At 69.9% G+C, this 56,599-nt stretch carries 47 protein-coding genes and 3 tRNA genes (1 of these 50 running past the window's edge); 20 read left to right on the forward strand and 30 right to left on the reverse strand.

Annotated elements, in window-relative coordinates; all coding sequences use genetic code 11:
* Window positions 1-337 precede the first annotated feature (337 nt).
* Window positions 338-1,801, reverse strand: a complete 1,464-nt coding sequence (locus tag ACFZDI_RS23620) for an aminopeptidase P family protein (RefSeq protein WP_234750402.1) — start codon at window positions 1,799-1,801, stop codon at window positions 338-340.
* Window positions 1,802-1,877: 76 nt separating this feature from the next.
* On the reverse strand, window positions 1,878-3,392 hold the full coding sequence (locus ACFZDI_RS23625; protein WP_391253004.1) for a SpoIIE family protein phosphatase: 1,515 nt from the start codon (window positions 3,390-3,392) through the stop codon (window positions 1,878-1,880).
* A gap of 504 nt (window positions 3,393-3,896) precedes the next feature.
* On the opposite strand from ACFZDI_RS23625, the gene ACFZDI_RS23630 reads away from it, so the two are divergent.
* Entirely contained in the window at window positions 3,897-4,562 is a 666-nt protein-coding gene (locus ACFZDI_RS23630) for a bifunctional DNA primase/polymerase (RefSeq protein ID WP_234750405.1), read from the forward strand.
* 55 nt (window positions 4,563-4,617) lie between these two features.
* Window positions 4,618-5,226, forward strand: coding sequence for a hypothetical protein (locus ACFZDI_RS23635; protein WP_391253007.1), 609 nt, complete (start codon window positions 4,618-4,620; stop codon window positions 5,224-5,226).
* A gap of 249 nt (window positions 5,227-5,475) precedes the next feature.
* Here ACFZDI_RS23635 and ACFZDI_RS23640 read toward each other — a convergent pair whose 3' ends face one another.
* The 3 genes from ACFZDI_RS23640 to ACFZDI_RS23650 form a co-directional block, all read right to left on the reverse strand.
* Window positions 5,476-6,465, reverse strand: a complete 990-nt coding sequence (locus tag ACFZDI_RS23640; RefSeq protein ID WP_234750408.1) for a DUF5926 family protein — start codon at window positions 6,463-6,465, stop codon at window positions 5,476-5,478.
* A gap of 186 nt (window positions 6,466-6,651) precedes the next feature.
* Complete coding sequence (locus ACFZDI_RS23645) at window positions 6,652-7,290, reverse strand: ATP-binding protein (RefSeq protein WP_234750409.1); 639 nt, start codon at window positions 7,288-7,290, stop codon at window positions 6,652-6,654.
* Between the two features lie 168 nt (window positions 7,291-7,458).
* Complete coding sequence (locus tag ACFZDI_RS23650; RefSeq protein ID WP_391253010.1) at window positions 7,459-8,286, reverse strand: glycerophosphodiester phosphodiesterase family protein; 828 nt, start codon at window positions 8,284-8,286, stop codon at window positions 7,459-7,461.
* A 288-nt stretch (window positions 8,287-8,574) separates the two neighbouring features.
* On the opposite strand from ACFZDI_RS23650, the gene ACFZDI_RS23655 reads away from it, so the two are divergent.
* Complete coding sequence (locus tag ACFZDI_RS23655; RefSeq protein WP_391253012.1) at window positions 8,575-9,990, forward strand: trypsin-like peptidase domain-containing protein; 1,416 nt, start codon at window positions 8,575-8,577, stop codon at window positions 9,988-9,990.
* A 63-nt stretch (window positions 9,991-10,053) separates the two neighbouring features.
* Window positions 10,054-10,140, forward strand: a tRNA-Ser gene (locus ACFZDI_RS23660).
* 299 nt (window positions 10,141-10,439) lie between these two features.
* Here the strand turns inward: ACFZDI_RS23660 and ACFZDI_RS23665 are convergent.
* From ACFZDI_RS23665 to ACFZDI_RS23700, 8 genes are all read right to left on the reverse strand, one after another.
* On the reverse strand, window positions 10,440-10,883 hold the full coding sequence (locus tag ACFZDI_RS23665; protein ID WP_391253014.1) for a hypothetical protein: 444 nt from the start codon (window positions 10,881-10,883) through the stop codon (window positions 10,440-10,442).
* A gap of 185 nt (window positions 10,884-11,068) precedes the next feature.
* Entirely contained in the window at window positions 11,069-12,460 is a 1,392-nt protein-coding gene (locus ACFZDI_RS23670; protein ID WP_391253016.1) for a tyrosine-type recombinase/integrase, read from the reverse strand.
* Window positions 12,454-12,660 (reverse strand): AlpA family transcriptional regulator, encoded by a 207-nt coding sequence (locus ACFZDI_RS23675; RefSeq protein WP_031104043.1) that lies wholly within the window; start codon window positions 12,658-12,660, stop codon window positions 12,454-12,456. The genes ACFZDI_RS23670 and ACFZDI_RS23675 overlap by 7 nt, the downstream gene beginning before the upstream one ends.
* Window positions 12,657-14,117: a replication initiator gene (locus tag ACFZDI_RS23680; RefSeq protein WP_391253018.1), complete on the reverse strand. Its 1,461-nt coding sequence runs from the start codon at window positions 14,115-14,117 to the stop codon at window positions 12,657-12,659. The genes ACFZDI_RS23675 and ACFZDI_RS23680 overlap by 4 nt, the downstream gene beginning before the upstream one ends.
* 142 nt (window positions 14,118-14,259) lie before the next feature.
* Complete coding sequence (locus ACFZDI_RS23685; protein WP_391253020.1) at window positions 14,260-14,988, reverse strand: DUF2637 domain-containing protein; 729 nt, start codon at window positions 14,986-14,988, stop codon at window positions 14,260-14,262.
* 47 nt (window positions 14,989-15,035) lie between these two features.
* Window positions 15,036-16,457: a cell division protein FtsK gene (locus tag ACFZDI_RS23690; protein ID WP_391253022.1), complete on the reverse strand. Its 1,422-nt coding sequence runs from the start codon at window positions 16,455-16,457 to the stop codon at window positions 15,036-15,038.
* Window positions 16,454-16,579, reverse strand: coding sequence for a hypothetical protein (locus tag ACFZDI_RS23695; protein WP_391253024.1), 126 nt, complete (start codon window positions 16,577-16,579; stop codon window positions 16,454-16,456). The genes ACFZDI_RS23690 and ACFZDI_RS23695 overlap by 4 nt, the downstream gene beginning before the upstream one ends.
* An 83-nt stretch (window positions 16,580-16,662) precedes the next feature.
* On the reverse strand, window positions 16,663-17,013 hold the full coding sequence (locus tag ACFZDI_RS23700) for a hypothetical protein (protein WP_391253026.1): 351 nt from the start codon (window positions 17,011-17,013) through the stop codon (window positions 16,663-16,665).
* 170 nt (window positions 17,014-17,183) lie between these two features.
* Here ACFZDI_RS23700 and ACFZDI_RS23705 point away from each other — a divergent pair, with 170 nt between their 5' ends.
* The gene (locus ACFZDI_RS23705; protein WP_391253029.1) at window positions 17,184-17,669 is read left to right on the forward strand and encodes a GntR family transcriptional regulator; all 486 of its coding nucleotides are present in this window, start codon (window positions 17,184-17,186) and stop codon (window positions 17,667-17,669) included.
* A gap of 893 nt (window positions 17,670-18,562) precedes the next feature.
* Here the strand turns inward: ACFZDI_RS23705 and ACFZDI_RS23710 are convergent.
* From ACFZDI_RS23710 to ACFZDI_RS23720, 3 genes are all read right to left on the reverse strand, one after another.
* Window positions 18,563-19,405 (reverse strand): protein kinase, encoded by an 843-nt coding sequence (locus ACFZDI_RS23710; RefSeq protein ID WP_391253032.1) that lies wholly within the window; start codon window positions 19,403-19,405, stop codon window positions 18,563-18,565.
* Window positions 19,406-19,475: 70 nt separating this feature from the next.
* Entirely contained in the window at window positions 19,476-19,919 is a 444-nt protein-coding gene (locus tag ACFZDI_RS23715) for a glycine-rich domain-containing protein (RefSeq protein WP_391253034.1), read from the reverse strand.
* Window positions 19,920-20,125: 206 nt separating this feature from the next.
* Window positions 20,126-20,368 (reverse strand): hypothetical protein, encoded by a 243-nt coding sequence (locus ACFZDI_RS23720; RefSeq protein ID WP_391253035.1) that lies wholly within the window; start codon window positions 20,366-20,368, stop codon window positions 20,126-20,128.
* Window positions 20,369-20,481: 113 nt separating this feature from the next.
* On the opposite strand from ACFZDI_RS23720, the gene ACFZDI_RS23725 reads away from it, so the two are divergent.
* Complete coding sequence (locus tag ACFZDI_RS23725; RefSeq protein ID WP_391253037.1) at window positions 20,482-21,822, forward strand: hypothetical protein; 1,341 nt, start codon at window positions 20,482-20,484, stop codon at window positions 21,820-21,822.
* Here ACFZDI_RS23725 and ACFZDI_RS23730 read toward each other — a convergent pair.
* Window positions 21,800-22,333: an NUDIX domain-containing protein gene (locus ACFZDI_RS23730; protein ID WP_391253039.1), complete on the reverse strand. Its 534-nt coding sequence runs from the start codon at window positions 22,331-22,333 to the stop codon at window positions 21,800-21,802. The genes ACFZDI_RS23725 and ACFZDI_RS23730 overlap by 23 nt on opposite strands.
* 288 nt (window positions 22,334-22,621) lie before the next feature.
* Between ACFZDI_RS23730 and ACFZDI_RS23735 the strand changes: the two genes are divergently transcribed.
* Together ACFZDI_RS23735 and ACFZDI_RS23740 are read left to right on the forward strand one after the other, a co-directional pair.
* Window positions 22,622-24,655: an HNH endonuclease gene (locus ACFZDI_RS23735; RefSeq protein WP_391253041.1), complete on the forward strand. Its 2,034-nt coding sequence runs from the start codon at window positions 22,622-22,624 to the stop codon at window positions 24,653-24,655.
* 9 nt (window positions 24,656-24,664) lie between these two features.
* Window positions 24,665-26,050, forward strand: a complete 1,386-nt coding sequence (locus tag ACFZDI_RS23740) for a hypothetical protein (RefSeq protein WP_391253043.1) — start codon at window positions 24,665-24,667, stop codon at window positions 26,048-26,050.
* A gap of 199 nt (window positions 26,051-26,249) precedes the next feature.
* On the opposite strand, the gene ACFZDI_RS23745 is transcribed toward ACFZDI_RS23740, so the two are convergent.
* A complete protein-coding gene (locus ACFZDI_RS23745; RefSeq protein WP_391253044.1) occupies window positions 26,250-27,923 on the reverse strand; it encodes a hypothetical protein in 1,674 nt (557 codons plus the stop codon).
* 814 nt (window positions 27,924-28,737) lie between these two features.
* Between ACFZDI_RS23745 and ACFZDI_RS23750 the strand changes: the two genes are divergently transcribed.
* Window positions 28,738-29,304, forward strand: coding sequence for a GNAT family N-acetyltransferase (locus tag ACFZDI_RS23750; protein WP_391253046.1), 567 nt, complete (start codon window positions 28,738-28,740; stop codon window positions 29,302-29,304).
* 27 nt (window positions 29,305-29,331) lie between these two features.
* Here ACFZDI_RS23750 and ACFZDI_RS23755 read toward each other — a convergent pair whose 3' ends face one another.
* From ACFZDI_RS23755 to ACFZDI_RS23765, 3 genes are all read right to left on the reverse strand, one after another.
* Window positions 29,332-29,886 (reverse strand): DUF4760 domain-containing protein, encoded by a 555-nt coding sequence (locus tag ACFZDI_RS23755; RefSeq protein WP_391253047.1) that lies wholly within the window; start codon window positions 29,884-29,886, stop codon window positions 29,332-29,334.
* A gap of 130 nt (window positions 29,887-30,016) precedes the next feature.
* Window positions 30,017-30,778, reverse strand: a complete 762-nt coding sequence (locus ACFZDI_RS23760) for a PIG-L family deacetylase (protein ID WP_391253049.1) — start codon at window positions 30,776-30,778, stop codon at window positions 30,017-30,019.
* 9 nt (window positions 30,779-30,787) lie between these two features.
* On the reverse strand, window positions 30,788-31,012 hold the full coding sequence (locus ACFZDI_RS23765) for a ferredoxin (protein ID WP_391253051.1): 225 nt from the start codon (window positions 31,010-31,012) through the stop codon (window positions 30,788-30,790).
* 425 nt (window positions 31,013-31,437) lie between these two features.
* Between ACFZDI_RS23765 and ACFZDI_RS23770 the strand changes: the two genes are divergently transcribed.
* Entirely contained in the window at window positions 31,438-35,658 is a 4,221-nt protein-coding gene (locus ACFZDI_RS23770; protein WP_391253053.1) for a hypothetical protein, read from the forward strand.
* Window positions 35,659-35,834: 176 nt separating this feature from the next.
* Here ACFZDI_RS23770 and ACFZDI_RS23775 read toward each other — a convergent pair whose 3' ends face one another.
* From ACFZDI_RS23775 to ACFZDI_RS23785, 3 genes are all read right to left on the reverse strand, one after another.
* A complete protein-coding gene (locus ACFZDI_RS23775; RefSeq protein WP_361114393.1) occupies window positions 35,835-36,407 on the reverse strand; it encodes a GNAT family N-acetyltransferase in 573 nt (190 codons plus the stop codon).
* Between the two features lie 158 nt (window positions 36,408-36,565).
* Complete coding sequence (locus ACFZDI_RS23780; RefSeq protein ID WP_391253055.1) at window positions 36,566-37,030, reverse strand: hypothetical protein; 465 nt, start codon at window positions 37,028-37,030, stop codon at window positions 36,566-36,568.
* A 37-nt stretch (window positions 37,031-37,067) separates the two neighbouring features.
* Window positions 37,068-37,943, reverse strand: coding sequence for a bifunctional DNA primase/polymerase (locus ACFZDI_RS23785; RefSeq protein WP_391253057.1), 876 nt, complete (start codon window positions 37,941-37,943; stop codon window positions 37,068-37,070).
* Window positions 37,944-38,281: 338 nt separating this feature from the next.
* Between ACFZDI_RS23785 and ACFZDI_RS23790 the strand changes: the two genes are divergently transcribed.
* The 6 genes from ACFZDI_RS23790 (at window position 38,282) to ACFZDI_RS23815 (ending at window position 44,265) form a co-directional block, all read left to right on the forward strand.
* On the forward strand, window positions 38,282-39,196 hold the full coding sequence (locus ACFZDI_RS23790) for an OB-fold domain-containing protein (RefSeq protein ID WP_391253058.1): 915 nt from the start codon (window positions 38,282-38,284) through the stop codon (window positions 39,194-39,196).
* Window positions 39,193-39,576, forward strand: a complete 384-nt coding sequence (locus ACFZDI_RS23795; RefSeq protein WP_391253060.1) for a MaoC/PaaZ C-terminal domain-containing protein — start codon at window positions 39,193-39,195, stop codon at window positions 39,574-39,576. The genes ACFZDI_RS23790 and ACFZDI_RS23795 overlap by 4 nt, the downstream gene beginning before the upstream one ends.
* Window positions 39,573-40,745, forward strand: coding sequence for a lipid-transfer protein (locus ACFZDI_RS23800; RefSeq protein ID WP_391253062.1), 1,173 nt, complete (start codon window positions 39,573-39,575; stop codon window positions 40,743-40,745). Before ACFZDI_RS23795 ends, ACFZDI_RS23800 begins: the two co-directional genes overlap by 4 nt.
* 133 nt (window positions 40,746-40,878) lie before the next feature.
* Complete coding sequence (locus ACFZDI_RS23805; RefSeq protein WP_391253063.1) at window positions 40,879-41,439, forward strand: SigE family RNA polymerase sigma factor; 561 nt, start codon at window positions 40,879-40,881, stop codon at window positions 41,437-41,439.
* Between the two features lie 126 nt (window positions 41,440-41,565).
* A complete protein-coding gene (locus ACFZDI_RS23810) occupies window positions 41,566-43,245 on the forward strand; it encodes a long-chain fatty acid--CoA ligase (protein ID WP_234850653.1) in 1,680 nt (559 codons plus the stop codon).
* Window positions 43,246-43,398: 153 nt separating this feature from the next.
* Complete coding sequence (locus ACFZDI_RS23815) at window positions 43,399-44,265, forward strand: hypothetical protein (protein WP_391253066.1); 867 nt, start codon at window positions 43,399-43,401, stop codon at window positions 44,263-44,265.
* A 272-nt stretch (window positions 44,266-44,537) separates the two neighbouring features.
* On the opposite strand, the gene ACFZDI_RS23820 is transcribed toward ACFZDI_RS23815, so the two are convergent.
* Window positions 44,538-45,737 (reverse strand): MFS transporter, encoded by a 1,200-nt coding sequence (locus tag ACFZDI_RS23820; RefSeq protein WP_391253068.1) that lies wholly within the window; start codon window positions 45,735-45,737, stop codon window positions 44,538-44,540.
* 130 nt (window positions 45,738-45,867) lie between these two features.
* On the opposite strand from ACFZDI_RS23820, the gene ACFZDI_RS23825 reads away from it, so the two are divergent.
* Complete coding sequence (locus ACFZDI_RS23825) at window positions 45,868-46,446, forward strand: TetR family transcriptional regulator (RefSeq protein WP_234850656.1); 579 nt, start codon at window positions 45,868-45,870, stop codon at window positions 46,444-46,446.
* Window positions 46,447-46,462: 16 nt separating this feature from the next.
* Here ACFZDI_RS23825 and ACFZDI_RS23830 read toward each other — a convergent pair whose 3' ends face one another.
* The gene (locus ACFZDI_RS23830; RefSeq protein ID WP_391253070.1) at window positions 46,463-51,628 is read right to left on the reverse strand and encodes a PAS domain-containing protein; all 5,166 of its coding nucleotides are present in this window, start codon (window positions 51,626-51,628) and stop codon (window positions 46,463-46,465) included.
* A gap of 334 nt (window positions 51,629-51,962) precedes the next feature.
* Window positions 51,963-52,478: an SSI family serine proteinase inhibitor gene (locus ACFZDI_RS23835; RefSeq protein ID WP_391253072.1), complete on the reverse strand. Its 516-nt coding sequence runs from the start codon at window positions 52,476-52,478 to the stop codon at window positions 51,963-51,965.
* Between the two features lie 184 nt (window positions 52,479-52,662).
* Here ACFZDI_RS23835 and ACFZDI_RS23840 point away from each other — a divergent pair.
* The 3 genes from ACFZDI_RS23840 to ACFZDI_RS23850 all read left to right on the forward strand — a co-directional run bounded on the left by ACFZDI_RS23840 (window position 52,663) and on the right by ACFZDI_RS23850 (window position 54,009).
* Window positions 52,663-52,753: transfer RNA gene (locus tag ACFZDI_RS23840), tRNA-Ser, on the forward strand.
* Between the two features lie 378 nt (window positions 52,754-53,131).
* Window positions 53,132-53,204 (forward strand) — tRNA-Arg (locus tag ACFZDI_RS23845).
* Window positions 53,205-53,373: 169 nt separating this feature from the next.
* The gene (locus ACFZDI_RS23850) at window positions 53,374-54,009 is read left to right on the forward strand and encodes a signal protein (protein WP_391253074.1); all 636 of its coding nucleotides are present in this window, start codon (window positions 53,374-53,376) and stop codon (window positions 54,007-54,009) included.
* 66 nt (window positions 54,010-54,075) lie between these two features.
* Here ACFZDI_RS23850 and xerC read toward each other — a convergent pair whose 3' ends face one another.
* The 3 genes in view from xerC to repSA are tightly spaced (each overlapping or abutting the next) and all read right to left on the reverse strand, a layout consistent with a single transcriptional unit that may run on beyond the window.
* Window positions 54,076-55,311, reverse strand: a complete 1,236-nt coding sequence (gene xerC / locus ACFZDI_RS23855) for a tyrosine-type recombinase/integrase (RefSeq protein WP_391253076.1) — start codon at window positions 55,309-55,311, stop codon at window positions 54,076-54,078.
* Window positions 55,299-55,508, reverse strand: a complete 210-nt coding sequence (locus ACFZDI_RS23860) for a helix-turn-helix domain-containing protein (RefSeq protein WP_388467750.1) — start codon at window positions 55,506-55,508, stop codon at window positions 55,299-55,301. Before ACFZDI_RS23860 ends, xerC begins: the two co-directional genes overlap by 13 nt.
* On the reverse strand, window positions 55,505-56,599 hold the 3' portion of the coding sequence (gene repSA, locus ACFZDI_RS23865) for a replication initiator protein RepSA (RefSeq protein WP_391253079.1). 282 nt of this gene lie beyond the right edge of the window; the window shows 1,095 of its 1,377 coding nt (coding positions 283-1,377); its start codon lies beyond the right edge, outside the window; the stop codon is at window positions 55,505-55,507. The genes ACFZDI_RS23860 and repSA overlap by 4 nt, the downstream gene beginning before the upstream one ends.

A 56,599-nucleotide genomic window follows, 5' to 3' on the forward strand; every position in this document is an offset into this window, starting at 1 on the left:
GCGAGGGTGAATGCCACGGGATCGCCGTGGGCTGGCGCGGGTCCTGTGTGGCTGGTCGCGCAGTTCCCCGCGCCCCTTTGGGGCACCTCGCGCAGGCCGCCGTCGACGCCCTGGTCGGGCAGCCGGCCCTGGTGCCCAAGCCCGGGGCGCCACAGAGGCCCAGGCCCGGCTGGACGCTCTGCTCACCGTGACGGCCACCCGCCCCGAGAGGCAGCGCACCTCTGCTCACAGGCGCCCTGTTCTTTGACGCCGTGGACCGTGCGGGGGCGCGGGGCTGAGTCACTGCGCGGCTCCGCCGCGAGGGCGCGAACAGCCCCCACGCTCCCACTGACGGCACTCAGCCCTTGACGGACGCCATCCACGCCTCGACCTCGTCGGACCGCCGAGGCAGCGCCGCGCTGAGATTCCGGTTGCCGTCCTCGGTGACGAGGATGTCGTCCTCGATCCGCACCCCGATGCCCCGGTACTCCTCGGGCACGGTGAGGTCGTCCGCCTGGAAGTACAGCCCGGGCTCGACCGTGAGGCACATGCCCGGCTCCAGCGTGCCGTCGACGTACGTCTCGACCCGTGCGGCCGCGCAGTCGTGCACGTCCATGCCGAGCATGTGACCCGTGCCGTGCAGCGTCCACCGCCGCTGGAGCCCCAGCTCCAGCACTCGCTCCACGGGCCCCTCGACGAGCCCCCACTCGACGAGCTTCTCGGCCAGCACGCGCTGGGCGGCGTCGTGGAAGTCGCGGTACTTCGCGCCCGGCTTCACCGCGGCGATCCCGGCCTCCTGGGCCTCGTACACGGCGTCGTAGATCTTGCGCTGGAGATCGCTGAACCGTCCGTTGATCGGCAGCGTGCGCGTCACGTCGGCCGTGTAGTAGGTGTGCGTCTCCACACCCGCGTCGAGCAGCAGCAGCTCGCCCGAGCGCACGGCTCCGTCGTTGCGCACCCAGTGCAGTGTGCAGGCGTGCGGACCGGCTGCGGCGATCGTGCCGTAGCCGACGTCGTTGCCCTCCACGCGGGCACGCAGGAAGAACGTGCCCTCGATGTAGCGCTCGGAGGTCGCCTCGGCCTTGTCGAGGACCTTCACCACGTCCTCGAAGCCGCGCACGGTCGAGTCGACCGCCTTCTGCAGCTCGCCGACCTCGAACTCGTCCTTGACCAGCCGCGCCTCGGAGAGGAAGACCCGCAGCTCCTCGTCGCGCTCGGCGGTGACCTTGTCGGTCAGGGCCGCCTCGATGCCGGCGTCGTAGCCGCGCACCACTCGCACCGGGCCGGTGGCCTCGCGCAGGGCGCCGGCCAGCTCGCGCACGTCGGAGGCGGGGATGCCGTACAGCTTCTCGGCCTCGGTGAGGGAGTGCCGGCGGCCGACCCACAGCTCGCCCTGGCCGTCCAGCCAGAACTCGCCGTTCTCGCGGTCGGAGCGGGGCAGCAGGTAGATCGTCGCCTCGTGGCCCTCGTCCGTGGGCTCCAGGACCAGGACGCCGTCCTCGGTCTGGTTGCCGGTGAGGTAGGCGTACTCGACGGAGGCGCGGAAGGCGTACTCGGTGTCGTTCGAGCGGGTCTTCAGGTTGCCCGCCGGGATCACCAGCCGCTCACCCGGGAAGCGCGCGGAGAGCGCGGCCCGGCGGGCGGCGGTCTCCGCGGCCTGGGGGATGGGCTCGAGGTCGCGCAGCTCGGTGTCGGCCCAGCCGCTCTTCATGTTCTCGGCCAGCTCGTCGGACACGCCCGGGTACAGTCCGTTCTTCCGCTGCTTGATCGGCTCTTCGCTCTCGTCCGGGATCGCCGGTGTGAGCTCCTCGGCCACGGTCATCCTCCTCGATACGGCACTGGACCGTCCTCCACTGTACGGCGGCGCGGAAGCGGCCCCAGGGCGATGACGAGGAGCGTTACTCGAAGCGGACCGCCAGCAGGACGACGTCCTCCGCACCGTCGGCCGCGTCCAGCCCGTCGGGCAGCACGCTGCGCACGACGTGGTCGGCGATGGCGCCCGGGTCGCCGCGCAGGGCGCGGGGCACCGAGGCCGCCGCCGCGTGCAGGCGGGCGAAGGCGCGGTCGGTGGCCTCGCCGGTGCGGTGCAGCAGCCCGTCGGTGTAGAGCAGAACCGTCTCTCCGGGCTCGGCGAGGATCTCCACGCTCGGCGCCTCCCAGCAGGCGAGCATGCCCAGCGGAGCCGAGACGGACGTCTCCACGAACTCGGTGCGGCGCTGTCCGACGAGCAGCGGCGGGCTGTGCCCGGCCCCGGCCAGCGTGATCTTGCGTGCGGCCGGTTCGCAGTAGCCGAACAGCGCGGTGGCCGAGCGGGCCGGTTCGGTCAGCCGCAGCAGCAGCTCCAGGTCGGACAGGACGGCGACCGGGTCCTCCCCTTCCATGACGGCGTACGCGCGCAGCGAGGCCCGCAGCCGTCCCATCGCGGCGACCGCGCTGGGGCCCGAGCCCGTGACGGATCCGACGGCGAGACCGAGGGCGGCGTCGGGCAGCGGCAGCGCGTCGTACCAGTCGCCACCGCCGTGCGGGCCGGTGCGGTGCCGGGCCGCGAGCTGGACGCCGGCCACCCGGGGCAGCCGCGCGGGCAGCAGTTCGTCCGACATCGTGGCCATGGACGTGCGGGTGCGTTCCAGTTCGAGGAGGCGGGCCAGGTGCTCGGCGGCGTACCGCGCGTAGAGGCCGACCAGATGGCGCTGCCGCTCGCCCGGTTCGGCGGGCTCGTCGTAGAGCCACACGGCGGCGCCGAGGCGGGCGGCGGTGTCGGCGGTCAGGGGGAGGGCGTAGCTGGCGGCGTAGCCGATGCGGGCCGCGACCTCGCGGTGGCGGGGGTCGAGTCCCTCTTCGGCGAAGAGGTCGGGGACGGCGATGCCGCACTCGCCGCCCGGCAGCCCGTCGAGGATGCGGCCGTAGGACAGGGCGCTGCGCGGCACTGTCTCGATGTGGCCGAGATCGGCGCGTGCGAGGCCCAGTCCGATGGTGGTGTCGGGGCCGAGTCCGTCGCCGGGTTCCAGGACGACGAGGCCGCGCCGGGCACCGACCAGGGCGGCGCCGGCCCGCAGCAGTTCATGGAGCGCCTCGTCGAGCGTGGCCGTGCGGACCAGGCGTTCGGTGAGCTCGTGCAGGGTCGTGAGGTCGGAGACCCAGCCGGCGAGACGGTCCTGGAGTACTGCGCCGGCGGGGGCCGGGGGGTTCGCGGGAGAGGCCGGGGACGAGCCCGGCGTCGCGGGCGCGACAGTGTGTGCGGGAGCGGGAACCGTTGAATCGATTCCGGCCACTTTCGGAGGGTGCGGAGCGTTCATGGCGTCCGGCCTTCCCACCGGCACGTACTGCTCAAAAGCATCGCAAACCCCCATGTCATTCTGCGTCGCTAGCAGTGTCTCCACATGTACACGCACTCGTGAGGAGATGTCCAGCATTGTCCTGCCGGGATTCCTGGTGTCCGTGAGGTGCGAGGGAACAACTCTCCTTCCCCTTGCGGAAATGCAAAGTTGGCTTAAAACTGCCTCAAGGGACGGCTTATTGCGGTCGACTGGGCTTGCTCGACGGAGCGTCACAACGGTTGTGATGGGTACGTACTCGGTGAAGGCCAGGGGTGGTTGAGAACCACCCGGAACCTGGTGACGGAACCGGGCGTCCTATCCACCGACGACCGTGCCCCATCCTCCCGTGGCGGAGGCGGAGAGAAATACGCGCGACGGCAAACGCCATACTTCGCCACCCCTACGCCACGCCCGTGCTTTCGACAGACGCAGTAAGGGCGGGACGGCCGCGGAGGCAGCCCGATGCTCGACCCATAGGGGTTCCCCTTGCTTCAAGCAGGGGTGTGATGCGCCAACAGGTACGCACAGTGAAGTGATCGACACATGATGTGATGTGGACCACGGTGTTGCCAGGCGTGCAACGGAAAGGAACGAGCGCTCATGCGCGAGATCCTCGGAAGGCGACGCAGGCTCTTGTCCCAGAGCAGCGACGGGAAGCCTGAGCCGATCGGCGCGGCCCTGACCTACGCGACGCAATGGCGGTGGCCCGTACTGCCGGGTGTGGCGGCGGACCCGCGGGCACACTCCCGCTGCAGCTGCCCCGACCCCGACTGCACGGTGCCCGGTGCGCACCCCTTCGACCCCGGCCTCCTCGCGGCCACCACCGACGGACGCATGGTGCGCTGGTGGTGGGGCAACCGGCCGACGGCTCCGATCGTCCTGGCCACCGGCGGTCACGCCCCGTGCGCGGTCTCGCTGCCGGCCCTGCCGGCCGCCCGCGCGCTGAAGGCGCTCGACCAGATGGGCATGCGGCTCGGCCCGGTCGTCGCCTCCCCCGCCCGCTGGGCGATCCTCGTCAAGCCGTACTCCATGGAGCAGCTCGGGGAACTGCTCTACGCCAAGGACTTCGTGCCCGGCTCGCTCCGTTTCCACGGCGAGGGCGGCTACCTGGCCCTGCCGCCCTCCGAGACGGGCCAGGGCGAGATCCGCTGGGAGCGTGCGCCGTTGCCCGGCTCGGCCTCACCCTGGGTGCCCGATGTCGAGGCCGTGGTGGACGCCGTGGTCGAAGCCCTCACTCGTACGGGTGTGAGCGCGCCCGAGTTCTAGGGCTGTCGGGCGCGCCGAGCCCGGCGCCCGCCCCGGCGCGTTAAGTTCCGGAACCATGCGGCGTCACGCCCGGGGCCGCTCCCGGGACCCCAGAAGAACCCGACTGTTCGCCCTCGCGGGTGTCATGGCGGCGTGTGCGATCGCACTGCCGCTGGCGGTGGCGTCCGCGGGCTCGGAGGGGGCCGAGCGGGCTGCGCGTTCCCAGCGGGCCGGGGGTTCGGCGGGGGCCGACGCTTCCCTGACCGGCTCCGCCGCGGCACGCCCTTCTTCGCGCGACGACGACAAGGCACCCGGGGTGCCCGCCGCCCCCGGCCTGCCGGTGCTCGGCCAGGGTCTGTCGACCGCTGCGCGCTGCGGGCCCGAACTCTCCTCGCCCGACGGGATCGAGGCGCAGACGTGCGTGGTGACGCAGGGTGCGCAGACCTGGGCGCGCACGTACTACCGCAATGCGACGGGTGAGGCGCTGGACGCCGTACTGAGCCTGATGGGCCCCGGCGGCCGCGGTGTGCGGATGACGTGTGCCGTGGGGGCGGGGGACGAGCCGGGGACCTGCGAGACGCCCCGGGAGCCCGCACGCGGGTATCCGGCGGCGTACACGGCCGTCGTGGAGTTCGCCGAGCGGGGCGGCCGCGGGCCGATGCTGCTGCGATCCGGGAGCAACTAGCGTCCGCGAACGGCCGGTTGGGAAACGGCCGCGTTCCGTGCGCGGAAGCGGGGACGCAAAGACCCGGTTGCTGGCGACGGGGGATGCACCAGCAACCGGGCTACAGGAACGGTAACAAGAGATCGGCGGTTCGCAAATTCGAACTCGCCTTTCCGGTCACCGACTGGCTTGTCCCAGTGGGGAGTTGTGGCCCACGGGTCGTGAGAAACCGGCCGGCCGGTGGGCCGGCCGGCCGAACGCGGCCCGGCGTCAGCTGAGTGTGACCTGCCGGTTGGTGAGGCCGCCGCGAGCGCGGCGCTCGTCCGCGGTGAGGGGCGCGTCCGTCGCCAGGGCGGCCGCGAGACGCTCGGCGAACTCGGCCGCGGGCTTCTCCACGTCCTCGGCGGTGACCCCGCTGGGCAGGTCCCACACCGGCACCGTGAGCCCGTGGGCGCGGAAGGAGCCCACCAGGCGGGTCCCTTCGCCGAGGCTGGAACGGCCCGCGGCGTGCAGCCGGGCGAGGGCGTCCAGCAGCCGCTCCTCGGCGTGCGGCATGACCCACCGCAGATGGTTCTTCTCCGGCGTCTCGCACCAGTACGCGGCGTCCACGCCCTGGAGCTTGACGGTCGGGATGGCCGCGGCGTTGGCCCGCTCCAGGGAGGCGGTCACGTCGGGCGTGGCGTTCTCCGGGTCCGGCACCCAGAACTCGAAGCCGCTGTGCACTTCTGGCTCGAACGCGCCCTCGGGGTCGAGCAGATCCTGCAGCCGAGGGCTGTCGGCCGGGGCGCGGCGACCCTGGACGGGCGTGCCGGGCTGGGCTTCCAGGGCGCGCTGGAGGGTGTCGGCGAGGTCGCGGCTGATGTCGCCGGAGGAGGTGTCGTTCTGCAGGCCGAGCAGGACCGAGCCGTCGTCACGGCGCAGAGCCGGCCAGGCCATGGGAAGGACCGTGGCCAGCGTGACCGCCGGGACGCCCTCGGGCAGGCCGTCCTTGAGTTTCAGCTCGACCGTCGCCGCCGGGACCAGCTCGCGCAGGGCCACCCAGTCGCACTCGCCGGGCAGGCCCTCGAAGGGGCGGTGCACCAGTTCGGTCGCGGCGTGCGAGGCGGCGCGGCCGTGACAGGCCTTGTAGCGGCGGCCGCTGCCGCAGGGGCAGGGCTCACGAGCGCCGACGACCGGGACGTCTTCCTCGGCACCGACGGTGCGGGCCCCGCCCGTGGTCTGCGGGCGCTTGGCCTTCGTCTGAGGTCGCTTCTTGGCCACGATGGGTCTCCCGGTTACGGCTCGTCTCGTACGGTCGCGAGCCTAGCCGTTCGCGCTCCGGGGCACGGGCTCCTGTGGACGACACCCGGGCCGTGGACGACACCAGGACCGACGCGGCGCACACCCATCCCGTCCGTGCCACGGCCCGGTCGGAGTGCCGTGGGTCCCCGTCGGACTCGTCGTGGCTCAGTCCAGGTCGTCGAAGGCGTCCGCGAAATCGAGCCCGGGTATCCCGGAGACCGCGGGGGCGGCGACGCGCGTCGCGAAGTCGTCGCGGCGGTGGCCCGCGTCCGGGTCGTGCACGTCGTCGTGGACGATGACCCACACGGTGACCTCACCGCGGATGTCGTCGCGCACGCCCCAGTCGTCGGCGAGCGCGGTGATGATGTTCAGCCCGCGGCCGCCGTGCGCCGTGACCGAGGGGGTCGCGGGGGCGGGGCGGGTCGGGCCGCCGCCGTCCGTGACCTCCACGACGAGCCGGCCGGCGGGCTCCACGCGCCACGCGGCCCGGACGTCGCCGTCACCGGAGAGGGCGTCGCCCAGGGGTCTGCCGTGCTTGCAGGCGTTGCTCAAGAGTTCGGAAAGGATCAGTACGGCGTCGTCGATGACCGATTCCGCGACTCCACCTCTGCGCAACTGTGTACGCATCCGGTGTCTCGCTTCCCCCACGCCCGCAGGGCCATGGGGTACGGCCATGCTCGACGACGTGGGCACCTCCTGTGCCACCACCAACGCCACCCCCGAGACCTCCTTCGCCCCACGCCACGGTGTGGATGCCCCATTGGCCTGTACCGGAAACCGGCCAATCCACGTCCGGTGACGCACTCACCACGACCGCATACGGATCGAACGCGCCGGAGCACTCCCCGTAACCGTATGGCTGGAAATCATCGGTGTGGCCGAGAGTGGAGGATCCCGTCTGTAGGGGCAGTGGGTCAAGAGGTGTGCGTGGGTCTGGTGCGACTTGAGAGGTTGATGACACCGGGCCGGGCGTCAGCGGCCGAGCTGGTCCAGCACCGCGCGTGGGCGGTTGGTGATGATGGCGTCGACTCCGAGCTCCACGCAGTGCTCCACGTCCCCCGGCTCGTTCACGGTCCACACGTGCACCTGGTGGCCGGCCTGCTTCAGGCGTGCGATGTACGTGGGGTGGTTGCGGACGATGCGGATGGAGGGGCCCGCGATCCGCACACCCGGGGGGAGCCGTCCGTCGCGCAGCCGGGGCGAGAGGAACTGGGCCAGGTAGACCGTCGGGAGCGTCGGCGAGGCGGCACGCACGCGGTGCAGCGAGCGGGCGGAGAAGCTCATGACCCTGACCTGCGACTCCGCCGGGGAGGCCGGGGTGTCGAGGCCGAACCGCTTCAGCAGGTCCAGCAGCCGGTCCTCGACCTGCCCGGCCCAGCGCGTGGGGTGCTTGGTCTCGATGGCCAGTTCCACGCGGCGCCCGGCGTCGGCGACGAGTTCCAGCAGCCGCTCCAGGGTGAGGACGGACGTCGCCTCGCGGTCCTCCGGACGGTGCTCCCAGTCGGGTTCCTCGTCGCGGCCCCTCCAGGCCTCGCCCGTCTTCCAGGAGCCGAAGTCCAGGGCGGCGAGGTCGGCGAGCTCCAGGGCGGAGACCGCGCCGCGGCCGTTGGACGTACGGTTGATCCGTCGGTCGTGGACACAGACCAGGTGGCCGTCGGCGGTGAGGCGCACATCGCATTCGAGGGCGTCCGCGCCGTCCTCGATCGCCTTGGTGTACGCGGCCAGGGTGTGTTCCGGGGCGTCCTCGGAGGCTCCGCGGTGGGCGACGACTTGAATCACATGCTGTCGTGCGTGGGTCACCGCGTCATGGTGCCACCGAGTGCGGGTACGCGTCCGGTCGGACGGACTCGCTGGAGAGGCAGGTCCGGACGGAGGCATTGGAATTGCATCCTTTTCGCCAGTAATGACCTATATAAAGAATGGCCTCGGACGCACAGCCACCGCTTATGGTGCTCTGACGGCCGGTGGGAAAAGCTGACGGCATACATAGGGACAAGCACAGCTGTATCGCGCCGGACCCGTCGGCCGGCGCGAAAAAGCGTGAACGCGTGCGACCCGGAAAACGGCCGTGGATCTAGGAGAGAAGCTGTGAGCACCGAGAACGAGGGCACCGCGGTACCCCCCGCCCCGTCCGCACCCCCCGTGCCGGTGGACGCTCCCGCTGCTCCGGCGCCCCAGGCACAGGCCCACCAGGGGCCGTACGGACAGGACGCCCAGGGGCAGGCCCCTCAGGGCCAGGGCGGCGCCGGCCATCCCGGGCCCTCCTCCTCCGCGCCCGACCCGTCCTGGCCCCCGCCCCCGCCCCCGACCTCCCCGTACGGCGACGGCGGCTCCGGGCCCGGCTCGGGCTGGGGCTCTTCGTACCAGCAGCCGGCGCCGTCGTCCGGCCGCCGGCGCGGTGGTCTGGTCGCGGCGATCCTGGCGGCCGCGCTGCTCGCGGGCGGCCTGGGCGGCGGACTCGGCTACGTGCTGGCGAAGAACAACGACGAGAGCACCGGCTCCACGACGGTCTCGGCCTCGGCGAGCGGCGGTGACGTCAAGCGCGACCCGGGCACGACCGCGGGTGTCGCCGCGAAGGCGCTGCCGAGCACGGTCACCATCCAGGCCGAGAGCACCAGCGGTGAGGGCGGCACCGGCACGGGCTTCGTCTTCGACAAGCAGGGCCACATCGTCACCAACAACCACGTGGTGGCGGACGCGGTGGACGGCGGCAAGCTGACGGCGACCTTCCCGAGCGGCAAGAAGTACGACGCCGAGGTGGTCGGTCACGCGCAGGGCTACGACGTGGCCGTCATCAAGCTCAAGGACGCCCCCTCCGATCTGAAGCCGCTCACCCTCGGCGACTCGGACAAGGTGGCCGTCGGGGACGCGACGATCGCGATCGGCGCCCCGTTCGGTCTGTCCGACACGGTGACGACGGGCATCATCAGCGCCAAGAACCGCCCCGTCGCCTCCAGTGACGGCAGTGGCAGCCAGGCGTCGTACATGAGCGCCCTGCAGACCGACGCCTCGATCAACCCGGGCAACTCCGGCGGTCCGCTGCTGGACGCGCAGGGCAATGTCATCGGCATCAACTCCGCGATCCAGTCCACCGGCAACGGCGGCTTCGGCACCGGGCAGTCGGGCTCGATCGGCCTGGGCTTCGCGATCCCGATCAACCAGGCCAAGTACGTTGCCCAGGAGCTGATCAAGAACGGCAAGCCGGTGTACGCGAAGATCGGCGCGTCCGTGTCCCTGGACGACAGCTCCGACGGTGCGCAGATCACCGACCAGGGCGCGGGCGGCGCGGCCCCGGTCGAGCCGGGTGGCCCGGCGGCGAAGGCGGGTCTCAAGCCCGGTGACGTCATCATCAAGCTCGACGACCGGGTGATCGACTCCGGCCCGACCCTGATCGGCGAGATCTGGACGCACCAGCCCGGCGACAAGGTCACGATCACCTACGAGCGCGGCGGCAAGCAGCACACGGTCGACGTCACGCTCGGTTCCCGCGTCGGCGACAACTGACCCCCACCCGCCCGCACCGACCCGTTACCCTTGTCCCCGCGCCGCCGATCACGGCCGGCGCGGGGAGGTGTGCCCGAGCGGCCGAAGGGAACGGTCTTGAAAACCGTCGTGGCAGCGATGTCACCGTGGGTTCAAATCCCACCGCCTCCGCGCAGGTCATAGATGTGCTGGTCAGAGGGGGTGTCCCTCAGTGAGGGGCGCCCCTTCCGCATGGGACCTGTCTCACCTTGATCCGGCTCTGTCGCGTTGTGGATCACTGCGTGTGGACCAGGCGTGGACCAAGGTTCGGCGGACACGAGCCGGATACCTACTGGTCAGCGCGCTATGTGGTCCAGAGCGTGAACCACACCCAGAACAGCGCAAAAGGCGCCGCCCTCTCCCCGGCCTGGGGTGAAGATGGCGCCTCTGGCCGGACGGGTCGTCCACGCGGACCGCTCGGTCTGCAGAAGTCAGAAGTCCTTCTGGAAGTCGAACTTGTAGGGCCCGGCGACGAAGTTGTCGGTAGAGAAGAGATCTGCCGTGACAGTGCGGCCGGGCGGCACGTCGCTGGCGGAACCCTTGAGACTCGCTATGTCTTCGTCATCCTTGAACACGGTGATCGTGAACGTATTGGTCCCGCCATCAGGGTTGTCCCCGGTATAGGTGACCCGCGCACGTCCCGCAAAGTCGCCAAGGCCGCTGTCTCGCACCTGGACCGAGTCCAGACGCCAGTCACCGCTCTGAATGGGAGGCTGCCTGCCTCCGCTCTGAGCAGGTGTGCTCGGAGTTTGAGTGGGCGGAGAGGTGGTGGGCTGAGTCGTCGTCGGGCTTGTGGGCGCCTGTCCGCCATCGCCATTGGCGCACCCGACAAGGACCGCCGTCAGCACACTGAGGGCAACGGCGAGTTTCTTCATCTCGGCCTCCGAGACTACCGGGCCGATATAGTCAGATTTGTACGTATTTTGACATCAGTGATTACGGCGCGTCAATGAGCGTCATCCTCGGCTGGTCGCGGGCCGGAGCCGACCCGGCGTAGTGGGGTGAGTGACGAAGGCGCCACCCCTCCTGAGCAGGTGGGATGGCGCCTTGGTTGACCGCACTATTCCTCGGCGGCTTCAAGAGCGCGCTGAATCTGTTCATTCGCGCGCTGCTGGCTGCGGTGTATGGCCTTCGCGTAGAAGCGGAACAGGACAGCGATGCTGTGGCCTGCCCGGCGTGCGACCTCGGCTGGGGAGACGCCGGACTCAATCCAGAGCGAGACCCCCGCATGACGCAGGGAGTACGGCACGTCAGCCAGCGGCGAGGATGCCTCGGACTCCCTGAGCACTGCGAGCCGGGCAACCTTCCACACCTCCCCGTACTCCTTGGACAGGAGGTGGCCGCCCTGGGCGGCACGGAACAGTCGGCCGTCCTCGGCGGTGCCGAACTGCTTGATGTGCTCGCGGATCAGGCGCACCAGGACGGGCGGGATTGGAACCGGCCGGGTTGCCTTGCGGGCCCGCTTCTTCAGGCCGCGCGTATCGAAGGACTCGCCCGTGTCGGTCCAGCCGGAGCCGACACGGGGCATGCTCGTGGAGAGCAGGACTTCGCCCCAGCCCTCCCCGGGAAGGGCGAAGTCGTTCTCACGGAGACTGGCCGCCTCACCAGGGCGGTTGGCCGCGTAGTAGAGGCAGCCGAAGAACGCCTTCAGGTGCCGTCCACGTTCACCCTGTTCGCCGACAGCGTTGATCAGCGCTTTCGCCAGCTTCGGGCCGGGGACGAATCGGAAGTCGATCTCGTCGTCGGTCTCGGGCGGGGTCCAGTCGACCTTGTCGAGGGGCAAGGTCGTCAGAAGCTCCCGTTCCACCGCGTACCGGAGACAGTTACTGAAGACCGTCCGCTTGCGGTTCACCGTGTTCTCGGCAGCGGCCGTGCCGTCCTGCTTCAGCCTCAGTGCGTCGAGTGCTGTGCGCACCACCGAGGGTGTGTTGAGGTCGGTTATGTCCACGGATTTCCGGCTGATCCAGTCCAGCGCGGCCACGATGTCGGCGGGCGGTTCCTCGGTATCGAGGCGAGGCCTCAGCGCACCGTCGTCGCCCAGGACGAACCGGTAGACCCACGAGTAGAGCGCTATGCGGAGCACCTTGGGAGCAGGGGCCCCGCGGTTGTCCTTGACCAGCTTCGGCGTGATGGTGGCCAGCGTGTCAGCGATGCTCGCCCTGTGTTTGGCCGAGGCGCTAGGCCACTTCATCTCGGCGTACGCACGCGTGTGGGAGTACCAGGTGGTGGAGTTGAGCGCCTGCACCTCCGAGGCGGGTAGACCGGTCTCCGTGTCGAACTGCTCGCGGTTGCGTAGGGCGGTCAGCAGCTCCGAGCGACGACCGTCGGCCTGAGCCTTGATCTTGTAGCTCTTGGAGAAGGGCCGGGGGCCGACGCGCCACCGGAGTTGGTAGGCCGCCGCACGGTTGGGCCGCTTGCGGATGCCCCAGATCTGTACGTCGTAGGTCAGCACGCTTCCCGCACCTCGCAGGCGTCGAACCAGGCATCGAGGTCGGCCCGGCGTATGCGGATCTGGCCGTTGGGGAGCTTCATGTGCCGGGGTGCCTGGCCCCGAGCCCGCATGCGGTAGAAGGCGGCGCGGGAGACTCCGATCTCAGCCAGCGCTTCCACCAGCTTCAGCGTCTGCTTTTCGGCCTTGGTCGGAGTGATCACAGCCAGGGGTCTCCTTCGCTCTTGCGTCGTTCGGTGTCGGCGATGTCGTGGCGGACCTGGGCGGCGAGGAGTTCTTCGCCGGGGCGGTAGCCGCTGCTGAGGTAGGTCCACGAGGAGGCGGTGACGAGGGTGGTCTCGTCGGTGGTGGGGAGGCCGGCGCGGGCGCGGGCTGCTTCGGCTTGGGCGAGGCGCCAGGCGCGGCGGACGTCGCGGAGGGCGCCGAGGGTGGTGGAGTAGGCGCGGGATTTGCTGGAGAAGTGGCCGCGGAAGCCGAGCATGTGGGCCCACTTCCAGAGCTTGAGGTCGGCGAACTCCGGCAGGTTCCCGAGGTCCCAGGCGGTCCGGATCATCTGGCGGACGTGCCGGTGCACGGGCAGGGCTTTGATGGGTTCGGCCTGTCCGGTGCCTTCGCAGTCGTCGCACAGGTCGCGGAAGCCGTCTGGACCTCGTACGTAGCCGCGTCCATGGCAGGGGCGGCACATAAGGGTGCGGTCTACAGTGCCCGCGCCCTCGGCGTTCTTGGTGGCGTACTTGGCGACGTATCCGGCGACCTTGGCATCGGTGAGTTCGCCGTCGCCCAAGGCGGAGATCCGGTCAACCTTGAACCGGTCGCCCCACTTGATCACGCGCTCGCCGATGGCGTCGGACTCGACCGTGAGCCGGGCCCGCTCGACCGCCAAGCCCACGGCGACCTGGAGGGCGTCGAAGGTGGCCCAAGGCGGGGGCGTGGTGGTGTGGCCGTCGGGGCCGTCGAAGCGGATCACGGCGTGGAAGTGGACCAGGCCGCGCTTCTGATACTCGGCAACCTTGGCGAAGGAGACGCGGAGCGCGGCGTTCAGCGCCTTCTGCGTCATGCCGAGGTGTTGGGCCAGGGCGCGGCGAAGGTACGTGGTGAAGCGTGCCCACAGCTGCCCGGCGTGGGCGTTCCAGAGGACCGCGCCGGAGTAGTCGTAGGTGGCTGGGTCGAGCGGTGTGCCCAACGCCGGGTCGTCCTCGGCATGGTGGGCGCCGCAGCCGCAGGAGCGGGTCTTGCCCAAGCTGTCGGTCTTGCGGTTGTGGACGGGGCCGAAGGATGGGGCGGTGAGGGTGACGAAGGCGCGGGGATGGTCACGGACGGTTTCGGCGACGTTCTTGCCGCCGGACAGTCCGGCCTTGATCAGGTGATAGGTGTCGGCGGCGTAGACGCGGGAGCAGGCGGGGCAGCGGGAGGCGCGGCGGTTGCCGCAGGTGGTCAGGAGGCGCCCGGAGGGCTCGTCTTCCGAGCGGTAGGAGCGGACTACTTCCTTGGTCGTCGAGTCGGTGGTGACTGTCCAGCCGTGGAGGTTGACGGGGCTGGTGCAGCCGCGCAGGTCGCGAACCTGTTCGGTGACGCGGTCGAAGTTGTCGGTGTTGGCCAGCTCGATCAGGTCCCGCAGGCCGGGGCTGACGACGTGCCGCAGGTCGAGGGAGCGGTGCATGAGTGCCGGGGGTCCTTTCTGGCGCGAGAGTGGGGCCTACGGGCAGCAGCGATCAGCGCTCGGGCGGCTGCCCGCAGGCATGACGGGTCGGGCCCAGGCGCGGGCGAGGGTGGGAGGTGCCGGAAGGCCGGCGGGGGCGGCCCTACAGGGCGGCGTGGAGGGCGGTGGCCATGGGCAGGCCGATGCCGAGTCGCGTCTTCAGCTGAGCCGCAGTAATCGCTGTTCCGTGTTCGGCGTGATGGGACGCGGCGATGGAGCGCGCTTCGGTCAGCAGCGGTTCAGGCACCTTGAGCGCGGGCGGTGCGGGAGCCGGGGTGACGCGCGGAGCTACCGGGGCCGGGGTCGGGACTGGGTCCGGCGCGACAGGCGGGGCCGGAGCGGTGAGCGGTGCGGCAGCGGGGGCATAGGGCAGGGCCGTTTCGGGCGCCGGTTCGGTCTCTTCTGCTTCGGGGGCCAGGTCGGCGGGGCGGGTGACGGTGTGGAAGGCGCGCAGGAGTTGCGGGCCGACCGCGCCCCAGCCGAGCAGGAGCAGGGGAGCCACAGCGTCCACGGCTGCACGTCCGTAGTGTCCGGCGGCGATGGGTTCGGCGACGTTGAGGGCCAGCGTCAGCAGCCCGGAGAAGTGCATCAGCCGGGTGGCGGCCGTCATCTGTTCGGCGGGCAGGCCGCGCAAGGAGAGGTAGCGCAGGGCGACCAGCAGGCCGACCACGGAGAGATCCACCATCGGGGCGATGAGCGGCGCGATCGGTGAGGGGACGCCCAGGCGGAGGGCCAGAGACCAGACGTTGCCAAAGGAGAAGACGAACGCCAGCACGGCGATGACGATCATCACGGCGGTGATGGTGCGCTGAGTGATCCGGTCCTCTGTCAAGGAATTCACCTCCCTTCGGGGCTGTGTCACGGGGCGGAGATCAGGGGTCAAGCGGCGTCGACGGCGGGTTTCTCCAAGTCGACGTCCGCGTCCCACATGCGCGGGCCCAAGAAGGCTTCGAGGAGCGCGGAAGGGTTGGCGGCCAGGTGGGCGGTGCTGTCGGCGATTCGGGCTGCGTCGGCGTCGGAGACGTACGGGGTGCGGATGCGGGTGAAGCCGGGCTGCGACTGGTGATTCATCGCGGCGACGCCGACATAGGTCGGGTCCTGAAGGTTGATCGGGTTGGCATCGGGCCATTCCCGGATCTCCTCGCCCAGCGCGGCGACAGCGGCCTCAGCCGTCTTCTGCGCGAAGCTCAGGCCCACGGGGCACACGTCACGGATGAAGGTCGGGATCGCATCGCCGGTGGACTTCTGGGTGGCGAGGATGACGAGCATCCCCACCGAGCGGCCCTTCTTCACCAGGTCCTCGACGAGCCGGGCGTTCTCCGCAGCGAGAGCGGCGAGCTTCTTGGTCGTCGGGTCGCTGCCCTTGTGGTCGCGGAAGTACGTGTGTGCTTCGTCGATGACCAGCACGACCAGCGGCCAGTTCTCCGACGGACCGACATCCCACATGGACTTCACGCCGAGCGCCTTGCGTACCCAGGCAGACCGGAGGCGCCGCAGTTCCACCAGGTCCCGGAACAGCTTGTTGGCCTCTTCCAGGTCGTCCCCGACGAAGGCGAACATGCGCTGCACCCAGTCGGCATAGTCACCTTCGTGTGCGGCGGACACCTTGCCGTCCGCGCAGGCGAATTGCACGCAGGGGGAAGGCGCCCAGTCCGAGAGAAGCCGGTTGATCAGGCTCGTCTTGCCGAAACCTGGGAGGCCGGCCACGGTCACTCCAGGCACCTGTGTGAGGTCTACCGAGACCGGCTGTGCGTACTCGTCCAAGCCCAAGTCCCACCGGGCCGTCTCATCCGGCATGTCCCCCGTGGGTCGGTGCTCAGTGGGGAGCTTGAGCGGATCGAGCCGCACGCCCCGGATGACGACCTGTCCAGGCTTGTCCTGCGTGATCGCGACCCGCGTGCACCTCCAGGCGTCGGCCAGATGCGGGGCCGCCTTCTGGAACTGCTCCAGGCCCACGCCGGGCAGGCAACTCGCCCGTGCGATCACGCCGTATGCGTCATGCGTGACCTTGAGGGCGGGGATGAGGACGCGAGGCTTGATCGGCTTGCCGTCGGTGTTCGCCAACGACGCGAGCGGGGTCGGAGTCTTGTCCTTGGCCGCCAGCTTGAGCATCGGCGCGAGCCGCTTCCAGCCCCACCGCACGCGGACGGCTTGCCGGATGGACTGCCGGGTCATGGCGTCGGCGCGCAGGTAGCGGATCACCCACCACACCGCCCACCCGACGAGCACCACCAGCGCCAGGTTGACCACCAGGGAGCCGTAGTGGAAGGCCCCTTCTGCCGGGTCGTTCGGACCGTTCATATGTCCCGCTCCAGAGGGTTGTAGAGGAAGGCCGCTAGGGCCGATTCGAGGGCCGTCCGGTCGGCCGAGGTGTCGAGACGGGGATAGCCGTAGCCGACGAGCACGCCCGCTACCGAGGTCACGAGGGATTCGGTGAATCGGGCATCCGGCCCGGCGTGAGACAACGGGTAGTTGCGCTCAGCGCCGGACCGGGGAGCCGTGCCGCTCACGCCGCTTCAGCAGCCGGGGTCATCAGGTCCAGCCGGTCCGCGCGGTAGGCGATGCCGTCCGAGAGCGAGCCGTTGAAGATTCGCGCCCAAGGGGTGGCGAAGAGCTCCACCGGCATGACCGGGACACCGGGCTTGAGGCCGTCAGGGAGACCGGTCTCCGGGACGGTGATCTTCAGTGCCTCGGCGCGGCCCTCCTCCATGAAGAAGAGGGTGATCGTGTAGAGCTTCGCGCCGGTCTCACGGTCGGTGGCGAACTGCGTCTTCTCCTGGTCCGCGTACTTCGGCACCGGCAGGCTTCCGACCATGAACGACGAGGTGGGAAGCAGGCCAACACGGATGCGTGCCATGGGAGTTGGTTCCTTTCGGTTGCGCTCCGCCAGGCGGCGGGGCGTGATCACCATTGAACATAGCTGACCTAGCACTGTCAAGTGTGTGGGGTGAGCTAGGTGTCAGCTGACATAGGCCACCTACGTCAGTGGGGTGTGCTAGGGGTGCTAAGGATCGCTACCCTTGGGCCATGAGCCCCGCGCCAGAGAGCAAGCAGGACCGTCGGCCGCCGTATCAGCACGCTGCCGACGAGCTTCGGCGCGACATCTTGCAGGGGCGGATCAAGCCGGGCGAGCAGATGCCGTCCATTCGCGAGCTACAGGAACGCTTTGGCGTGGCCAACATGACCGCGCGGGGCGCGCTCAACGTGCTGCGCGACGAGGGTTTGATCTACACGATCCACGGGCGGGGCAGCTTCGTGGCTGACCATGACGCCGCCGGCGAGTTCTCGGTGGGCTACACCCCGCCAGCCTGGTACCTCGCCAACAGGGACAAGACGCCCGCGCAGGCAGAACAGACGGAGGGAAGCCCCGACGGCTCTGAAGCCACCGGGGACACCCTCATTGAAATGCTCACTGCTCTACGTGACGAGCTTCGTTCCCTCAGTGCTGAGCATCAGGAATTGCGGCGTGAGGTCGAGGAGCTGAAGTCTCAGCAATCGAAGTCGCAGTCCTGAACTGAGCCACTTCCTCACGCAGTGCCCTGGTCTCCTTGCTGAGGCGACCGACCGTTGCCCGCATCTCTTGGATCAGCGCGGCCACTTGATCCGCGTCTTCGACGTGAATGCTGGTCGACCTCATCTCATCGTCCGCTATGTGCTCGGCCATGTCTCCCGCTTGCCACCCGTGCCGTCGATGCGTTTCGCGCTTCCGCGCTTCCTCCCAGCCGCTGAGCGTCCCCACGGTGTTGAGCGGCTCTTTCGCTGATCTACCATCGCCCTGCCCTGCGGAGCTGTTCAGAGTTTCTTTACTGGATCAAGGCGGCCCGCCTACGGCGGGCCGCGCGCGCTGGCGGCCCGTGGCCGCTGCCGCTCCTTGTCTCCGCCACCGCTCCGGCGGCCCCCCGCCGCTCAGCGCGCACAACCGCCAGGACGGACAACCAGACCAGGAAGCAACGCGCTCACTCCGAGCACCAGGACCAGACCGGGACGCGTCAAGCTCGACCGCGCCACCAGACCGCCCACAGCTCACATCCGCACGGCCGGTGGAGTCGCCGGGCATGTCGGCAACGCTCATGCAAGATCGAGGGCCAGGCCGTGACGTTTGGAAGAAGCGTGGTTGAGGCCGGCGGGTGGTTGCTGGAAGCACACGTGGCGGGTGCTCGTTCGGCTCGCCCGCCGTCATGGCTGACTTTCGGTGGCTCAGGTCAAGGCCCTTCCTCGTTGGACAACATGCAGCCGAGGGTCCGCACCCGCATCCGAGCACGCCAACTGCCCCGGCTACCATCGGCACCGGGGTCCTGATCAGGGCTTCCGCGACCGGACCACCCGGAATGCTGTCCAGGCTGAGGGGTGGTCCGGTCTCTTGTTGTTGGTCTTGGTTATGCGAGCGCCGCCGGGCGAACCAGGCTCTAGAGGCGGCTCAGGGTCTTACCCACCTCGTAGATGGTCGGCCGGTCTCCGGGAGCATGGCTGAGCATGGCCTCGACCAACTCGCCCAGCTCACCGGGCGCCTTGACGGGGCGGCGTCTGCCGTTGGCCACGGCCTCTCTCTGGACGGGGCGCGGAGCGTCGTCCGGATACTCGACAGCCCGCCAGCCGGTGGCGGAGATGAGCAGGGAGGCGCCGAGGGCATAGATGTCGGCTTCCGGCGTGGGTTCGGCTTCACCTGTGGCGAGCACGCTGCGCGCGATCTCCGGTGCTTCGTAGTGGACGAGGCAGCCGCGGAACGGGAAGTCGTACCCATCGGGGACGTGTCCGCCTCGGGATAGAGCCAGGTCGATCAGATGCGTCCGTTCCGGCCCGACGATGAAGTGGGCGGGCTGCACGTCGCCGTGGGCCCAGCCCTTGGCGTGCAGTTCGGCCAGGGCCTCAACACAACCCAGCGCCACGCTGGCGTGCGGTGCAACGGACGAGCCTTTGCCACGGCAGGGCTCCCAGAGTCGGTACAGGTCCGGCCCTTCATGCCACGGCTGGAAGTTCCACGTCCCGCGCTCCCATTCTCCGTACGCGAAGTCGTCGAAGCTGAGGCGATGCAGTACGGCACCCTCGCGTGCGGGCGCGAGGGCGGTCCAGGGCTGGGCGGGCCAGTCGGCCGTAGCCTCGATCGGATAGCCGACCTTGACGGCGTAGTGACCTCGATGGCTCTGCACCTCCCAGACCATGGAGCCCCGGCGGTTCAGGACCAGGCGCTGAGACGTGGGCATGAGGGCGTCGAGCACCACGATCGGCAGTTCAGAGGGTGAGCCGGACAACGTCTGTTCTCCTTCCGGGCGAACGCGGCCGACCACGAGTCGAGGCCGGCCGCGCCGCTGCTGTCTGGTGCTACGCCTGGCCGTACGGGCGGCCGCAGTCGGAGTCGCACTGGGCAAGGTTCGTGCCGTCCACGGTCCACAGGTCATCGAAGACCATGAAGCCCGCAGTTTTCATGACGCGTGCCGAAGCGGCGACCTGCTTCGGGTCACGGGCACCACCGCCGGGCTTGGGGTTGTGGTGCAGGAAGTGGCCCGCGTACCGCTCGCACAGCTCGGCGTACTCCTTCGTGTGCAGGATGAGCGCGTGCAGGCCCAGGTCCACGTCGTCCGACGGGACCATGGGGACGATCGCGGTGGCTGCGGTGACCACGAAGGCGACCGCCTGGTCCGCGATCCGCTCGGCACGCTCGGGTGACTGCCCGTTGTGGACGACCACGAAGTGGGCGAGGCTCTGGAACAGCTCCTCGCCGGCCACCGCGCGGCCGGACCTCTGGTCGTTCGCCGTTGCCGTCATGCGAGTACTCCCTTATGGGTAGTGGAGCGTGGCACTTACGGAGTTGGGAGGACGCCCCGAACGGGGGTGGGGGAACCGGGGAATGAGCACCCGTCCGGGGCAGCCGGTCTACTGGCCGACAGCGAGAGCCATGCCGATCACCAGGCCGCATGACCCGCTGATCATGATGATGAAGAGGACTCCCGCGTATCGGCCGATGGCGCGCATCACAGCCCGTCCCTGCTGTTGCCGTTCCTGATGGCCAGGCGTGCGCTCAATTCCTCCCGAGCACTCGGCTGCACCACCATGTCCGGCATGGCGTCCCACTCCCGGCCGCCGCCGATGGGCCGTATCTGCACTCGGCCGCCGAGCTCACCCATGACGATGCCGATACGTCCCTTGGCGGTGTCCTTCGCCAGTTCACCGATGCCTGGTCTGGTCTGCTGGTTGCTCGCCATGCACACGAGCATCGCGATCGGAGGGCCGCCGCTAAAAGGTCAGGCTGATTACCCAACTTGGGTAACATCGCGGGAAGTAGAGAACCAGCGACGTTGCGTAGCCCTCGCAGTGTGGGAGCTTGCCGATGCCCGACCCGGACAGGCCGCAGGAACTGCCGGCCAGGCTGCTCACCGATCCCGAGATGATCGATGCGTGTCGGGCCCGGGACTTCGCCAGAGTCTTCCGGCTGGTCAAAGTCAGGGCGGGCATCTACCCGTCGATGATCGCCCGGCGTTGCGACCTGACGCCGAGCCGCGTGGGCGAAGTCATCGCAGGCCGCCGCCACTTGCAGCACATGGATGTCATCGAGCGAATCTCAGACGGTTTGCGAATCCCAGGGGACATGCTCGGGCTTGCCCGCCGAGCGTGGGAGACGCCCCAGGCCCTCGTGGTCGACGAGCGCGAGGCGCCCCAGATGTCGGAGCCGGAGCAGCAGGCCCCCGCGTCTCTGCCAGGTCCCGATGTGGACAGCATCTTGGCGCTGGCCACGCGAACCAGTATGAACAAGGCCACGCTTGAGGCCTTCCGCTCTTCGATCGAGGACTACTGGCGACGGGACGACCAGCACGGTGGCGAAGCACTGCGGCCCGCCATCGTTGGCCAGCTCCGTTATGTCGTCGGCCTCTTGAAGGAGAGCCGACCGCCGTCGATCCAGAACGGCCTGTACGGCATCGCGGCCGAGCTGGCCCGCCTGACAGGCTGGACGTACTTCGACGCCCGCCAGTACAACCAGGCCCGCGCGTACTTCACCGAGGCCCTGCAACTGGCGAAGGAGATCGACGACCGGCAGTTCATGGCCAACGTCCTCGCCTGCATGAGCTTGCAGGCGACCTACCAGGACAAGCCCGCGGACTCGTTGGCACTCGTGACCGCAGCCCAGGATCAGGCTCGGTCAGCACTTGGCAGCACACCGCGCGTTATGTCGATGCTGGCCATGCGGGAGGCATTCGCCCACGCCACTCTCGGCAATCGTGATGACACGCACCGGGCGATCGGGGAAGCGCACAGCCAATTCGAGCAGATCGGGGCGAGCGATCCGGACCCCTCATGGGTGACCTACTTCGACGAGCCGAAGCTCATCGTGGATACGGGCATCGCTCACGGCCGTCTGGGCGAAGCGGCAACCGCCGAACCGTTGATCGCCGATGCCCTGCGGCGAGAGCATCACGCCAACCAGCGAGGTCGCGCGTTCCACTCGTTCTGGCTGGCTCGTACGCAGCTGGAGCAGGGCAAGCTTGACCAGGCGTGCCACACCGCCACGCAAGCCCTTGAACCCGCGTCGGCGGTGGCTTCAGAGCGAGTTTCTGGGCATCTCAGGGAGTTCTACGACCAGTTGGCCCCACACAGGCAGGAGCCCGTAGCCCTTGCCTTCGAGGCACGGCTACGGGAGCTCCTCCCGCCAGTCAGCGGATCGCTTCATCCATGAGCAGGTAGAGCAGACCGACGAGCGATCCGCTGCTCACGACCTCGCGGCGGTCTATCATCCCGCGCACCTCTGAGAGGGGAATCCATTCGATGCGGTCGGACTCGTTCTTCTCCGTGGGAGGACCGGAGTACGTGGCGCCGTCAATGCGGAAGACGTGGTGCTGCGAGTCGGTGATCCCGTTCGCCGGCTCGGCATAGATCAGAGGCTTGATCGGGCCGGGGCGCCAGCCCGTCTCTTCCAGGACTTCGCGGGCAGCAGCTTCTTCCGGAGTCTCGCCGTCCTCGACCAGGCCCATGGGCAGTTCCCAGGCCCAGGAGTCCGTGATGAAGCGGTGCCGCCACATCATCAGGACCTCTTGGCGGTCATTCACTACGGCAGCAACGGCCAGGTGCCGGAGGCGGACGACGTGGTACTCCCACCTACGCCCGTCAGGCTGTTGGACGTCGACCAGACACAGATTCACCCAAGGGTTGGTGTAGACCTGTCGCTCACCGTGGGTCTTCCACTCCATACCTGCGGCCCCTCTCGATCGGACTCCAGCATCTCAGAGCACGCCACACTCTGAGCGTTAACGTCATTATGACGACAATGTGAAGCCTGTGACGTCGCTGAGCGGTTTGACGGGGCCCCGCGGTGTCGACGCGCTAGTGCGTCCAAGCCCGGTGCAGATCTCGGGTTCGGGACTTGTCATCCCACAGTGAAGTCGAAGTGGCGCCATTTCAGGACCCGTTGTCAGTGCTGGCGGCTACTGTGCTACCCCACGGGATCGTTATGTCCGCAGACGACTAGGGGGCGGTCTGTGTCCGGTTTTGCTACGCAAAGGTTCTTCACCTCGCGGCAACGTCAGTTGATCTACGAGCAAGCCGAGGGCCTTTGTCAGCGCTGCGACATACCGCTGGGCGAGAGCTGGCACGCAGATCACCGCATTCCTTGGGCCGAGGGCGGCCCGACCACCGTCGACAACGGACAGGCCCTGTGCGAGGGCTGCAACCTGCGAAAGGGACAGCAGATGCAGTACACGGACAACTTCGTGCCCCGCCCCTTCCAGCGGGAAGTGAGCACGGTCGTCCTCGAACGGATCAGGGCCGAGAAGGACCGCACCATCGTTCTCGCATCCCCTGGGTCGGGTAAGACCCTCGCCTACCAGTCGCTGGCGACGCGCTTGATCCGCGAAGGGTTGATCGACTACGTCGCCGTCTTCGTGCCCCGCGTTGCTCTGGCCCAGCAGTGTGAGATCAGTTGGATGCACAGAACTCACAGCGGTGCCCTCGGTGGCCTGTGCTTGCTCTTCGACAGCACGAAAAGGCTGGGCATGATCCGGCACAAGATCAGCGACCCGCCGCTGACGCACCCCAACGAACCTGGGAGCGGCTTCGTGGCCACCTACAGTGCACTGGTCAGCAGCGAGCGGTTGTTTGTGGAGTGGGCGCGAAAGCATGAGGGGCGCTTCCTCCTGATCGCCGATGAAGCCCAGTTCTGTGGAGCTGCCGGAGACAAGGAAGATGGAGGCGGTACCAAGGCCGGCGGCCTTGTTGAGCGCGTTCACTCCTTCGCTCGCCATACCCTCCTGCTGACGGGTACTCCGTACCGGGCCGACAATCAGCCGTTGATTCTCGCCGACTACGAGCCCAATCCGTCGGACCCACGCAAGATGACGCTCGTCCGCGATGCCGAAGCGACGTACGCCGACGGCATCGCCGAGGGCTACCTGCGGCGCTTCGAGATGCATCTGACCGAGGCGCGCGTTACGCGCCGTACTCTGGGTGACCCCTCTGCTCCGAATGGGGACAACATCCTTGAGTACAACCTCTCTGATGACGGCAGTGAGCTTGTTCCGGTGCTGAGGGATGAGAAGACGTGGCAGCCGCTGGTCGATCGTGTCGTCAGAGCGGTGAAAGACAAGCAGAAGTTCAACCGGGCATACCGGGGCTTGATCTCTTGTATGGGGCAGAACGAGGCCAAGAAGGTACAGCGGTATCTGAGCGAGCGATACCCCGACCTCCGGGTGGGTCTCGCCATCTCCTCGGATGCTGGTGCTCCGCAGGAACTGGCGAACTTCAAGCACAAGCCGATGGACATCCTCGTCACAGTCCGGATGGCCTTCATTGGTTACGACTGTCCAGAAATTACTGTGGTAGGCGTCCTTACCCACTACCGCGACGGTGGGCATCTGATGCAGTTGGTCGGACGTGGCCTGCGAGTATGGGACAAGATGCCGCCGCGCGAGCAGTCCTGCGTGATCGTCGCGCCCGACGATCCTAAGATGCAGGGCTTCCTCTCACTGTTGCGGGACGAAAACGAGCAGGGTCTCAAGCTCTTGGAGGAGCGCGAGGGCCCTGAGAAGGAGGAGGGCGCCGAGCCCGTACAGGAGAGCCTGTCCTTCGTCGAGGCGGCCGTAGCCACCACCACAAGGGCTGCGGGCAACGAGAGCGACATGGACGCGGACGAGCTTCAGCTGGTGGAGTACATCAAGGCGGCTGTCGACTCCGCCGAAACGCCGCTCAAGCTCAAGGATGTAGTCGAGCTTGCAGGCATCATGCTGAAGGCGGCGCCGAGTGTCCCCGAGCAGCGGACGGAACCGGACGCTCCGCCTACCTATGAACCGCCTAAAACTGATAGGGAGCAGATCGCCGCGATCAAGGCCCAGACCGCGGAAGCGATCAAACAGCACTTGTACCAGCGGGGCGTTACGCCCGAATCGCCCGGATACCAGGAGGCGATGATGCAGGCAACCAAGCGCGTCAACGATGCCGCCGGCTACAACGCGCAGCAGGCCAACACGTTGGAGAAGGCCAACCGAAGGCTGCGGGCCGTGCTGAGCGCCCTCAAATAGGAGCCACCCATGACAGTGCGCGTTGAGTCAAACAGCTATCTGACGGATGAACAACATCGTGTCTACACCTTGCGGGAGGCTCTTGAGCGGAATGGCGGGACACCTTCCGGCTTCCTGGAGTTGCTTGCCGTCGTAGTCGAGGATGAGACCTGGCGAAAGGTCCCATCCGGTGTCAACAGCGAGGAACCCTTCGAGGACTTCGCCGCTTTCATCGAGGCTAAGCCACCTTTCGGCCTCGGGGCCAAGGTGGAGGACGTGCGGCTCTTGCTGCAGATCAAGCACCCGCATGAAGGGGTGGGCCACGTCCGGGAGCAAATGGATCGAATGCGGGCCCAGGTCTCCAAGCTTCTCGGGCCAACTCTTGGCGATGACCCGGTCACGCAAGACGCTCAAGATTTCGGAGCCTACGCGAAGTCGGGAGGGTGGCTCTTCGCTTTGAAGGTCGCCCGTTGTGTACAGCCAGGATCGAACCAAGGGGAAAAGTCCGTTCCGTCCCCTCGTGGCAGGCGTGACGAGGCCGCGAAGGTGTCTGCCAGCGAATTCGGCCGAAGGGCGGGTTCGTCATCAAACCGCGTAATGCGCTTCTACCGGGCATGGGCTCGGGCAGCTGACGATGGGCTGGTTCCTCAGTTCGAACAGCTTCAACCGGGCGTTGACGTCGAACTTCCGGATGCCGAAACTTGGGGTGAGTACTACACAACCCGTTCCAGTGCGGAAAGTGAACGGGGTGCGTTGATCACTGCTGCCGCTGAAGCCGAGGGTATTCGGCCGACAAAGGCGCTTGAAGTCGCGGAGAACCCAACGGCTTTGCGTGCGGCAATTCTGGCAGATCCCAGTACAGCGGAGGCAGCCAGGAGTGCGCTAATGGACCGACTCGAAGGTGACGCTGCCCTTCAGGCCGCCATGGCGAGGCACATCACAGACACGGACACTCTGAGAAAAGCCGTCGCAGCAGAAACGAAGCGTGCTGACCAGATCGAGTATGTGCGCGCGGCCGTTGAAGAGGGAAAGGTTAAGACGCCAGCCGGGCAGTTCATCGAAATTCCAGAGAAAGTCAAGGTTGAGGTTGAGCGGCAGCTGACGCCTTCCGAAGATGTGGGGCAGAGCGGCCCAGAAGAGGCAGCAGCCGCGTATAACGTCCTACACCAATATGTGATGCAGTCAGTCGATGAAGATCCGCAGCTCGCGATCCAGGAGCGCCGAGCCAAGTTGCACGGTCGAGTCAAGAACGCATCCAAGACGTTCGAGCAGCTGAGCCTTGATGAGGTCAGCGAGCTGTATGACGAAGAACTCGTAGCGAGCTTGGAGCAGCTGCAGGGGTTCATCGCGACCTGCCTCCTGAATCTCAAGAAAGCGGGGCAGCCTCCTGCTATCCGTGCCGTGCGCGGCGCTTGAGAAGGCGCCCGGCAGACCGGGAAGGCCGGGCAAGGGTTCTCGCCTGGCCTTCCCGGTCTGCTTGTGAGCGCTGCGCTGCCGACAGTAGCTGAGCTAGCTGGGCGTACTGTCACCTTGTTCGGAGGCCGGCCGGGTTGACAGCAGTGTCCTTTTCAAGAGACCAAGGCAATCCACGGTGGGTGAGAGCCCTCAGTCGAGTTCAGGGAGCTTTGGTCAAATCGCTCTGGACCAACTCGTAGTAATGACGAGTTAGGTTCAAGCGCTCTTTACGATCAAGGAGTTGGATATCTTTATCATCTCGCTTGATCTTTTCCCCCTGTCGCACTCTTACCAAGTCGTCGAGAATTCCTTGACCCAATTCGCCCACTAGAGCTGCGGACCTAGCGTATGCAAGGGTCTCGGAGGTAAGCGATGGGCAGGAAAATGCGGCCGCCAAGAACTCTATTATAGAGGACCTGGAAATACCCTCCGGAAGAGAGCGCTGGTTTGCGTGAACTCCGATTTCATTGTATGCCACTGCTTCGGCCATTTGTTCAGCGACCTGTGCAAAGTGCTCTGCGTCTTGCGGATCCAGCTCGGATGCGCGCAGGTAGTTTTCAATGGAGTCGACGAGTCGGTCGCTAAATGAGAGCTCGTTCGCAAACCAAGTCGGCGAAGTGTCGTCGACGTCAGCAGCCAATACGGCTTTGCGGTACCATTTCAGAGCCTCATCTTTGCGTCCGGCCTGGGACAGGGCGCGACCGTGATTCCTGAGTGCAATTGTGCAGTCCGGGAACCTTTCGATAAGTGCAGTCGTAATTTTAAGAGCTCGTTCATCAAGTCCATCGCGGTGATACGCGTCAAGCATCATGCCAAACGTGCTTAGGTGGCTCTTTTCGAGTTCTTCAGGAAGAACTACCTCTTCGCCATCCCAGGAAATTTTCAAGAGTGACGCAAGTTCTTCGCGAGCCCGCCTACGAAGGCGAGGATCTTCGGAGTGGGCGATGGCTGCCAGTTGCAGGCTCTTGAGTTTTTGGTTGTTTGGGCGCAATTCCAGGGCGCGGTCACGTAGTGCCATCGATACCTCAGGGAGGCTTAGCTTATGGGCATCGCTAGCCAGCGCAGACCAGTCTTCTGCACCAATCACAAATGGGTTGTCGTTCACCAGTTGCATGACGATGCTCAAAAATTCTGCACGGTTCTCGGATTGCGCCGCTACGCGAGCGTGATTGAATAGGTCGGCTGGGAGTTCACCGCGTTGAGCCTTGGAAAGCACCGCAGATACTATGGCGGATGCATCCTCTTCCTGGTGTGCATCCATAGCATCCATACCGTACCGGCTCAGGGATTGGCGAAGACGGGCGTTCTCTTCCCTCAGTTCCCCTTCGACGGACCCCTCGGCGTGGGCGAAAATATTCTCTGGAAGTGACGGTAGGCCATCATGGACAGGGCTGTCTTTTCCTGTGTCCGCAGATTCCTCGATGACTGCGCGAGCGAACCGGTCAAGTAGCTCTCGCAGCTTCTCTATCCCTTTCAGGTCCGGCCCAAATTCAATCATGCGATATGGTTTCAGATCGAAGGGGACTTCACTCCTTGTTGTGTCCACCATCATCACGGTCCCTTTACCGCGAAGTGCGTGCCTAACGCCCAGTTCGTAAAAGACATTCGGGTTCAGGTCTGTAAGGTCCGCGATTACGAGGTCCGCGTGTGCGAGATGTTGCACAATTCCAGAGACTATTGCTCCGCCCTTCGCGATATCGTCAGCGCGTGTTACTGTGAACCCAAGGTTCCTAATGACGGGGTCAATTACTACGTCTCGCAATGTGCGAAAATACTCGTGCTCTGGTGTGCCTGGTTTCCGTATCGGCATTATCACGAAGCAATTCTTCGACATGCGGATCACCTGGTTCGGCAAGGCCTTGAGCTGGCACCTTCCTCCACTACTTCCAGTGTGTGCCGTAGTGCAGGTGGGTTGTCAACTGGAAGCATCATATTTGGCGGGTAGCAGGTGAGTAATTCCGGGTTCAATTGTTGTAGCGTTGAATTCTCGATGAATACACGAAACGATGATCCTGGCTGGACCAAGCGCCCAAGTGGAGGCGCTGGAGCTTCCCGATAGAGCGTGAGGCGGTGGGGTGTAGGGCGGAGTCCTAGCCCTGCTTGTTCAAACCTGACGGCAGCTCTGACGGCAACGACGGCACACAGACGCGCATGATCGCCCACACGGGCGATCGAGCAGGAGGCTGCCAATCCTCTTCAAGGGGAACTGCCCGATCCTACGGATCAGAAGGTTGCAGGTCGTCGATGGGAAACAGAGCCAGTGGACCCTGTGTGGACCACAACTCTCGCGCAGGGCGTGGAGCCAGCACGCTGTGCCCGCTCCGCCCCTGGTGAAGCGGCACATCCGTTGGGTTAGCGAGCGGCCGGGACAACCGTCTTGAAAACCGTCGTGGCAGCGATGTCACCGTGGGTTCAAATCCCACCGCCTCCGCAGCGTAAGCAGTGAGAACGGCCCCTGACCTGGGTGTTTGGTCGGGGGTCGTTCTCATGTCCGCCAGGGGGAGACGAGACTCGGATGCCCACGCCCGGCGAGGCCCGTCTGCTGGAGATCGGTGCCGTGTGCCGGTCTCATGATCCCGGGCCCGGACCGGCTGCTCGCCGGAACGTCCCGTCCGATGCACGTCCGCCCGAAGCGAGAGCGAGTCCCTGTGAGAATCCTGCCCGCTCAACCTGCCGACTTGGCCAAGCTGCTCGCTTTCAGGGAGGAGGCGGCGGGATGGCTGTCCGGCCTCGGCACGGATCAATGGCAGCGTCCCTACCCGGCTGCCAGATTGCTGGAAACCATCCGGGCGGGGACGGTGTTCATGGTTCTTGACGCCGGCGAGACGGTGGCGACGGTGACGCTGACTCCCGATGTGGAGGACGGGCTGTGGACCCGGCAGGAGCTGACGGAACCGTCGCTGTTCATCAGCAAGCTCAGCGTGGCCCGCTCGCATGCGGGGCGCAACGTCGGTGGCCGGCTGCTCGACTGGGCGGGAGACCGGGCCCGTCGGGCGGGTGCCAGGTGGCTGCGACTCGACGCGTGGACCACCAACGACCGACTCCAGCAGTACTACCTACGCCAAGGGTTCCAGCACGTTCGTACGGTTGTGGAGGGCTCGGCGATCAACGGCGGTCCCCGCGTGTCAGGGTGGTTGGCGCAGCGACCGACCCGTTCCGCCGAGCACGGTTTCGTTGACGAGACGCCGGCACCGGGGCAGGCCGCCGGCGCTTAGCAGCCCGCTGCCTCTCGGCGGACCGTTTTAGGGAGCGGGTTGTCCTTGAGGGGGCAGGCTTCCGCCGGTCCCGGCGGGAAGGCCGGGCCGGCGTGGTGCCATCTGGCCTGCGAGCCACTCCAGGTTCTCCCACACGCGTGGCTCGCCGTGCCGCCGGCGTTGCTCTTCCGCCCAAGGGCGGTAGTTGTTCCAAACAGCGATGACGAGCCCGCCCCATGACTCGTCGATGACCTCGCGGTCGAAGGCGTCACACTGGGCGCCCACGGCGAGGAAGTTGAATGTCGTGAGGTAAGCGATGATCAGGTTCGTCGCTTGGTCGTCGCCTGACAACGATCTGTCGATGAGAGCCGCGATGGCCTCGGGACTCCGCTCGTTCGGAATGCCCTCGTCGAACAGAGCCTTCCGCCGGTCCATGTTGGCGGTCAGATACTCCATGGTCGCCTGCTTGCGGCGCCTGTCGTGGTCTCGCGCAGTGCTGCGGGACAGGAGCAGGAGCTGCCATGCCAGTGCGACGAATGCGATCACGCTGATGCCCAAAGAGCCGAACGAAGCCAGCAGGGACCACCGCTCATACGACGTCACGGCTGGATAGCTTAGGGATGCGGCGCAGCGAGCGGGGTCGGTTCCGGCATTCGGCCCGTGCCCACGGTCAGGCCGGGCACCCGGCGTGGGGATGGGCGTGCCGCGTGCGGGTCGTGCGCCGGCGGTCGCTTCAGGAGAGCAGTTCGGTCTGGGCGGGCGCCGTCGGGGGGACGTCGTGGCGGGTGTAGTGCTCCGTGCCGAGCAGGTGTTGGCGTTCGGCGGTGGGGAGGGCGGCTATCAGGCCTGGTGCCGCTCCTCGTGTGACCTCTGTGCGGTGGGCCAGGATCGCCGTGATCTTGCGGTCCAGCCAGGGGGTGACGTCGACGGTGGCGGTGACGTGTTCGTCCGGGACCGTGCGCAGTGCCTTTCCGGCCTCGGCCAGGTGCGCGCCCCAGGTGCGGACCGCCTTGTGCGGGTGGGTCGACAGGTACAGGGCGTTGGGCTGCCAGGGCTTCCCCGCCTCCGGGTAGAGGCGTTCCAGGCCGGCGGCGTGGACGGCCAGGGCCGTCACGCGGTGGGTGTGGACGTGGTCCTCGTGGCCCGTCAGACCGCCGTAGGCGTCGTGGGTGACGACGATCTCGGGGCGGAAGTCGCGGATCTGCGCGACCAGTTCCCCCACCGCCTCGTCCAGCGGCGCGTCGCACCAGCGCGGTCGGCCCGGGGCCGAGTGCGGGACGCGGGAGTCGGCGTAACCCAGCAGGCGTGGCGGGTCGGCGCCCAGGACGCGGAGGCCCTCGGCCAGTTCCCCGGCGCGCACGGTGTTCGGCGACCAGGTCGCCGTCACGACCGCCGTGCGCGCGCCCGCGGACGCGTGGCGGGCGAGGACGCCGCCCGCCGACAGGGACTCGTCATCGGGATGGGCGAAGACCGCGAGCAGGCTCGGCACCGGCATCCGGCCTCGTCACGGCCGGTGCGGCGCCGACTTCGGCGCTCCGGTGATGCCGATGGCCTGGCTCGGGCACGTCTTCATCGCCTCCGGGACCGAGGGATCGTCGCTCGACCGCTCATGTTCGGCGCGGCGCGGGCGGACGACCCTGTGGCCGTCGGTGGACGCGAAGACCGACGCTGCCCGGTGGGCGTGCTCGGCGGAGCCGTGACAGAGGTAGCGGTCCACGAAGACCCTCATCCCGTTTCGTGTCCTTCCTGACGGCATCGGACCCGTGGCCGTCCGGAGTTGACTTCCCGGCAGGTTGCCCGCTGAACCGGTCCGGGGCCGTCCGGGAGGTTCGCCGGTCGGCTGCGCGGCCGTTCGCCGGGTCGTCCGGTCGCGGGATCCCGCCGGGATTGACGAGCGGGGCGCGGGGGAAGATCACCACATCGTCCGGCACCGGTCCCTCCCCTCGTGGGGACCGGTACCGAACGGTGGAGCCTCTTCGTCCGACTCGGACGGAAGCCGACCGGGTAGGTGTGCGGCTGCGACCGGATCCTGCCATTCCCGGCCATGGAAGTGGGGGGTTCCGGTGTCCAGCGGACGGCGTTTTCACAGGTCAGGCATATAGAATGAGTTTTCCGGTCCGGACGTCCAGGCGTGAAAAGTGAGGAGCTGAGACCTTGAGTTCCGACTCGGGGTCGCGCACCGCCTTCGCGGAACGCCTCGCACTGCTGTACAAGGAAGCCGGCAACCCTCCGCTCAAGCGGGTGTCCGAGGCGGTGGTGCGGCTTCAGCGGGTCGACGAACGCGGGCGGCCCGTGCGGGTTTCCGCCCAGCGCATCAGCGACTGGCGGCGTGCCCGGAACGTCCCCGCCCAGTTCGCCGCCCTCGCAGCGGTGTTGCACGTACTGATCCCCGACGCGCGCCGCTCACGACCCACGCCGGTCTCCCCCGGCCTGTACGACCTCGGCCAGTGGCAGCGGCTGTGGGAGAGCGCGGTGGCCGACCCGGTCGGTGAGCGCACCGGGGAATCCGCGGCCGAGGAGCGGCAGGCGGAGGAGTCCGTGTCCACTCCGGGTGGGGTCTGCCCCTACCGGGGTCTGGCCTCCTACCGTCTGGAGGACGCCCGTTGGTTCTTCGGCCGGGAGCGGAGCACGGACGCGCTCGTCACCCAGCTCGGGGCCGCCGCGGGCACCGGCGGCCTCGTCATGCTGGTGGGGGCATCGGGGGCGGGGAAGTCCTCCTTGCTGAACGCCGGTCTGGTGCCCGCCCTGCGGGACGGCGCGCTGGGCGGTGACGAGCGCAGGGGCGGCGACGGCAATGACGGGAACGGCAGTGGCGGGGAAGGCCGGGCGCGTGAGGTCGTGCAGCTCGTACCGGGGAGTGACCCCCTGGCGGAGCTGATCCGGTGCATCCCCGAACTGGCCTCCGTCATCCCGGCCTCGGCACTGGCGCCCGACGTGACCTCCACAGCAGTCCCCGGCAAGGCCGCAACACCGGCCTCCACAGAGGACCCCGGCCCAGTTTCCACAGCAGGCCCCGACACGGCCGCAACACCGGCCTCCACAGAGGACCCCGGTCCAGCTTCCGCAGCAGGGCCCGACACGGCCTCAACCCGGAACACGAGCCCAGCCTCCGCGAGGGACCCTCTCCCCTCCTCCGACGCCGTCCGCGCCGCCCTCACCTCCTGGGCGCGGCGCGCAGCTCCCTCAGGGGTCCGGCCGGTCGTCATCGTGGATCAGTTCGAGGAGACGTTCACCCTCTGCCCCGACGAGGCGGACCGCCGTGCCTTCATCGCGGTGCTGCACGCCGCCTGCACGCCCGCCGGCCCCGGCGAACCCGCCCCGGCCGTCGTGGTGCTGGGCATCCGCGCCGACTTCTACGACCGGTGCCTGCGGTACCCCGAGCTGGCCGACGCGCTCCAGCACCGGCACATGGTGCTCGGGCCGCTGACCACCCCGGAGCTGCGCGACGCGGTGAACGGACCGGCCAGGGCCGTCGGCCTGGAACTTGAGCCGGGGCTGGCGGAGCTGATCGTCCGGGAGGTCGGCGCCGACGGCCCGGGCGGGGCGCACGACGCCGGTGTGCTGCCGCTCCTCTCGCACGCCCTGTTCGCCACCTGGCAGCGCCGGAAGGCGGGCCGGCTCACCCTGGCCGGTTACCGCGCGGCCGGCGGCATCCAGGGAGCGGTCGCGGCCACCGCCGAACGGGCCTGGGCCGCCCTCGACCCCGCCGCGCGCACCGCCGCCCGGCTGCTCCTGCTCCGCCTGGTGCGGCTGGGCGAGGACACCCGGGCCACCCGCCGCCGCGGGACCCGGCGTCAGCTGACGGAGGAGTCGGCCGACCCCTGCAAGACCGAGGAGTCCCTCGAAGCGCTGGTCCGCGCCCGGCTGGTGACACTCGACGCGGAGACCGTGGAGATCACCCACGAGGCGCTGCTGCACGCCTGGCCGCGGCTGCGCGACTGGATCGACGAGGATCGGCAGGGCAATCTGCTGCGCCAGCGCCTGGAGGAGGACGGCCGGGCCTGGGAGGAGTCCCACCGCGACACCTCACTGCTGTACCGGGGCTCGCGGCTGGAGCAGGCCCACGGCTGGGCGCGGTCGGCCGGGGAGACGTCCCTGACCCGCAGCGCGGTGGAGTTCCTGAACGCGTCGGTGCGGCTGCGCAGGCGGATCACCTGGATCAGCCGGGGCGCGGTGGCGACGCTGGTCGTGCTGGCGATGCTGGCCGTCGGGTCGGCCGTCGTGGCCTGGAAGCAGCGGGACGAGGCCGTCTTCGAGCAGGTGCTCGCCCAGTCCGACCGCGTCCAGGACACCGATCCGTCGCTGTCGGCGCAGCTCGACCTGGTCGCCCACGGGCTGCGGCCGGATGACGAGGGCGCGAACAGCCGCCTGCTGTCCATCGTGAACGCCCCGCTGTCCACGCCCCTCACCGGCCACACGGGCGCTGTCTACCTCACGACGTTCAGCCCAGACGGACGGGTCCTGGCCACCGCCAGCTACGACCGGACCGTACGGCTGTGGGACGTCGCCGACCCCATGCGTCCCAAGCCCCTGGGCAAGTCCCTCACCGGTCACACGAGCTGGGTGAGCAGCGCGGTGTTCAGCCCGGACGGCCGGACGCTCGCGAGCGCCTCCGACGACGGCACCGTACGGCTGTGGGACGTGTCCGAGCCCGGGCACCCGAAGCCCCTGGGCCAGCCGCTGACCGGCCATGACGGCACGATCTACCTGATCGCGTTCAGCCCGGACGGACGTACGCTGGCGTCCGTCGGCGACGACCACACCGTACGGCTGTGGGACGTGACCGCTCCGCGCCGCGCGCGGGCCCTGGGTGCGCCCCTGACCGGGCACACGGCCGCCGTGCGCTCGGTGGCGTTCGCTCCGGACGGCCGGACGCTGGCCGCGGGCGGCGACGACGGGACGATCCGGCTGTGGGACTCGTCCGACCCCGCGCACCCGGAGCCCCTGGGGACGCCGCTGGCCGCCCACACCACCACCGTGCACTCCGTGGCCTTCAGCCCCGACGGCCGTACGCTCGCCGGCGGCAGCGCGGACGGCACCGTACGTCTGTGGGACATGGGCGGTCCGGGCCGCCCGGCCCCGATCGGGACGCCGCTCACCGGCCACACCGGGCCGGTCTGGTCGGTGGCCTTCAGCCCCGACGGGACCATGCTCGCCGCGGCCAGCGCGGACAGCACCGCGAGCCTGTGGAAGGTCAGCGATCCGCGGTACCCGTCGCAGGTGGGCGGCCCCCTCGCGGGCAGCAAGGGCGAGATGTACGCGCTCGGCTTCAGCCCCGACGGGCGCACCCTCGCGACCGGGGCGGGCGACAACAAGGTCCGTCTGTGGGCGCTGCCGAGGTCGGACATGGCCGGCCGGACCGGCGTGTTCCGGCCGGACGGGAGGCTGCTCGTGACGGCGGCGCAGGACGGGCGGATCCGGCTGTGGGACGTACGGACGCCGGGCAGGCCGGTGCGGATGGGCGCCCCGTTTCGCCCGGTCAGGGGCGAGGTGCGCTCCCTGGAGTTCTCCCCGGACGGCCGCACCCTCGCGATCGCGACGGACCACCGGGTGGTGGAGCTGTGGAACCTCGGCGACCCCGAACACCCCGTCCGGTACGGCTCTCCCGCCGCCCTGCGCGTGCGCTACGCCGATCCCCTGGCGTTCAGCCCGGACGGCGCGATCCTGGCCACCGCCTGGGACGACCGGACCGTGCGGCTGTGGGACGTCCGTGACCCGGCCCGTCCGCGTCCGCTCGGCAGCCCCCTCACCGGTCACAAGGGGTACGTCAACCACCTCGCGTTCAGCCCGGACGGCCGCACGCTCGCCAGCGGCAGCGCGGACGGCACGATCCGGCTGTGGAAGGTGACCGACCCGGGGCGGGCGGCCCTCACCGGGGCGCCCCTGCGCGGCCACCTGGGCGCGGTCAACTCGCTCGCCTACAGCCGCGACGGCCGCACGCTGGCCAGCGTCGGCGACGACAACTCGGTCCGCCTCTGGGACGTCACGGACCCGGCCGAGGCCTTCGAGCAGGCGCGGCTCACGGGGCACACGGAGGCGGTGGTGTCGCTGACGTTCAGCCGGGACGGCCGCACCCTCGCGAGCGGCGGCAACGACAGCACGGTGCGGCTGTGGGACGTCTCCGACCCCGCGCACGCCACCGCGTTCGGTCCGTCGATGAGTCCCAACATCAAGACCGGCACCTTCCTGGCGTTCAGCCCGAACAGCCCCATGCTGGCGGTCTCCAGTGGCGCGGACACCATCCGGCTGTGGGACCTCGACGTCGACACGGCCGTCCGCCGCATCTGTGCGATGACGCGGGGCGTGCTGACGCGGGACACCTGGCAGGAGTACCTGCCCCGGCTCTCCTACGACCCGCCGTGCGGCGGCCGATGAGGTCGTTTCGGCCAACAGGCCGAACCAGCACGGAAGTTGGAGTGAAACGAGTCACAACCGGGGCTTCCTGGCGGCCGGTCGTCTCGCGGTGGGCAAGCGCTTGTTACCCTTGGCCATAGCTCGACCGCTGGTGCATCCCCCGTCGCCAGCGGTCGGGCCTTTTTTCTCGGCTTCTCTCAGCGCAGGTCGAGGCGCATCAGGATGCGGGGATGACCGGCCAGGACCGAGGCCGTGTCCGCGGCGTGGGTGAAGCCGGCGCGTTCGAAGTTCTTGCGCAGACCCGCGTACGCCATCGTCAGGTCGACCCTGGCGTCACCGTTGTCCAGGGGGTAGGCCTCGATCACGGGTGCGCCCCGGTCCCGGGCGAAGGCGACCGCGCCGGCGATGAGGGCGTGCGAGATGCCCTGCTTGCGATGTCCCGGGCGGACCCGGACGCACCAGAGCGACCACACCGGCAGGTCGTCCACGTGCGGGATCTTGCGGTTGCGTGCGAAGGAGGTGTCCGCGCGCGGGGCGACGGCCGCCCAGCCGACCGGTTCGTCACCGTCGTAGGCCAGCACGCCCGGGGGCGGTTCGGCGCGGCACAGCTCGGCGACGTACTCGCCCCGGGCCGGGCCGCGCAGCTCGTTGTTGAGCCCGGAGGGGATCCGGTGGCTCAGACACCAGCAGACGTTCGCCCCGGGCGACTTCGGCCCGAGCACGGCACGGACGTCCTCGAACGCCGTGGCCGGGCGGACGTCGATGCTCATACCCCCACCCTGTCACGCCCCGTCCGCTCGCGTCCCGGCAGCCGCAGCCGGGCCGGCCTGGGCGGAAGCCGCCGGCAGGCGTGGTACTCGAACAAAGGCCAGGTCGACTCGGACTGCCGGCGCGGCAGTTCGGTTCGGGCAGCGCTCATCGGACGACCCTACGCGGGAGCGGGAGCGTCCCGGGCCAGAGCCGCCCAGTCGAGGTTGCGCAGCGCGGTTTCGGCGTCGCAGTCCGAGGGGAGGCGGGGCGTGGACTGGAACCAGACCACGGTCAGCCGCGAGCGGTAGGCGACCGGGTCGTGGGCCGGGTCCAGGGCCGTGGAGTGGAACGTGCCGAGGCAGGCCACGGCGGGCAGCACCTCGACCGGCCCGAGACCGCCCGCGTACTGGTCGGGGTACTCCCGCCGCGGCGGGACGAGGTGCACCGGTGTGCCCGGGCGGGACCGCTCGGCGGCGTGCAGGAGACCCCGGATCCGCAGGTCGTTCAGCGGCTTGCAGGGGTAGCCGTCCAGCAGGTCGCCGTACGTCGAGGAGAACCGCAGGTCGGCGAGGTCCACCGGGCGGCCGGAGGCCAGGACGAGACGGGCGAGCGCCAGGGCCGGCGCCTTTGCGTGGCGTTGCATCGAGGTCTTTCGGTGGTGGTCATGGGCGCGGCCTTGCTCACGGCCGGTGCCCCGTCATCCGTGCCGCCGAGGCGATCGTCGCCCTGGCCTCCCGCTCGGACAGGCCGGTGTCCCGGGCCGCGTCGACCAGGGGATCGACCAGGGCCGGGCCGATGCCGTCCTCGTAGGCCCGGCAGGCGGCCCAGAACAGGCGGGTGTTGCGCTGGCCCTCGTGCGCGGCCAGGACGAACTGGACCAGGCCCTGGCCGTGGCCCCCGGCGGCCGGTGGCACGGGGTGGTGGGGGTGCGGGGCGCGGGGCGGTGGGACCAGCAGCCGCAGCAGGGAGCGCGGGCAGGGGGCGGGGGCCAGGTGCGCGGTGCCGGGGGCGGCGGCGTACACGCCCCGGTCCGTGCGGGAGCCGGGGCCGACCAGGTAGCCGCCCGCGCCGCGGATGTCGATGCCGGGGGCGAGCCGGCCCGCCGAATTGGGGACGACCGCCTCGGGCGGGCCGCTCAGCCACAGGTGCCGTCCGCCGGACGGGGTGACGACGACCACGGTCGGCGGGATCGTGAACAGGTGCCGCAGCGCCAGCTCACGCAGGGCGGCCGAGGAGTCCGTGCCGGTCTTCACGTCCAGGTCGAGGCCGATCAGATGGTGCGGGGGGAGCCCGCAGGCGATGCCGTAGCCGGTCGCCCAGGGCGCGGCGGCGAACAGCTCGCGGATGCGGTCAGGGTCGCTGGTGGCGTCGTAGACGCCGTGCCCGGGGCGGCCGCACGCCCCGTGGCAGGGGGAGGGCGTGGGGTCGTCGCGGTGCGGGGAGCGCAGCGCGGGCAGCTTGGAGCGGGACAGGGGGATGACGGCCAGTCCGCGTTCGGCGGCTGACAGGGCGTGTGCGAGGGCCAGCGTCGTGGCCTGCCGGTCGGTGGTGGCCATGCCTCTAGTTTCGTACGTACGTTCGAAAAAGGAAAGGGGGAGCGGGTGCGACGCGCCGGGGCCGGGCCCGGCCGGAAAAAGTGCGGGACCGCTTCGCCCCTTGCGGCACCCGGGTTCGAACACCTCTGAGGCGACTCTGGACCAGCTTCACCCCGCTGTGGTGGTGAGCTGGGCGGGCCGGTGCGGTGGCACCGGCCCGGGTGGCGTGGGGATGTGCTTCGCGGGGTCACACACGTCTGGGCGGCGGTACTCCGGTACCGCCGCGCAGGCGTTCTCCACGTGCGTGCGCGCCCGTGAGGCCTTGACGGAGCACTGGATCTGACGGACAGTCAGAAATCGTGAAGGGTGAGCCGGAGGCAGACGAGGAGTTCGAGGCACGCCTGAAGGCCTACGAGGGCCGGGCGGCCGCCGCCACCGGGGTCGGCCGCGACCCCGTCAACCAGCCGATGATCAGGCACTGGTGCGAGGCCATGGGCGACACAAGCCCCGCGTACACCGGCCCGGACGCCGTCGCGCCGCCCACCATGCTCCAGGCGTGGACCATGGCCGGCCTCACCCACCGCCCGGACCGCACGGCCGCCTACGACGAACTCCTCACCCTGCTCGACGCGTCGGGCCATCACGCGGTCGTCGCCACCGACTGCGAACAGGAGTACCTGCGCCCGCTGCGCCCGGGCGACGAGATCACCTTCGACTCGGTGATCGAGTCGGTGTCCGGCCGCAAGACCACGAAGCTCGGGGCGGGTTACTTCGTCACGACCCGTACGGACGTCCGCGCGGGCGGCGCACTCGCCGGCACCCACCGCTTCCGCATCCTCAAGTACGCCCCCGCCCAGCGGCCCCCGACACCGGCCGAACGCCGCCCCCGCCCCGTCGTCAACCGCGACAACGCCGGCTTCTGGGAGGGCGTGGCCCGCCACGAACTGCTCATCCAGCGCTGCACCGCCTGCTCCGCACCGCGCTTCCCCTGGCTGCCGGGCTGCACCGCGTGCGGCGGTCCGGACTGGGACACCGTCGCGGCGGGCGGCGAGGGCAGGGTGTACTCGTACGTCGTCATGCACCATCCGCCCTTCCCGGCCTTCGAACCGCCCTACGCGGTCGGCCTGATCGAGCTCGCCGAAGGCGTGCGGATCGTCAGCAACGTGGTCGGGGTGCCCTGCGACGAGGTGCGCATCGGCATGCCGGTGCGGCTGGAGTTCCGGCGCTACGACGACGAGCTGGTGCTGCCCGTCTTCCGGGGGGTGGGCCCGTGAGGCCCGGCGACCGGCTCCCGCCCCTGGAGATCCCGATCACCCGCACCCTGATCGTCGCCGGTGCGATCGCCTCCCGCGACTACCAGGACGTCCACCACGACCCGGAGCTCGCCCGGCAGAAGGGCTCCCCCGACATCTTCATGAACATCCTGACGACCAACGGCCTGGTCGGCCGCTACATCACCGACCACTTCGGCCCCCGGGCGCGGCTGTGCCGGGTCGCCATCCGGCTCGGCGCGCCCAACCACCCCGGCGACACGATGGTGCTGACCGGCACGGTCGAGGAGGTCGACGGCGACACGGTGACCGTGCGGATCGTCGGCGCGAACGGCCTCGGCAAGCACGTCACCGGCACCGTGACGGTGAGGGTCGAGGGATGAGCCGGCGCGGGCGGGACGGCCTCGGCGGGCGCGCGGCCGTCGTCGGTGTGGGGGCCACCGAGTTCTCCAAGGACTCCGGCCGCAGCGAACTGCGCCTCGCCGTCGAGGCGGTGCGGGCGGCCCTCGCGGACGCCGGGCTGACCCCGTCCGACGTCGACGGGATGGTCACCTTCACCATGGACACCAGCCCCGAGATCACCGTCGCCCAGGCGGCCGGCATCGGGGAGCTCTCCTTCTTCTCGCGGATCCACTACGGCGGCGGCGCGGCCTGCGCCACCGTCCAGCAGGCCGCCCTGGCGATCGCCGCGGGTGTGGCCGACGTGGTCGTCTGCTACCGCGCGTTCAACGAGCGCTCGGGCCGCCGCTTCGGCTCCGGAGTGCGGCACCGGGAGCCCTCGGCGGAGGGCGCGGCCCTCGGCTGGTCGCTGCCGTTCGGCCTGCTCACCCCGGCTTCCTGGGTGGCGATGGCCGCCCAGCGCTACCTGCACACCCACGGGCTGACCACGGAGGCCTTCGGGCACGTGGCGGTCGTCGACCGGAAGTACGCGGCGACCAACCCGGCGGCCCACTTCCACGGCCGGCCCATCACCCTGGCCGACCACGCCGCCTCGCGCTGGATCGCCGAACCGCTGCGGTTGCTGGACTGCTGCCAGGAGACCGACGGCGGCCAGGCCCTCGTCGTCACCTCCCTCGAACGCGCCCGCGACCTGCCCCACCCGCCCGCCGTGATCGCCGCGGCCGCCCAGGGCGTCGGCCGCGCCCAGGAGCAGATGACGAGCTTCTACCGCGACGACCTGACCGGCCTGCCCGAGGCGGGGGTGGTCGCCCGGCAGCTGTGGCGCACCACCGGGCTCTCCCCGGCCGACATCGACGTGGGCATTCTGTACGACCACTTCACGCCGTTCGTGCTGATGCAGCTGGAGGAGTTCGGCTTCTGCGGCCGCGGCGAGGCGGCGGACTTCGTGGCCGAGGAGCGCCTGCCCCTCAACACGCACGGCGGACAGCTCGGGGAGGCGTACCTGCACGGCATGAACGGCATCGCCGAGGCCGTGCGGCAGATCAGGGGCACGGCCGTGAACCCGGTGCCGGGAGCGGAGCGGATCCTGGTGACGGCGGGGACGGGTGTGCCCACGTCGGGACTCGTGCTGACCGCCGACCCTCAGGGGTGAACCCGCAGTACCGCGGGCCCTCCGCTCCACCTACAGGAGGTGCGGTGGGCCCTACCCGTACAACCTGAGGGGGACCCCGCTTCGGCACCTGCGGCCGATCCGCCCGCGGGGTCGCCGCTCATAGCGTTGAGCCATGACCACACTCGTCTGCACGAGCGCTTCGAAGGCGGCCGGACCAGCGGCGCAGACCCTTCCGTACCCGTCCTTCTCGTCGTACGTCAGGGCCCGCCAGCCCGTGCTGCTGCGTACCGCCCGCTCGCTCACCGGCAACCCGAGCGACGCGGAAGACCTGCTGCAGACCGCCCTCACCAAGACGTACGTCGCCTGGGAGCGCATCGAGGACCACCGGGCCCTCGACGGCTATGTGCGCCGGGCGCTGGTGAACACCCGGACCTCGCAGTGGCGCAAGCGCAAGGTGGACGAATTCGCCTGCGACGAGCTGCCCGAGCCGGACCCGGTGCCCGGCGGTGACGACCCGGCCGAGCAGCAGGCGCTGCGCGACGCGATGTGGCGGGCGATCATGCGGCTGCCCGCGCGGCAGCGGGCGATGGTGGTCCTCAGGTACTACGAGGACCTCAGCGAGGTGCAGACGGCCGAAGTGCTCGGCGTTTCTGTGGGCACGGTCAAGTCGGCCGTCTCGCGGGCGATCGGCAAGCTCCGCGAGGACGCTGAGCTGGGAGTTGTCCGCCAGTGAGGCGGTCCCGCGCCCGCTTGTGAGCCGCCGCTCCGGCATGGCGTGATCTGATCGATCACCCGGTCCTAGTGACATACCGCGCGGTATGTGCGCAGAATCAGCGCAACCCTTACCACCGCGTAGGCAATGCCGCCCCGGGAGGACGCCGTGCTGAGCACCATGCAGGACGTACCGCTGCTGATCTCGAGGATCCTGACCCACGGGTCGACGATCCACGGGACATCACAGGTGACCACCTGGACCGGTGAGGACGAGCCGCACCGCCGCTCCTTCGCCGAGATCGGCGCCCGCGCGGCCCAGCTGGCCCACGCGCTCCGGGAGGACCTCGGCGTCACCGGCGACGAGCGCGTCGCGACCCTGGCCTGGAACAACGCGGAACACGTCGAGGCCTACTTCGCGATCCCGTCCATGGGTGCGGTCCTGCACACCCTGAACCTCCGGCTCCCGCCCGAGCAGCTGGCCTGGATCGTCAACCACGCCGCCGACCGCGTGATCATCGTCAACGGCTCCCTGCTCCCCCTGCTCGCCCCGCTGCTGCCGCACCTGAAGCCGGTCGAGCACGTGGTCGTCACCGGCCCCGGGGACCGCTCCCTCCTTGACGGCACGACCGTCCGCGTCCACGAGTACGAGGACCTGATCGCCGGCAAGCCGACCTCGTACGACTGGCCCGAGCTGGACGAACGCCAGGCCGCCGCCATGTGTTACACCTCCGGCACCACCGGCGACCCCAAGGGCGTGGTCTACAGCCACCGCTCCATCTACCTGCACTCCATGCAGGTCAACATGGCCCAGTCGATGGGCTTGACCGACGAGGACACCTCGCTGGTCGTGGTCCCCCAGTTCCACGTGAACGCCTGGGGCCTGCCGCACGCCACGTTCATGACCGGCGTGAACATGCTGATGCCGGACCGCTTCCTCCAGCCGGCCCCCCTCGCAGTGATGATCGAGAGCGAGAAGCCCACGCACGCGGCCGCCGTCCCCACCATCTGGCAGGGCCTGCTCGCCGAGCTGACGGCGAACCCCCGTGACGTGTCCTCCCTCGGCCAGGTCACGATCGGCGGCTCGGCCTGTCCGCCCTCGCTGATGGAGGCCTTCGACAAGCTGGGCATGCGGGTCTGCCACGCCTGGGGCATGACGGAGACGTCCCCGCTCGGCACCATCGCCCGTCCGCCGGCCGGTGTGACCGACGCGGAGGAGGAGTTCGCCTACCGCCTCACCCAGGGCCGCTTCCCGGCCGGTGTCGAGGCCCGCCTGTCCGGGCCCGGCGGCGAACGCCTCCCCTGGGACGGGGAGTCCGCCGGCGAGCTGGAAGTGCGCGGCCCCTGGATCGCCGGTGCCTACTACAACGGCCCGGACGCCGAACCGCTGCGCCCCGCCGACAAGTTCAGCGAGGACGGCTGGCTCAAGACCGGCGACGTCGGCACCATCTCCGCCGACGGCTTCCTCACCCTCACCGACCGGGCCAAGGACGTCATCAAGTCCGGCGGCGAGTGGATCTCGTCGGTGGAGCTGGAGAACGCGCTGATGTCCCACCCGGACGTCACCGAGGCGGCCGTGGTCGCCGTCCCCGACGACAAGTGGGGCGAGCGCCCCCTCGCCACGGTCGTCCTCAAGGAGGGCTCCACCGCCACGTTCGAGACCCTGCGCGCCTTCCTCGCCGACGAGGGCCACATCGCCAAGTGGCAGCTCCCGGAGCGCTGGACGGTCATCGAGGCGGTCCCGAAGACGAGCGTGGGCAAGTTCGACAAGAAGGTGCTGCGCCGGCAGTACGCGGAAGGCGAGCTGGACGTCACGTCCCTCGGCTGATCCGCCCCGGTACGGAGGCCGGCGACCTGCCTGCCCCGGCACGGACACCGGCGACCTGCCCGCCCCGGCCCCTCACTTCTGGTTGGATCGAGGGGCCGGGCACCGGGCCGGGGAGACGGGGGAACCGACATGCAGGGGGGAGCGGCTCCTGCCGTGACGGCGGCAGCCGAGGGCGTGCTGTCCGAGTTCCAGCAGAACCTCGTCGTGGCCGTCGTGGGCGTCGTCCTCGGCATCCTGGGCACCGTCGCCATCGAGCGCATGAAGCTCCGCCGCGAACCGACCAAGCGGCTCTCCTGGGACGCCGAGGTCAGCAACGCCATGGTGTCCACCGACGACACCATGCGCCGCCGGCTCCGGCTCAGCTTCGACGACTTTCCCATCGAGGGCCTGAGCTCGGTCGAATTCCGGGTCGAGAACAGCGGCAACCGGGTCGTCAAGAACGAGCAACTGCGCTTCAGCTTCCCGCAGGACGCCCGGATCCTCGAAGCGGTGCCGACGTCACAGCCCGAGCGCGAGATGGGGGTGACCAGGCGCCCCGACCTGGAACAGGCCGTGAGCGAGGCGGTCTTCACCGTCGGGCACCTGGAGCGGGGCCGGTCCGTGACGCTTCGGCTGTCCGTCGCGGCCCGGGACATCACCGGGTGGAAGGTCGTCGACCACAACGACGAGGGGGACGTCGACTTCCACGAACGCGCGGCGGCCCGCAGGAAGGAGGACCGGGAGCACGTCCCCACCTTCTTCGCGCTGGCCTTCCTGACGTTCACCGTCCCGCCCCTGGCCGCGCTGCTCGGCTACGTCGGGCAGCTGGCCGCCGTGGTGCTCGGCGTCGCCTTCCTGGTCAGCATCGCGCCCCACATCGCCCCCACGGGCCGGACCCTGCGGGACTTCCTGACCAGGCCGGAGGCGCCCCAGGGCAGCATCCACATCGGCACGGTCGACTCGTCCACGTTCGCGATCGGCGAGCGCAGCTCGGCCACCTCCGAACGCCCGAACCGCGTGCCACCCCAGCCGTCGTCCTGACGCCTGGTCCGGGCCCGTCAGCCATGCCGGTACCGGCCGACGGGACGCGCCCGGTACGCCGGTACCGGCCGATGGACGCGCCCGATACGCCGGTCTCGGCAGATGGCACCCGCCCGGTGCGGCGGTCCCGGCCCAGGGGGCCCGCCCGGTGCGCCGAGCCGCCCCGCATGCCGGTCCCGGTCGACCGAACCGCCCGGAACGCCGTACCCGCCGGCGTCCCGGACCGCCCGGCGCTCCCGACCGCACCGGCGTCCGGAGGTCAGCCCCCGCACTCACCGGCGTCCGGACGTCAGCCCCCACCCCAGCACCAGCCACACGCCCGCCACCGCGCACACCCCGCCCCAGCCGAAGTGGCTGAACGCGGCCCCCGCGAGGGCCGAAGCGGCCGCGCCGCCCGCGAAACCGGCGACGACGTAGGCGGTGTTGGCCGTGGCGGGGGTGGAGGTCGCGGTCAGGGCGAGCGTCTGGTTGGCGACGTGCGAGGCGACCAGCGCCGCGTGCACGGCGATCGCCGCGGCGAACAACGCCCCCAGCACCTGCCCGCCCAGCCAGAACAGCGGCACCGACACGGCCGCCACCGCGTACGCCGACCGCACGACCCGCGCCGCACCGAACCGGTCCACCAGCCCGCCCGCCAGCGGCGCCACCGCACTCGCGGTCAGGCCGAACAGCCCGAACAGCCCGGCCGTCGCGGTGGACAGCCCGTACTCCGGCCCGGTCAGCAACAGCGCCAGCGAGGTCCACAGCGCGCTCCACGCACCGAACATCCCGGCCTGCCGCACACACGCCCGCCACAGCTCCGGCGAGCTCCGCAGCACCGACGGCAGCGCGACGAGCCCCGCGAACAGCGGGCCTTCCCGGCGCCGCCGCGACGGCAGGACCACCGCCGTCGCGAGCCCCAGCACGAGGGTGAGCACGGCCGCACCGGCGAACACCCAGCGCCAGCCGAAGGCCTGCCCGCCCAGCCCGCCCAGCACCCTGGCTCCGACGATGCCGAGGAACAGGCCCGCGATGACCGCCGCGACATGCAGGGCACGCCGCTCGGCGGGGGCCCGCTCGGCGACCAGCGGGACCAGCAGCTGGGGGATGACGGTGGCCGCCGAGGCGACGAACATCGCGACCGCGAGGACGGCGACGCCCGGGGCGGCCGCGGCGGCACCCAGGGAGAGCGCGGTGACCAGCGTGAGTCCGGCGACCAGCCGGCGCCGGTTCGCACTGTCGCCGAGCGGGGCGAAGAACAGCAGACCGACCGCGTAGCCGAGCTGGGCGACCGAGGCGATCCAGGCGATGGCCGAGGGCGCCGAGCCGAAGTCCCGGGCCATGAGAGGAAGCAGCGGCGCGGCGAGGTAGATGTTGGCGGCGGTGACCGCGCTGCACACGGCGAGCAACGTGAGGAAGAGGCCGGGCGCGGGCGTCCGGGCCCGGCGCTCGAAGGCCGTGGCCGGCGGGGCGGTGGTGGTCGCTGACGGCATGGGAAGGGACTCCTTGGAGTCGACTCTAACAACTAACTGGTTGGTTGGCTGATGGGGGAACAGTCTGTGGCGCTCCGCCATTCCCTGTCAACCAAACAGTTGGTTACCTGCCCGCGCTACCCTCTCCCCCATGGCAGCAAGGGACCCCGAGGCCACCAAGGCCCGGATCTTCGAGGCGGCGGTCGCCGAGTTCGCCCGGCACGGCATCGCCGGCGCCCGCATCGACCGCATCGCCGCCGAGGCGAAGGCGAACAAGCAGCTCATCTACGCCTACTTCGGCAACAAGGCGGAGCTGTTCGCGATCGTCCTCGAGAAGAAGATGCTCCACCTCGCCGAGGCCGTCCCCGTCGACCCGGACGACATCGAGGGCTGGGTCGACCGCCTCATGGACTACCACGCCGCCCACCCCGAGCTGCTGCGCCTGCTCTTCTGGGAGGGCCTGGAGTACGGCAGCACCGAGCTGCCCCACGAGTCCGACCGCCGGGAGCACTACGTCCGCAAGGTCGCCGCCCTGCGCGACGGGCAGGAGCGGGGCGTCGTCACCGACGCGATCCCGGCCGCCGACCTGCTGTTCCTGCTGACCGCCCTGGCCAACTGGACCGCCGTCGTCCCGCAGATGCGGCGCATCCTGGTCGGCGAGGACGAGCCGGACCGGGACCGCCTGCGGGCGTCGGTGAAGGAGGCGGCCCGCCGACTGACGGCACGGTAGGACAGAGGCCAGGGGCTCAGTTGGTGCCGATGCGGCTGAGCAGGTCGACGATCCTGGACTGCACCTCGGAACTGGTGGACCGCTCCGCGAGGAACAGCACCGTCTCCCCGGAGGCCAGCCGGGGCAGGTCGGCCTGGTCGACGGCGGCGGTGTAGACGACCAGCGGGGTGCGGTTGAGCTGCCCGTTCGCCCGCAGCCAGTCGACGATCCCGGCGTGTCCCCCCTGCCGCCGCTGCACCTGCAACAGGTCCATCACGACCAGGTTCGGCCGGAACTGCCCCGCCAGCGTCACCGCGTCCGCGTCGCTCGCGGCCCGCGCGACCTGCATCCCGCGCCGTTCCAGCGTCGCCGTCAGCGCCAGCGCGATCTCCGCGTGCTCCTCGATCAGCAGGACCCGCGGCGGGTGCTGCTCGCTGTCGCGCGGCGCCAGCGCCTTCAGCAGCACGGCCGGATCGGCACCGTACGCCGCATCCCGCGAGGCCTGCCCGAGCCCGGCCGTGACCAGCACGGGCACCTCGGCGGCCACGGCGGCCTGCCGCAGCGACTGCAGCGCCGTCCGCGTGATCGGCCCGGTCAGCGGGTCGACGAACAGCGCGGCCGGGAACGCCGCGATCTGCGCGTCGACCTCCTCGCGCGAGTTCACGATCACCGGGCGGTAGCCGCGGTCACTCAGCGCCTGCTGCGTACTGACGTCCGGGGCGGGCCAGACCAGCAGCCGCCGCGGGTTGTCCAGCGGCTCGGGCGGCAACTCGTCGTCCATCGGCTGCGGCCGCGGCGGATCGGCCACCTCGACGGCCCCGCCGGGACCGTCCAGCGGCTCGGGCCCCTCGGCGGCGTTCTCGTCCGGCGCGCCTATGGCGTACGAGCGCCCGCCGCCCTCGGTCATCTGCGCGAGACGCGACTGACCGGCGAGGGACGGCTGCCCCGGTACGGGTGCGGTGGCCGGGCCCGGGATCTGGGCGGCGACCGGCGGCGGCGTGGGCTCACCCGCCGGACGCGGCCGCGCGACCTGCTCCGGACGGGGCCCCTGCTCCGCCGGACGCGGCTGCCCTTGCTCGGGGCGGCCCGCCTGGTCCGTACGCGTCGCGGGGTCGGGCGGCGTGCCGAGCTTGCGACGCCGGCCCGATCCGCCCGGCTGGTGCGGGGGAGGCGTGGCCGACTGCTGCGGGCCGGAGTGCGGGACGGGTACGGCCGGCGGCTGCTGGACCTGGGCCGCCTGCCGGGTGAACGGCACACCCTGGCCCAGCGTCCGCACGCTGATCGCACGCCCCTGGGTCGAGTTCGGATCGACGGGTGCGGCGGCCTCCGCGGGCAACGGCTGGGCCGCCCGTCGCGCGCCCTCCGGCGGCAGCGGGGTGCCCGGCGCGGGGGTGTGCTGCTGCGGTCCCCGGGGCGGCGTGCCGTTGGCGGGCGCCGGGTGCGCGGTCCCGGCCCCGGTCGCGTCGTCGGCGGCGGGCCAGGGCTGGGCGGCGGGGGCGCCGTGCGGAGGGGTTCCGTGGGCGTTCGGGTTCTGGGCGTTGGCCGCGTGGGCGTTCGGGTTCTGGGCGGGGGCTCCGTGGGCCGGGGTTGCGTGGGCGGGAACTCCCTGAGCGGGCGTGCCCTGGGCGTTGATGCCTTGAGCGTTGATGCCGTGGGCGTTCGTGCCCTGGGCGTTCGTGCCCTGGGCCGGAGTGCCCTGAGGTGGAGTTCCCTGAGCTGCGGGGACGCCCTGAGCTGCCGGGATTCCCTGGCCGTTCGTGCCCTGGGGCGGGACGGCCTGCCCCGGAGCCGCCTCCGCGGGGAGCGGCCGGCCGACGGCGGGTTGCTGCGGCAGCGGCTGGGCCGGGGCCGCGGGCTGCAGGACCTGCCCGGGGAGAGCAGCCTGCACACTCTGTCCGAGCCCGCCCTGAGCGGGTACGGACACGCCCTGCGGCGCGTGCACCTGGGGGGCGACGCCCTGCGGCGGTACGGCGCCGCCCTGCACGGCACCGGCCTGTACGGGCGCGGCCTGCCCCGGCGGGAACTGGCCGGTGGCGTCCTGCTGCGCGGCAGCACCCTGCGCGGCCGCGCCGGGAACGGACCCCGCCGGCACGGCGGCGGCAGGCAGGGAACTGGGCGGTACGGGCCCGCCCGAACCCGCGGGCGCGGAACCCGCAGGCACCGGGCCCACCTGGTCGGCAGCTCCAGGCACCGGCGCTGCGGCCCCCTCGGCCGGCTGCGGCGCCGCGACGGCCCGTCGCCGACGGCCGGTCGGCGCACTGGTCGGATGCGGCTGCGGTGGAGTGTGATCGGCGGACTGGTCGTGCGGAACGGCGTCGTGCCGCCCCTCGTCGGCGGTCCCGTGACCGGCGCCGGCCGCCCCGGGGGCCGCCACAACCTGCTGCGGCTGCCCTTGAGCAGGCACCTGCCCCTGCACGGGCGCCACGCCCTGCCCGGGCGTCTGCCCCTGCACGGGCGTCTGCCCCTGAGCCGGCACCTGCCCCAGGCCCTGTCCGGGCACCTGCCCCTGAGCGGGCACCTGCCCCTGAACTGGAGCCAGGCCCTGTCCCTGCCCGGGCGTCTGTCCCTGCACCGGAGGCAGGCCCTGTCCGGGCACCTGCCCTTGAGCCGGCACCTGCCCCAGGCCCTGTCCGGGCACCTGCCCCTGAGCGGGCACCTGCCCCAGGCCTTGTCCCGGCACCTGCCCCTGGGCCGGAGCCAAGCCCTGTCCGGGCACCTGCTCCTGGGCCGGAGCCAGGCCAGGGGCGGCCTCCGCCGGGGCTTCCTGCTGGGTCGGGGGTGGAGTCTGATCGGATCCGGCCGGCGGCAGGGCGAACACCGGACGCGGCCCGGCCGCTGCCGCCTCCTGCGCGGCGGCCGCCCGTTCGTTGGCGGCGGCCAGCGCACGCCGTCGGCGCCCGGTCGGCTGCCGGTCCTGCCCCTGGGCCGCATCGGCCGAACCGGCGGACTCACCACCGGACGACGCCGCGGGCAGCGCGGGCGGCAGCGCCGCCTGCTCCCCCGGCTCACGCCGGGCCCGCCGCCCGGACGGCGCGGGCACGCCCTGCGGCGGCACGGTTCCGCCGAGGCCCGTGTTCGAGGCGGCGGCCCCGGCCGCGTGCTCGGCGGCCGTCACCACGGCCCCCTCGGCGACACCCTGGACGGCAGTGCCGACGGCTTCCGCACCGGCTTCCTCCGCCGCGCGCCGCCGTCGCCCGGTGCCGCCGGACGCAGCACCCGCCACAGCACCCGCAGCGGCCTCCTCACCGGACGCCTGCGCCGGAAGAGCGGCCGGTTCCCCGGCGGCCCGCCGCCTGCGCCGCCCGGTGGGCGCGGCTCCGTCGGCTCCGGGAGCACCGGCCCCGTCACCCTCACCCGGAACGTCCCCGTCCAGGAAGGCGTCGGTGGTGGCCCGGCGCGCCCGGCGCCGCCCACCGGAGCCCTGCCCGGCGGAACCGACGGCAGCGGGATCCACGGCCGCGGGGTCCACGGCGGCGGGCTCCGCCGGGTCGACGACGGCGAGCGCGGCGGACTCGTCCACCTGCTGGGTGGCAACGGCCCCGGCCCCACCGCCGATCGGCACCTCGAGGACGTACGCGCTCCCGCTCATCCCCGGTACGTCGTGCGTCTGCAGCACGCCACCGTGGGCCCGGACGATCCCGCGCACGATCGGCTCGTGCACGGTGTCGCCACCGGCGTACGGCCCGCGCACCTCGATCCGGACGACCTCGCCGCGCTGGGCCGCCGCCACCACGACGGTGTTGTCCAGGTAACCGCCCGCCGACACGGGCGTATTGCCGGTCGCGTCGACCCCGGCCACGTCGGCGACGAGGTGCGCCAGGGCCGTGGCGAGCAGCCGCGGATCGACCTCGGCCTCGATGGGCGGCGCGTGCACGGCGAACTGCACCCGCCCGGGCCCGATCAGCTCGACCGCCCCGTCGACCCCGGCGGCGACGACGGCGTCCAGCATCACCTTCGTACGGGCGATGTCCTCACCGCCCGCGTCGAGACGCTGGTACCCGAGGACGTTGTCGATCAGGGTCGTGATGCGCGAGTAGCCGGCGGACAGGTGGTGCAGCACCTGGTTGGCCTCGGGCCACAGCTGCCCGGCGTCGTCCGAGGCGAGCGCGGCCAGCTCGCGGCGCAGTTCTTCCAGCGGGCCGCGCAGCGACCGGCCGAGCAGGGTCAGCAACTGCTCGTGCCGGGCGGCGAGCGCCTCGAACCGGTCCTTCTCCCGCTCCCCGAGCGCGGCGTACCGCTCCTCGTGGGCGGCGAGTTCCTCGGCGTGCCGCTCGGTCAGCTCCTCCAGCTCGGTGACGTGCTGCTGGCGCAGCGCGGTGAGCTCGGAGGCGTGCTCCTCGGCGATCCGCTCCAGCTCTTCCTCGTGCCGCTTCTGCGCCGCCTCCTTCTCCTCGACGACGGCGTCGTAGGGCCGCCGGTCGGTGAAGGTCATCACGGCGCCGACGAGCTGGTCGCCGTCGCGCACGGGCGCGGTCGTCAGGTCGACCGGCACCTTGCCGCCGTCCTTGGCGTACAGCACCTGCCCGCGCACCCGGTGCTTGCGCCCGGAGCGCAGGGTGTCCGCGAGCGGCGAGTCCTCGTAGGGGAAGGGCGAGCCGTCGGCGCGCGAGTGCAGCACGAGGTCGTGCAGTGCGCGCCCGCCGAGGTCGCTGGCCCGGAAACCCAGTATCTGGGCGGCGGCCGGGTTGACGAGCACGATCCGCCCGTCGGTGTCGGTGCCGACGACGCCTTCGGCCGCGGCCCGCAGGATCATCTCGGTCTGCCGCTGGGACCGGGCGAGCTCCGCCTCGGTGTCCACGGTCCCGGACAGATCGCGTACGACGAGCATGAGCAGCTCGTCGCCGGTGTAGCCGTAACCGTCGTAGGCCTGCTGTCCGTTCTCGAGATTCGCACTGGTGACCTCGACGGGGAACTCGGTCCCGTCGGTCCTGCGCGCGATCATGCGGGTCGGCTTGGTCCGGGCGTGCGGATCGAGGTGTTCCGGCCGGCGCATGGAGCCGGGGATGAGCTTGGAGTCGAACTGCGGCAGCAGATCGAGGAGCCCGCGCCCCACGAGAGCGGTGCCCGGGGTCTCGAAGGCCTCCAGGGCGATGGTGTTGGCGTTGACGACCGTGCCGTTGGCGTTGACCAGCACCAACGCGTCGGGGAGGGCATCCAGTATGGCTGCGAGGCGAGCAGCGCCTCGGGATGGCCTGCTGCTCACGAGACGCTTCCTCCCTGTTACCGCACCTTGCCGACCGCTCGGGCCATCTTGCCAACCGTCCCGCGGCGTGTCACGCGAGGGAGTCTAAGGGCTGTGGTTGCGCTCGCGACGCCGGATGAGAGGGAGGCCGCACGCGGAAGTGACCCCGAACCGACGACCGGGGGACCGTGAAACGCCCGCCCTCCTGCGACGACGTCGCGGGACCTTCGCGGGACCTTTACGAGAGCGGCGTTTCTGTACCTTTCGGCCGAGCCGCACCCGGCTGGCGGAATGGGGGCGGAGTGTGGCGCAAAGGACCGCGACCGTCCGCCCCCTCCCTCGCTGACGGTCGGCGTCAGCCCTTCCCTGTGGCCTTCATGTCCGGCAGCAGCGGCACGAGCCGGTCCCACCGGGAGATCTGGCAGCCGTCGCGGCGGTCGTATTTGGCGTTGACGGGCCGGCCGGCCCAGGTGCCGGTGACGTGCGCGGTGGCGGGCCCGCCGTACTGCATGGTGCAGAAGCCGTCTTCCGGCGCGGGGGCGAAGACGTCCGTCCCCGAGCGCGTGTCCCGCTCCAGGGCGGCACAGGCGCCGCCCGGGTCGGGGTGGCTGCCGCCGTCGGGGTCGCAGTACAGCTTGAACGTCCCGTCGGCCCCGCCGCCGGCGTTGCGCACGGTGACGGTGAGGTGATCACGGTCCGGGCCGTTACCGGGCCGGGCGGCCGGGGACGGCAGACCGGTCGCGTCGGCCTGGGCGTACGCAGCCGGGGGCGCCGCGGTCAGCGACCCGGCGGCGGCGACGGAGGCGGCGGCACCGAGGAGGAGGCGCCGCAGGGCGGGGCGGGCCGTGGCCCGGGAAGTGGCACGCAACATGCGCTGTCTAACGCGACGCGGCGCGGGATGTTGCGCGCGAACGTCCGAGCGGTACCCGTACGGGCCTGACAAGGCCTTTGCCCTGCGCCCTTCCCGCCTAGTACCGTGGGGGTCGATTGGTGACAGCACGCTCGACTGTGTCATCATCGGCACGCACCGCTCGCGCTCGCGCGGGAGTGATGCTGGAGGCGTCGCCTAGTCCGGTCTATGGCGCCGCACTGCTAATGCGGTTTGGGTCTTAAAGCCCATCGAGGGTTCAAATCCCTCCGCCTCCGCACTCAGCTCAGGGAGTCCGGTAAGACGTACCGGACTCCCTGAGCTTTTTCTGTGGCTTTTTCTCCGTCTGAGTGCAGGAGTCGCTCAGGGACCGCGGACGGTCGAGCACGTACCCGGCCCTTGTGACGCGTGACGGTGACCCGCACGGTGGGGACAGCAAGGCCCGCCCGGCGTACGAGCCGTCAACCGTCCGGACGCGCGCGACCAGCCCGTCCGACCAGGGGCGCCGCGCGGGCCAGAACGGCCCCTGGGGGCTGTTTCAGCAGGTCACAAGGGGTGCGGCTAACGGATTTCACATGGCGGCGGCAGTCATGTAATGTTCTTCCTGTCGCCGCGAGCGAGCCGGAAGGCCCGGGAGCGGCGATAAAACAGAACAAGCACTCGTAGCTTAACGGATAGAGCATCTGACTACGGATCAGAAGGTTGCAGGTTCGAATCCTGCCGAGTGCACACAGGTAAGAGGCCCCGGAGAGATCCGGGGCCTCTTGCGTTTCGGAGGCGTACAGCAGCGGAGTACAGCAACGGGTGGCCCAAGGGGGTCGGCCAGCTCGCGGACAGGGTCCGCGCAATCCGTATGCGACCGGGGGTCGCGCACGTGCGCAGTAGGGGAGGGGAACTCATGAAGATCAAGACCAGCAGAGTGGTGCTCATGACCATGGTCCTGGCGGCGCTGGTGGGGTGCGGGCGCAGCGCAACCGAGGGAACAGGGGACTCGCCAGCTCGGGCTTCAGGTGCGCCGTCGTCGGCGCAAGACGGTCTCTCTCCTGAGGATCTGCAGAGCCGATGGTGGACGTGGGCGTTGTCGGAACCCGAAGGCACCAATCCGGTCGCTGACGAGGATGGGAGCGATTGTGAGCGCAACCAGCCGCAGGACGTGTGGTTCCTGGCGGGTACCTTCGGCACTCAGGCCGAGCGCACTTGCAACGTCCCCAAAGGGGTCCCTGTCGCGTTTCCCCTGGTGAACCTGATGGGTGAGCCAGCGGACTGCGCAATCTTCATGGGCAAGGCCAAGGGGTCCGCGGTCCTGGACGGCACGAAGGTCGAATCGGAGACGAACCGCGGAGAGCCGATCTCTGTGAAGGGCGTTGCCTTCAACCCCGTCACAGGCACCGACGAGCGCCTCACGACCACAGGGTGCGGCCTCTGGGTCCAGTTGCCCCCGCTGAAGCCCGGGAAGCACACACTGACAATTCGTGGTCAGGCCCAGGACTTCGCCGTTGGTGTGGACTACTCCCTAACCGTGGATGCTGCATAGGCGAACGGCGTGTAGGGGACCCCGGGTTCGGGGTCCCCTGGAGAGCAGGTCACGGTTTCGGAGTCCTCAGCCGGCGCCGCCCATGGCTTCGGACAGCTTGCCCAGTGCTGCCCGCACCTCCTCCTCGCTCGCTTCGGCGTAGACCTCCATCGTCATGGCGATCTGCGAGTGCCGGAGGATGCGCTGGGCCACCTTCGGGTGCACCTTCAGCGCGACCAGAAGCGAGCTGCACGTGTGCCGCGTGTTCCGGAGCGGGATGACCCGGAGCCCGGCGCGACGAGCCCGGAGGGCGAACATGCGGGTCATGTTGCCCGGCTCGATCGGCGTGCCGTACTTCGTGGTGAAGATCAGATCATGGCTGTCCTGCCAGAGCTCCCCGGCGGCTTTCCGGTCGCCGATCTGCTGAGCGCGACGCATCCGCAGCGCCTTGAGGCAGAGTGCCGGCAGAGGGAGGAAGTCGTCGGAGTCCTCGGTCTTGGTCTCACGGTGCAGGATCTCCCGCCCCGCGCGCTGAATCTGGTGATCGACGTACAGCTCTCCCCGCTCGAAATCGACGGACTTCCAGGTGAGGCCTAGGACCTCACCACGACGCAGGCCGAGGCAGAGCACCAGGACCCAGGCCGCAAAGAGGTGGTCATCCCGGGCGGCGGCATCGGTGAGGAACTGACCGGCCTCGGCCACGGACCAGGGCTTGATCCGGCGACGACGAGGCTTCGGCACCTTCACGAGCGAGGCCACGTTCTTGCTGATCTCCTCCTCGGCGACCGCATGGGTCATGGCGGCCCGGAGAGCATCGCGCGCGGCCTGGATCACGCGGCGGGAGGGGTACGCCTCGCAGCACTCCCCGATGGCGCAGCACTTCCGGCGAGCGGGTGCCCGCTTTGAGTCCTTGCCCTGGGCGCAGCACTGGCAGACGGTCGCCAGTTTGGTCAGCCACTCGCGGACGTCCCGGACAGTGAGCCGGTCCAGCCGCTTAGGGCCGAGGTGGGGAGCGATGTAGAGCCGGACGCAACCCTCGTACGAGACGTACGTCAGAGGCGCCAGGTTCGGCTTCACGACCGAGTCGAGCCAGTACGTGAGGAACGCGGCCACTGTCCGGTGCCGAGTGGCGACCGGCCCCTTCTTCGCCTCCGAATGAAGGTTGAGCCACTTCTCGTGGACCTCTTCGCGGGTCTTGCCGTAGGCGTACTTCCGGGCGCGCTTGCCGTCCGGCTTGGTCACCCAGACGTAGGCCGCGTAGCCGTTCCTGTACGGGTAGATGGAGCCTTCGCCGTTACCGCGCTTTCCGCTCATGCCGACCACCCCTGTTCGGCTTCCTGGGCGCGACGATCGATGTACTCGTCAACGTAACGGGGCAGTATGCGGCGGTTACGGCCATCCTTGATGGAGCGGATCTCCCCGGTGAGGACCAGCATCTTGGTCTTGGAGAGGCCATAGCCGAGCATCTCGGCAACCTCACGGGTGGTGTACCACTTCCGTTCGATCACTGCGGTGGTCATGCTGCGGCTCCTTCCAGGGCGAGTTGATCGCGTAGGGCTTCGCGGGCGGTTTCGCGGTTGAGTTGGATGTCGCGGGCGATGGTGGCGGCGAGGGCGGATTCTCCGGGGGTGTGGCCGTGTCCGGCGTACTGCCAGTCGGCCAGGACCAGGACGGTGTCCGGCTCGCGGTCGTCCAGGCCGAGGGCGGCGTGTTCCTGGGCGGCGCGGTAGTCGGCGCGTGCCTGGCGGAGGGCGCCGAGGGTGGTGGAGTAGCGGCGGGACTTGGAGGAGAAGTGGCCGCGGAAGCCGAGCATGTGTGCCCAGGCCCATAGGCGCCGGTCGGGGTAGAGCGGGTCGAGCTGCTTGCAGGCCTCGATGAGGCGGCGGGTGTGGTCGGGGACGTGGTGGCGGTCGAGTTCGGAGAGTTCGCCGATGCGGTGGTCGAGGGTGCCGGTGTTTTCGGCGGCCTTGGTGGCGTACTTGGCGACGTAGGAGGCGACGGCCTGTTCGGTGATGTCGGAGCCGTCGCCGAAGGCCTTCACGGGCCTCACGTCGAGTTGTCGGCCCCAGCGGAAGGTGCGGGCCGGTTGGTTGTCGGCGGCCGGGACGGAGACCGAGGTGTAGGAGTGCTCGGCAGCTGCACGTATTGCGTCGGTGAGGAGGCCGACGGTGGCCCAGGACGGCGGGGCGGTCTCGGGTCCGTCGGGTCCGTCGATGCGAATCACGGCGTGGAAGTGCAGGGCGCCGCGCTTTTGGAACTCGGCGACTTTGCCGTACGAAAGGCGGGCGCACTCCTTCAGCTCCCGCTGTGTGATGCCGGCGCGGGCGGCGATCTCGCGGCGGAGCCGGTTGGTGAAGCGCTGCCAGAGCTGCCCCGCGTAGTTGTTGAACAGCACCGCGCCCGCGTAGTCGTACGTCGCCGGGTCAAGGGCGGTACCGAGGGCGGGGTCGTCGGCAGAGTGGTGCGTTCCGCAGCGGCAGACACCCCGGTCGGGCCGGTTGTGGACTGGGCCGAACGAGGGGGCGGTGAGGGTGGCGAAGACGCGGGGGTGGTCGCGGACGGTGGTGGGGATGTCGCGGCGGTCGTCCCCGGCCAGGCCCGCGCGGATGAG

It is taken from the genome of Streptomyces sp. NPDC007907 (genome assembly GCF_042959365.1).
Classification (GTDB): domain Bacteria; phylum Actinomycetota; class Actinomycetes; order Streptomycetales; family Streptomycetaceae; genus Streptomyces; species Streptomyces indiaensis.

What these genes read in the sequence shown, in the direction of transcription:
- ACFZDI_RS23720 (WP_391253035.1), bottom strand. Translation starts at nt 20,368, where the DNA reads ATGCTCGTGTGCATGGCGAGCAACCAGCAGACCAGACCAGGCATCGGT.
- ACFZDI_RS23665 (WP_391253014.1), bottom strand. Translation starts at nt 10,883, where the DNA reads ATGAAGAAACTCGCCGTTGCCCTCAGTGTGCTGACGGCGGTCCTTGTC.
- ACFZDI_RS23785 (WP_391253057.1), bottom strand. Translation starts at nt 37,943, where the DNA reads ATGGCCACCACCGACCGGCAGGCCACGACGCTGGCCCTCGCACACGCC.
- ACFZDI_RS23680 (WP_391253018.1), bottom strand. Translation starts at nt 14,117, where the DNA reads ATGCACCGCTCCCTCGACCTGCGGCACGTCGTCAGCCCCGGCCTGCGG.
- ACFZDI_RS23725 (WP_391253037.1), top strand. Translation starts at nt 20,482, where the DNA reads ATGCCCGACCCGGACAGGCCGCAGGAACTGCCGGCCAGGCTGCTCACC.
- ACFZDI_RS23820 (WP_391253068.1), bottom strand. Translation starts at nt 45,737, where the DNA reads ATGCCGTCAGCGACCACCACCGCCCCGCCGGCCACGGCCTTCGAGCGC.
- ACFZDI_RS23690 (WP_391253022.1), bottom strand. Translation starts at nt 16,457, where the DNA reads ATGAACGGTCCGAACGACCCGGCAGAAGGGGCCTTCCACTACGGCTCC.
- ACFZDI_RS23810 (WP_234850653.1), top strand. Translation starts at nt 41,566, where the DNA reads ATGCCGCCCCGGGAGGACGCCGTGCTGAGCACCATGCAGGACGTACCG.
- ACFZDI_RS23775 (WP_361114393.1), bottom strand. Translation starts at nt 36,407, where the DNA reads ATGAGCATCGACGTCCGCCCGGCCACGGCGTTCGAGGACGTCCGTGCC.
- ACFZDI_RS23700 (WP_391253026.1), bottom strand. Translation starts at nt 17,013, where the DNA reads ATGGCACGCATCCGTGTTGGCCTGCTTCCCACCTCGTCGTTCATGGTC.
- ACFZDI_RS23765 (WP_391253051.1), bottom strand. Translation starts at nt 31,012, where the DNA reads ATGAGGGTCTTCGTGGACCGCTACCTCTGTCACGGCTCCGCCGAGCAC.
- ACFZDI_RS23715 (WP_391253034.1), bottom strand. Translation starts at nt 19,919, where the DNA reads ATGACGGCAACGGCGAACGACCAGAGGTCCGGCCGCGCGGTGGCCGGC.
- ACFZDI_RS23705 (WP_391253029.1), top strand. Translation starts at nt 17,184, where the DNA reads ATGAGCCCCGCGCCAGAGAGCAAGCAGGACCGTCGGCCGCCGTATCAG.
- ACFZDI_RS23635 (WP_391253007.1), top strand. Translation starts at nt 4,618, where the DNA reads ATGCGGCGTCACGCCCGGGGCCGCTCCCGGGACCCCAGAAGAACCCGA.
- ACFZDI_RS23825 (WP_234850656.1), top strand. Translation starts at nt 45,868, where the DNA reads ATGGCAGCAAGGGACCCCGAGGCCACCAAGGCCCGGATCTTCGAGGCG.
- ACFZDI_RS23780 (WP_391253055.1), bottom strand. Translation starts at nt 37,030, where the DNA reads ATGCAACGCCACGCAAAGGCGCCGGCCCTGGCGCTCGCCCGTCTCGTC.
- ACFZDI_RS23860 (WP_388467750.1), bottom strand. Translation starts at nt 55,508, where the DNA reads ATGACCACCGCAGTGATCGAACGGAAGTGGTACACCACCCGTGAGGTT.
- ACFZDI_RS23630 (WP_234750405.1), top strand. Translation starts at nt 3,897, where the DNA reads ATGCGCGAGATCCTCGGAAGGCGACGCAGGCTCTTGTCCCAGAGCAGC.
- ACFZDI_RS23730 (WP_391253039.1), bottom strand. Translation starts at nt 22,333, where the DNA reads ATGGAGTGGAAGACCCACGGTGAGCGACAGGTCTACACCAACCCTTGG.
- ACFZDI_RS23805 (WP_391253063.1), top strand. Translation starts at nt 40,879, where the DNA reads ATGACCACACTCGTCTGCACGAGCGCTTCGAAGGCGGCCGGACCAGCG.
- ACFZDI_RS23850 (WP_391253074.1), top strand. Translation starts at nt 53,374, where the DNA reads ATGAAGATCAAGACCAGCAGAGTGGTGCTCATGACCATGGTCCTGGCG.
- ACFZDI_RS23760 (WP_391253049.1), bottom strand. Translation starts at nt 30,778, where the DNA reads ATGCCGGTGCCGAGCCTGCTCGCGGTCTTCGCCCATCCCGATGACGAG.
- ACFZDI_RS23745 (WP_391253044.1), bottom strand. Translation starts at nt 27,923, where the DNA reads ATGTCGAAGAATTGCTTCGTGATAATGCCGATACGGAAACCAGGCACA.
- ACFZDI_RS23625 (WP_391253004.1), bottom strand. Translation starts at nt 3,392, where the DNA reads ATGCTGGACATCTCCTCACGAGTGCGTGTACATGTGGAGACACTGCTA.
- ACFZDI_RS23835 (WP_391253072.1), bottom strand. Translation starts at nt 52,478, where the DNA reads ATGTTGCGTGCCACTTCCCGGGCCACGGCCCGCCCCGCCCTGCGGCGC.
- ACFZDI_RS23620 (WP_234750402.1), bottom strand. Translation starts at nt 1,801, where the DNA reads ATGACCGTGGCCGAGGAGCTCACACCGGCGATCCCGGACGAGAGCGAA.
- ACFZDI_RS23740 (WP_391253043.1), top strand. Translation starts at nt 24,665, where the DNA reads ATGACAGTGCGCGTTGAGTCAAACAGCTATCTGACGGATGAACAACAT.
- ACFZDI_RS23800 (WP_391253062.1), top strand. Translation starts at nt 39,573, where the DNA reads ATGAGCCGGCGCGGGCGGGACGGCCTCGGCGGGCGCGCGGCCGTCGTC.